Below are 49,333 nucleotides of genomic sequence, written 5' to 3'. Positions count from 1 at the left end.
ACCGGCCCGGACGGCCGCCGTTTCCCGCCACCGGGGCCCTCAGCGCGGCTCCTCGCGCCGCCCGGCGGGCTCCTGGCCGAGCAGGGCCGCGACGGTGTCGCGCGGGCTCCGGTTGCGGCCCGCCTTCGGCACCAGCCGGGCCGGGTCGGCCGAGTCGCGGACGAAGGCGTGCAGCCGTTCCCGGTGGGCGGCCAGCACGAGGTCGGTCCGCTCCCCGGCGATCTCCGCCGAACCGTCGGTCGTGTAGTGGACGGCGGTCAGCAGCGCGGAGCGCTCGGCCGCGGCGAGGACGGCGTCGGCGTCGAGCGCGGCGTCGGACGGCGCCCAGGGCCCCTGCGGCAGCCAATCGGCGACGATCCGCAGCGTCTCCTCCAGGGTGCGCAGCGACAGTTCGTGGACCCCGAGCGCGTCGATCCGCACCATCAGGCAGATCCGCTCCGGCTGGGGCAGGACGAGGACGCGCCACGGCTCGCCCGGCCGGGCGCCGGTGATCCGCGCGTCCAGCACCATCCGGGCCCGCCGCTGGAAGGTCACGGCGATGCCGAGGTCGCCGCGGACCTGGATCTGGTCCGCGCCGGAGCCGGGCACCAGGAGCTGCCGGGCGGCGAGCGAGCGGACCGCCTCGGCCAGCACCTCGTCCGCGGGGCGGGCCTCCAGGAAGTCCACCACCGCGTCCACCACGGTCAGTTCGGCGCTGGTGTAGGCGCCGAGCGGGACCGCTCCGGTGTGCACCAGGCCCACCACCGCCGTGACCAGTCCCTCCGGGACCGAGACGGATCCCGCCTGCGGCTCGTGGCCGTCGCTCTCGGTCACCGGTCCTCCCGGGTCGGGCGCGTCCCGGGCGGCGGCTGCTCGCCGGGGGTGAACAGGATCCGGGCGGCGGGCGGCAGCGGCGCCTCGCTGATCCACACCTGCGAGTTGCCGAACAGCCCGCGCCCGGCGCGGTCGGACAGGGTCTCGCCGAGCTCGTCCGAGGGGTCGGCCAGCTCCGGTGGCGGGAACCGGACGGCCAGGTCCGCGGAGGCCGAGGTGGTGTCGTCGTCGGCCTCGATCCGCCGCAGTGCGACGGCCAGCGCGCGGGAGACGGCCGGCGCCAGCTCGGTCGGGGCGGTGACGGCGGGGGAGAGGTACATCGGCCGCCGCTCGGTGACCCGGGACAGCCCCCAGGGGCCGACGTTGCTGCGGGTGACCCGGTAGACCACGTAGTCCATCAGGTGCCGGACGTCGTCCAGGGTCGGCAGCTTGCGCGCGCCGAACGCGGCCGGGGTCTTCTCCAACTGCAGCCAGGTGCCGGTCGCGGTGCGGCCGTGCAGCTTCTCGCGGACCACCAGGCCGCGCATGCCGATGTCGGGGTAGCGGGTCTTGTCGATGTCGCGGTGGTGGCTGGAGATCCGCCGGTGGCTCACCTCGGGGAACAGCCAGGTCTCGTACAGCCGCGGGTCGTCGACCAGGACGTGGCCGCCGCACAGCACGTCGTGCAGCTGCGGGACCTGCAGGCCGTTGCCCTCCAGGTCGGCCAGGATCGCGGCCTCCTGGGGGCTGAGGCCCGCGGCGGCGGCGAGCAGGCCCTTGCGGTAGGTGCCGTTCTGCGCGGTCAGCTGGATCAGGATGCGGACCCGGTCGCGGGTCTCCTGCGTCCGGCGCTCGCGCTCCGCCCGCTCGGCGCGGCGTCTGCGGCGGCGTCCCTGTCCACTGGCCATGGGATTCAGTACAGCACCGGCGGGGGGAGCCCGCGCCCGAGGCCGTGCGCACGGCTGGGCGCACGGCCGGGCGGTGGCGCCCGGTGTGCCCGGCGGGGGAGCCCGGGGCGCGGCGGGCACGGGCCGGGCCGCGCTGACCCGTTCGGGTGCCGTCCCCGCGGAACAGGTGGGCCGCGGGGCGTCCGTTCCCTTGGCAGCGCCGGGGCAGGCCCCTACACTCAGGCCGAACGCGAGCCAAGCTCATGTTCCTCGAGGAGGCGGAGATCAGCGGAGCCGAACCCCGGGCGGCGGCCCCGGCCGCACCCGCCGCCCAGCCCACCACCCCGCCCACCACCGCCGCGCTCGCCGAGCCCGTGACCCCGGTCCGGGCCGGCTGGACCGCCACCCTCAGCCTCGCCTCGCTCGCCGTCTTCCTGGGCTTCTTCACCCCCATCCAGATCCTCCTGCCGCTCCAGCTCGAACAGCTCGACCCGGGCCGCAAGGCCGAGCTGCTGGCCTGGGTCACCGGCACCGGCGCCCTGGTCGCGATGGTCGTCAACCCGCTGGCCGGCGCGCTCAGCGACCGCACCCACTCCCGGTACGGCCGCCGCCGCCCCTGGATCCTCGGCGGCGCCCTGCTCGGCGCCGCCGGACTGCTGGTCACCGCCGGCGGGCACGGCCTGCCCGGGATCACGGCCGGCTGGTGCCTCGCCCAGACCGGCCTCAACGCCATGCTGGCCGGGGTCACCGCCCCCGTCGCCGACCAGGTGCCGCTCTCCCAGCGCGCCCAGGTCTCCGGCTGGACCGGCATCAGCCAGTCGCTGGGGCTGGTGGTCGGCGCGCTGCTGGTCACCCTGGTGGGCGGCGGCGTGCCGGCCGGCTACGCCCTCACGGCGGCGCTCACCGTGGCACTCGCGCTGCCGTTCGTGCTCGGCCACCGCGAGCCGGTGCTGCCGCGCGGCGCCCGCGCGCCGTCCGGCCGCCGCGTGCTGCTCACCGGCTACTGGGTCAGCCCGCGCCGCCACCCGGACTTCGGCTGGTCGTGGCTGACCCGGTTCCTGATCAACCTGGGCAACGCGCTCGGCACCCTCTACCTGCTCTACTACCTCACCGACGCCGTCCACCTGGCCTCGCCCGACCAGGGCGTCCTGGTACTCACCGCCGTCTACACCGCGGCCGCGCTGCTCACCGCGATCCCCTCCGGCCTGATCTCCGACCGCACCGGCCGGAGGAAGCGGCCGGTGGTGGTCTCCTGCCTGACCATGGCGGCCGCCGCCGTGATCCTGGCGCTCTGGCACAGCTGGCCGGCCACCATGGCCGCGGCCGCCGTGCTCGGCGCGGGCTTCGGGATCTACCTGGCGGTCGACCAGGCGCTGGTCACCCAGGTGCTCCCGGCCGCGGCCGACCGCGCCAAGGACCTCGGCGTGATCAACATCGCCAACTCCGCGCCGCAGGTGCTCGCCCCGGCGCTGGCCGCACCCCTCGTCGCCCACCTCGGCGGCTACACCGGCCTCTACCTCGCCACGGCCGCCGTCACCCTGCTGGCCGGCGCCCTGGTGCACCGGATCCGCGGCGTCGCCTGACCGGGCCCGGCCGGGGCGCGGCCGTCACAGCCGGACCACCACCAGGGCGGTGTCGTCGTCGGCGCCGTCGTCCCCGCCCGGGAAGAGGTCGTCCAGCAGCGCGTCCGCGAGCAGGTCGGGGGTGGCTGCCCGGTGCCGTGCGGCGCTGTCGACGAGCCGCCGGATCCCGGTGTCGATGTCCTCGCCCCGCCGTTCGACCAGACCGTCGGTGTAGAGCACCAGCGTGGCACCGGGACCGAACCGGACCGTCGCCTCCGAGCGGTCCGCGGACGGCGGCCACGCCCCGAGCGGCGGGTCGGTCGCGGCGTCCAGCAGGTCGACCCCGCCGTCGGCGTGGACCAGCACCGGGGGCAGGTGCCCGGCACAGCTGTAGACGACCGTGCCCGCCGCACGGTCGATGACGGTCTGCACGGCCGTGGTGGCCAGCGCGCCCTCCAGCCCCGAGGAGAACCGGGTCAGCGTGCGAAGCGCCTCGGCGGGCCGCCCGGTGGCGCGGATCGCCGCGTTGAGCGCGCTGTGCAGCTGCCCCATCACCCCGGCGGCCTCCAGACCGTGGCCCACCACGTCGCCGACCGCCACCGCGATCCGGCGCTCGTCCAGGTCGAGCAGGTCGTACCAGTCGCCGCACACGTTCAGCGATCCGGTCGCCGGCCGGTAGCGGACCGCCGCGAACGACCGGTGCGCGGGCGCCAGCACGGGCAGCATCGCCCGCTGCAGGCTGACCGCGACCGCCCGCTCGCGGGCGTGCGCCAGCCGCAGCTCCGCGTTGAGCTCCTGGAGTTCCTGGGCGCGGGCGAACAGGTCCGCCGCCATCTGCTCCTCGTGGGTCAGCTCGCCGCCGGGCGCCTCGCCGGTGCGGTGCGCCTTGAGCTGCTTGACCAGCGCGGTGACCTCCTCCACCCGGTGGACCACCAGCGCCACCCGGCCGTCGGGGCCGAGGACCGGCGTGTTGACCGGGCTCCAGTACCGCTCCTCGAACTCGCCGGGGCGGTCGGGCAGCTCGACGTCGTACTTCTGCAGTGCCATGCTGTCGGGCGCGCCGGTGAGGACCACCCGCTCCAACGAGGCCCGCAGGGTCCGCACGCCGCTCGCCTCCGGGTCCGCCGGATTGTCCGGGAACACGTCGAAGACGTACCGGCCGGCCAGGTCCGCCAGGGTCCGCCCGGATGTCCGCAGGTACGCCTCGTTGGCGTCCACCATGACCAGGTCGGGGGTCAGGATCAGGGTCGGGCTGGGCAGGGCCCGGAACACCGCCCCGTAGTCCACGCCCGGCCCGGTCACCCGGTTCCTCGCTCACGTCGCATCGTGGCCGCCAATCTACGCCCGCCCCAGGCCGGTCGCAGGCGCCCGCGTCCGGGAGTGCTAACGCGTCAGCGACAGCTGGAGGCCGCCCTCCAGCGGGGAGCGCAGCGTGAGGGCGGCGGCCACCTCGGCGGGCAGCTCGTCGAGGCCGAGCAGGCCGGCGCTGAGCCGGGCGGCCGCCCGGTGCCAGTCGCCGGCCCGGCGCAGCAGCGCGTGGCCGCTGCCCTCGACCCGGTAACCGGCCACCTGGGCGCCCGCGGCGCGGGCCCGGCCGGCGAACAGCAGGGTGTCGGCGGGGGCGGTGACCCGGTCGCGGTCGCCGTGCAGCATCAGCAGCCGGCGCCCGGCCAGGTGCTCGCATGGCTCCTTCTCGGGGCACCACGGGGCGAGCGCGACCACGCCGGTCACGCACGGGTGCCCGGCGGCCCGCAGCGCCGCGCGTCCGCCCATCGAGTGGCCGATCAGCACGGTCGGGACCGGGCCGAGCTCCTCGGTGAGGTCGGACAGCGCCGCGAGGGTGTCCCTGGCCGGGTCGGCGCGCTCGCCGTTCCAGCCGCGGCAGCGGTAGCGGACCGTTCCGACGGCGACCCCGCCGCCGGCCGTGGCCCGCTCCACCGCGCAGCTGAAACCGCGCATCCGCAGGCCCGGCAGGTTGACCGGGCCGGGGGCGCGCAGACCGTCCACCTGGCCGCCGTGCAGCACCAGCACCGCGGCGCTCGGCGACTCGGGCCGTACCCGCCACACCAGGGCGCGGTGCGCACCGGCCCGCGGCGGTGCCGTCCGTCTGTCCACGCAGTCACTCCCGTCGCTCCGGGGTGTCACTCTACGCGCCGCCGTCCGCGAACCGTAAGCATCGTCCGGGGATCCCGGGCCGCGGTGGCTCCTAGGGTGGACGACGGGTCCGCCGGGCCCCGCGCCGTTCACCCGCACGTCAACCCGCAAGGAGACAAGAGCCCATGGCCGACTCGGTATCAGGTCCGCTGTCAGCAGGTCCCGCAGGTCCCGCAGGTCCCGCCCGGGCCGAACTCGGCGTGATCGGCGGCTCCGGCCTGTACGCGCTGCTGGAGGACGTCACCGAGGTCACCGTCGACACCCCGTACGGGCCGCCCAGCGACTCGGTCTTCCTCGGCGAGGTGGCCGGCCGTCCGGTCGCCTTCCTGCCGCGCCACGGCCGCGGCCACAGCCTGCCGCCGCACCGGATCAACTACCGCGCCAACCTGTGGGCGCTGCGCTCGCTCGGGGTGCGGCAGGTGCTCGGGCCGTGCGCGGTGGGCGGGCTGCGCCCGGAGTACGGACCGGGGACGCTGGTGGTGCCGGACCAGTTCGTGGACCGGACGGCCGGGCGGGTGCAGACCTTCTACGACGGGGTGCCGCTGCCGGACGGCTCGCTGCCGTCGGTGGTGCACGTCTCGGTGGCCGACCCGTACTGCCCCGACGGGCGGGCGGCGGTGCTGGCCGCCGCCCGCGGGCACGCCTGGGAGCCGGTGGACGGCGGCACCCTGGTGGTGGTGGAGGGCCCGCGGTTCTCCACCCGGGCGGAGTCACGCTGGTTCGCCGCGAACGGCTGGTCGGTGGTCGGGATGACCGGCCACCCCGAAGCCGTGCTCGCCCGCGAACTGGGGCTCTGCTACAGCTCGTTGGCGCTGGTCACCGACCTGGACGCGGGGGTGGAGAGCGGCGAGGGCGTCACCCACACCGAGGTGCTGGCGGTCTTCGCGCGCAACGTCGACCGGCTGCGGACCGTGCTGTTCTCGGCGCTGGCGGGCCTGCCCGCGCACCGGGACTGCGTCTGCTCGCACGCCCTGGACGGGCTGGAGACCGGCCTGCCAGCGCACTGACCGCCCGCCGGCCGGCCCGGACGGGCCCGCGCCCGGCCGGGTCGGGGCGGCGGCGGTCCGTCAGGGCCGCCCCGCGGGCCGCCCGGTGGGGATGACCGGCAGCACCACACCGCCGTTGACCAGGCCGCTGCGGGCCACACCCGCGCCCGAGGAGGCGATGCCGAGCAGGTCCGGCAGGTCGTACGGGTCGGCGGCGTCGAGGTCGACCTGGTAGCCGATGTCCTCCAGGCTCGCCACGGTGAGCCGGCTGAGCGGGTTGCCGGGGCCGGCGATGGACGGCGACATCAGCTCGTTGCTGAACACCGACTCCCGCCAGTGACTGTCCCGGGAGCCCGGGCCGCCGACGTTCGCCACCGGTACCGCGACCGCCTCGCCGCCCTTGCCGAGCAGCTTGCCGAACTCGGCCTCGGCGCTGCGCCCGGTGAAGGTCGGGTTGGTGGTCCCGGCCCCGGCCAGCAGGCCGAAGGCGTTCCACGTGGTGCCGATCCCCAGGACGTGTCCCATCTCGTGGGTGATGACGTCGACCAGGGTGCCGTCGGCCTCCATCTGCTCCAGGTCGGCCGAGTCGAAGCGCATCGTCCCCTTCGCCGGGAGGCCCGCGCCGGAGACGGCGGACGCGTCGCGGAAGTCGGTGGGGCCCGCCATGCCGAGGATGTTCCCGGTGCCGTCGATCTCGACGCCCTCGGCCTCCACCAGCAGGTCGTCGATGACGTCGGAGCCGACCACCGCGGTGTCCAGGTCGCCGACGATGACCTGGGCCCAGCGGTCGGCGGCCTTGGCGAAGGCCTTCTCCTGAGTCTCCGTCAGCCCGCCGAGGAACCTCACCTCGATCGTGAACGGCGAGGTCGTCGCGGCGATCTGCTGTGCTCGGGCGAGGTCGGCGACCGCTCGGTAGGTTCTGAACGTGCCTGTGCTGTACTTGCCCATGACCACTCCAGACAGGGTGTGGATCCGTGCCGAATCCCTCCCTCAATCCACCGTAGGCGCACCGCCGGTACAATGCGCGCCCGCTGCCGGACCCGCCGCCGGGCCCCGGGCCGGCCGGTCACGGAGCGCTCCGCGGATCCGCTACCGGCCGTGCCCGCAGGGCGGTTGACCGTCACCCGGGGTACCGGAAGGGCGCTCCGCCGCTACCCGCCGTACCCGACGGGCCGTCGGCCGCTACGCGCGGTGGCGGCCGTCACTTCGCCGGGGCGGCGGGCTTCGGCAGCAGCCGGGACGCGGTCACGTGGCAGACCACGACCGAGACGATCACCAGCGGCATCACGGTGACGCCGTCGGAACCCAGCAGCAGCGTGGCCAGCAGGGTCGAGGTCATCGGCAGCCGCAGCAGCGCCACCGACATCGCCCCCATCCCCATCGCCGCCGCGGACACGTACGGCAGCCCCGGCAGGTGCGACATCGCGAGCCCGCCCGCCGCGCCCAGGAACATCGCCGGGAAGATCGGACCGCCGCGGAACGCCGACAGCGACACGCAGTACGCGATGCTCTTGCAGGCCACCAGCAGCACCAGGGTCGCCGCCGTGTAGTCGCCCTGGTGCAGCAGCAGTTGGGGCAGCGCGTCCTGCCCGGAGAACAGCACGTCCGAGTCGGCCTTCCCGGTGCCCTCGGCGTACGCGATGGCGACCCCAGCCACGACCAGGCCCATCACCGGGGTCCACCACAGCCGCCGCCGGCCCACCCGCGGCTCGAACCACCGCGCCGTGCGCTGCACCCCGATGCCGAGGAACGCCGCCGCGACGCCGATCACCAGCGCCCAGCCGAACTGCGCGATGTCGGCGCGGCCGACCGGCGGCAGGCTCGGGATGACGAGGGTGACGTTGCCCAGTCCGGTCCACGAACCGAGCCCGGTGAAGATCAGCGAGCCGACACCGGAGGCCAGCAGCCCCGGGAGCAGCACCACCCCCATCGTGGGGCCGCCCAGCCCCGACGCCTCCATCAGCAGGAACGCGCCGAGCAGCGGCGAGCCCAGCAGGGCGCTGATCGCCGCGAAACTGCCGGAGGCCGCCACCACCGCCTGCGCCCGGCCGTCGGCGTCCGGCCGCAGCAGCCGGAAGGCGTACAGCGCGATCCCGCCGCCGAGCGCGATCAGCGGCGCCTCGGGGCCGACCACCGCACCGAGCCCCAGCGAGGCCAGCGCCGCGAAGAGCACCCCCGGCAGCTCGGCCGCCGACGGCGCGCCCTTGGTGTTGAGCCCCTCGGCCGGCTCGTGGCCGCCGTTGCCCGGCAGGTAGCGGATGGTCAGCGCGACCAGCACACCGGACACCGCCAGCAGCGGCAGCGGCCACCACGGCGGCGCCCCGTCGAAGCCGAGCGAGGTCGGCAGGTCGTCGAAGACGGCGTGCTGGATCTTCGCCACCAGTTGCAGGAAGCCCCACGCGCCCGCCGACAGCACCACACCCAGCACCGCCGCGACCACCAGCAGAGCGAGGTACCCCCGGCTGCGCAGCACCGCCGACGGGTCGGCGGCCAGTGCGCCCTCAGCGCCGCCCGGCGGCTGGTCCGATGCCATCCAGCAGGCCTCCTCGTCACCGTCCCGCGGGGCATGGCGCCCAGGGTCCGGGTCGATGATGCCAGCAGTACGGGCGGTTCATCCGCATTCGTCCCCGCGGCCCTGACGGCGGGTCGGCGCCCCGGCACCCGCGCGCTGCTCCGCACGGGTGATCCGGGCCGCCCGGCCGGGTGGCCCGACGGGCACCACGGCGCGGCGCGGCACACCGGGGTGCTTGGCTCCTGCCACGGGCCGCACCGGCCCGGCGGGCCGAGGGACGGGGAGCGACGGTGGCGACAGAGGCGGATCCGGGACCCGGACCCACCGTCCTCGTGGTGCTCGGCGTGGCCGGCTGCGGCAAGAGCACAGTCGGCGCGCTGCTCGCCGAGCGGCTCGGCTGGGCTTTCGAGGACGCCGACGACCTGCACGCCCCGCAGGCCCGCGCCAAGATGGCCGCCGGCCACCCGCTCACCGACGAGGACCGCAGGCCCTGGCTGCTCGCCGTCGCGCACTGGGCGGACGAGCGGATCGCGGCCGGCGAGTCGGCCGTGGTGGCCTGCTCCGCGCTCCGGCGCTCCTACCGCGACCTGCTGCGCGAGGGCCGCCCGCAGGTCCGCATGGTGTACCTGAAGGCCGACCGCGCGCTGGTCGCCGAGCGGCTGACCGAGCGCCACGGCCACTTCTTCCCGGCCCGGCTGATGGACAGCCAGTTCGCCGAACTCGAGGAGCCCGGCCCGGGGGAGGACGTCGTGGTGGTTCCGGTCGGCGCCGGCCCCGACGACAGCGCCGCACGGACGGCCGACACCGCGCTGGCGCTGCTGGCCGCCGAGCGCCCGGACACGCCGTGACGGGCCCCGCCCGGATCCTGCTCCCGTACCCGCTCGCCGACCTGGGCGCCCCCCTGCCCGGTCCGCCCGAGGCGCTGGTCTGGGACGGCGCCGCCGAGCCGCCCGACGCGGCCGCGCTGGCCGGCATCGAGTTCTTCGTCATCCCGTACACCCGCACCCACCGCGCGCTGCCGCTTCTCGGCCTGATGCCGCGGCTGCGGGTGGTGCAGAGCCTGAGCGCCGGAGTCGAGGAACTGCTCCCGCACGTCCCGCGCGGCGTCCTGCTGTGCAACGCGCGCGGGGTGCACGACGCCAGCACCGCCGAGCTGGCGCTCACCCTCACGCTGGCCGCGCTGCGCGGCGTTCCCGGCTTCGTCCGGGCCCAGCAGGAAGGCCGCTGGGAAGGCGGCTGCCACCCCGCGCTCGCCGACCGCACCGTGCTGCTGGTCGGGTACGGCGCCATCGGCCAGGCGGTGGAGGCCCGGCTCGCCCCGTTCGAGTGCACCGTGCTGCGGGTGGCCCGCACCGCCCGGCCGGGCGCCCGCGGCGAGGTGCACGGCCTGGCCGACCTCGACACCCTGCTGCCCCGGGCCGACGTGGTGATCCTCACCGTGCCGCTGACCGCCGCCACCCGGGGCCTGGCCGGCCGGGACTTCCTGGCCCGGCTGCGCGACGGCGCGCTGCTGGTGAACGTCGCCCGCGGCGCGGTGGTGGACACCTCCGCGCTGCTCGCCGAACTCGCCACCGGCCGGCTCACCGCGGCCCTGGACACCACCGACCCGGAGCCGCTGCCGCCCGGCCATCCGCTCTGGCACGCCCCCGGGGTGCTGATCAGCCCGCACGTCGGCGGCAACAGCACCGCGTTCCGCCCGCGGGCGCTGCGGCTGATCCGGACCCAGCTCCAGCGCCACCTGCGCGGCGAGCCGCCGCTGAACCGGGTCGGCCCGGCCGCCGAGGCCTGACCCCGTCGGGCCTGACGCCTTCGGGTCTGACGCCTTCAGGCCCGGTGCGAGCTCCGCTCACGGCTCTCGATCAGCCGCCAGATCCGGTGCTGGCCCTTCAGCGTGAGCACTCCGACCACGATCAGCACGACGATGTTGAGCAGCAGCTGCGCCAGCGCCCCGCGCGCCTCCGTGAAGCTGGAGAACGCGCAGGAGACCCCGACGTCGGCCGCCGCCGGGATGGTGGTGACGGAGATGAACACCCCGAGCAGTGCGCTGGTCCTGGCCTGGGTCAGCGAGACGATCCCGACCACACCGGCCAGCACCGCCACCACCACCGAGTAGAAGTTCGGCGTGTCGATCAGGTCGGACACCGGCCGGAGGCCGAGCGCGAACGCCGTCGGCTGCAGCCCCAGCCCCCGGACCAGCAGCGCGAACAGGAAGGTGGCCAGCACCGCCGAACCGAAGCCGATCAGCAGCGCCAGCAGGCCCTGCCGGACCCGGCGCCGGTTGCCGTGCTCCAGGCCGAGCGCCACGCTGGTGATCGCCCCGTACTCGGGTCCGACCACCATCGCCGCCACGATCAGGATCTGCGAGTTGGTGATGATCCCCACCGCGCCGATGATCCCCGCCACCGTCAGGTACAGGTAGAAGCTCGGCAGGTAGGTGCCCTCGGCGCGGATCCGGGCCTCCACCTCCTCCCACACCGGCGCGTGCGCCAGCGGGCCGAGCCGGCCCGACTCCGCCGCGGCCGCCGGGCCGGACAGCGCCATCTCCACCGGCTCCACCACGATCGACCCGCGCCGCTCCACCTCCAGCGCGCGCAGCCGCCGCAGCAGGCCGTTGGCCGCCCCGGCCAGCACGTCGCACTCGACTGCGTCGCCCGCGGGGTGCCGGGCCGCGGCCGGGAGCACCACCAGGTTGAACACGTAGCGGTCGTCGGCCAGCGTGCGGAGCGTCGCGGCGGCGAGGTCCGGCGGCACCACCAGCCGGACGTGGAGCATGTCCATCCGGCCATCCTGGGCCAGCCGCCCGGCCGGCCCGCCCCGAGCGCGGCGCCGCGCCACCAACGAGCGACGCCCGCTGGGCCGCCCGGGCGACCCGGATCCCCCTGTTCCGGCGGCGCGGTAGGCCGGTGGTGTGACGTACGCCCCCGGATCGGTGCGGCCCGCGTGCCGGTCGGACCCCGGGCACCCGCACGGTGGTTTGGTCCTCGGGAGGACCCGCGGTCCTCACCGGCCCGCGGGGCCGGCCCGACGGCAGGAGGAGAGACCCGGTGGCAGCAGGCGACGGTACGGGGCGCACGGCGGTCTCCGCGCAACTCCTGAAGGGCCAGAAGGCGCTGGTGACCGGCGCCAACTCGGGCATCGGCAAGGCGACCGCGATCGCGCTCGGCCGGGCCGGCGCCGACGTGGTGGTCAACTACGTGGCCGGCGCCGACGCCGCCGCCGAGGTGGTCGCCACCCTCCAGGGGTTCGGGGTGCGGGCCTACGCCCACGAGGCGGACGTCTCCGACGAGGACCAGGTGGTGGCGATGGTCGCCCGGATGGTCGAGGAGTTCTCCACCATCGACATCATGGTCGCCAACGCCGGACTGCAACGGGACGCGCCCTCCACCGAGATGACGCTCGCCCAGTGGCAGAAGGTCATCGACGTCAACCTGACCGGCCAGTTCCTGTGCGCCCGCGAGGCCGCCAAGGAGTTCGTCCGCCGGGGCGTGGTGCCGGAGGTCTCCCGGTCGGCCGGGAAGATCATCTGCATGAGTTCGGTGCACCAGATCATCCCGTGGGCCGGCCACGTCAACTACGCCTCCTCCAAGGGCGGCGTCGGCATGCTGATGCAGACCCTCGCCCAGGAGCTCGCCCCGCAGCGGATCCGGGTCAACGCGGTCGCCCCCGGCGCCATCCGCACCCCCATCAACACCGACGCCTGGTCCACCCCCGAGGCCGAGGCGGAACTGCTCAAGCTCATCCCGTACCGCCGGGTCGGCGACCCGGACGACATCGCCAACGCCGTCGTCGCCGTCGCCTCCGACCTGCTCGACTACGTGGTCGGCACCACGCTGTACGTCGACGGCGGGATGACCCTCTTCCCGGGCTTCGCCACCGGCGGCTGACCCGCCGCCACCCGACCCCGCCCCCGGTCCGGGCCCCGGCCGGCCCCCGGTACGAGACAGAGGCACCCATGCACGGCACCGCCGCCCTCCTCGCCGGCACCCCGCCCCAACTCCTGCCCGCACGCGAGCTGATGGCCTTCTCGCTGGCCACCCACATCCTGCTGGTCCCGTTCGGCGTCGCACTGCCGTTCATCACCCTGCTGATGCACCTGCGCGGGCTGCGCCGCCAGGACGCGACGGCGATGCTGCTGGCCCGGCGCTGGTCGGCGGTGATGGCCGTGCAGTTCGCCATCGGCGTGGTCACCGGCACCGTGCTGTCCCTCGAGTTCGGGCTGCTCTGGCCGGGCATGCTGGGCCGCTGGGGCGATGTGTTCGGCCTCGGGTTCGGCGTCGAGGCCTGGGCGTTCTTCCTGGAGGCCGTCCTGATCGCGATCTACCTGTACGGCTGGCGGCGGCTCAAGCCCTGGACGCACTTCTGGCTCGGCGTCCCGCTGCCGCTGACCGCGCTGATGGGCGCGTTCGGCATCGTCGCCGCCAACTCCTGGATGAACACCCCGCAGGGCTTCACCCTCGACGCCGAGGGCAACCCGGTCGGCGTCAGCGTCCGGCAGGCCGTGTTCACGCCCATGTTCGGCCCCGAGTACTGGCACTTCGCGGCCGCGATGTTCCTCACCGCCGCCTACGTGACCGCCGGCGTGTACGCGGTAGGCCTGCTGCGCGGCCGCCACGACCGCTACCACCTGCTCGGCTTCACCGTTCCGTTCACCGTCGCCGCGATCCTCACCCCGATCCAGTTCGTGCTCGGTGACTCCATCGCCCGTTCGGTCTTCCACAAGCAGCCGATCAAGTTCGCCGCCACCGAGCTGGTCTGGGACACCGACACCCACGTCCCCGAGTACATCTACGGCCGGCTGAACGAGGACGGCACCATCTCCGGCGGCCTGAAGATCCCCCAACTCGACTCCATCCTGGCCGGGTTCAAACCAAGCACCCAGGTCACCGGCCTCAGCTCGGTCGCCGCGGACGACCGTCCGACCGCCCTCCAGGCCACCATCGCGCACTGGGCCTTCGACACCATGGCCGTCATCGGCAGCCTGCTGATCCTGCTCGCCCTCTGGTACGGGTGGATCCGGCTGCGCCACCTCGACCTGCCCCGCTCACGATGGTTCCTGCGCTGCGCCGCCGTCGCCGGGGCCGCCTGCCTGCTCACCGTCGAGTGCGGCTGGATCACCACCGAGGTCGGCCGCCAGCCGTGGATCGTCTACAACAACATGCGGGTCGCCGACGCCGTCACCGGCACCCGGGCCGGCTCGCTGTGGGCGATGCTCGGCATCGTCATCGTGGTCTACGCGGCGGTGATCGCCGGATTCCTCACCGTGCTGCTCAAGATGCGCACCCGCTGGCGCGCCACCGACCTCGACACCGCGGGCCCGGCCGGCGCCGCACCCGAGGCCGACACCCCGTACGGGCCCCGCGGCGACCGGCTGCCCGCCACCGTCGACGGCGGCCGCGACCGCACCCCCGGAGGTGGGGCCCGATGGCCGAGGTGATCGCCTGGGTGCTGGTGCTCGCCGTCGCCGCGTACGCCTGCGCGGGCGGCACCGACTACGGCGCCGGGTTCTGGGACCTGCTGGCCGGCGGAGCGCGGCGCGGCGAGCGGCCGCGCTGGCTGATCGACCATGCGATGGCCCCCGTCTGGGAGGTCAACAACGTCTGGCTGGTCTTCGTGCTGGTCGTGATGTGGACCGGCTTCCCCACCATGTTCCAGGCGGTGTTCACCGCGATGTGGCTGCCGCTGGCGCTCGCCGCGGTCGGCCTGGTGCTGCGCGGCGCCGGCTTCGCGCTGCGCAAGCCCACCCGGCGTCTCGCCCGGCGGCGGATCTACGGCGCGACGTTCGCCGTCGCCTCCCTGGTCACCCCCTTCTTCCTGGGCGCCGTCCTCGGCGGCATCGCCTCCGGCCGGGTCGCCGTCGGCACCCCCGCCACCGCCGACGCCTGGGCCAACCCCACCTCCGTCCTGGCGGGGCTGCTGGCCATCGCGGCCACCGCCTTCCTCGGCGCGGTGTTCCTCTGCTCCGACGCCCGGCGCTTCGGCGCCGACGACCTGGTCGGCTACTTCCGGCTGCGCGCCCTGTGCGCGCTGGGCGCCGTCGTCGTGCTGGCCCTGATCGGCCTGCCGGTCACCCACGACGACGCCCGCTACGTCTGGGACGGCCTGACCGGCGGCGCCGGGCTGGCGCTGATCCTGCTGGCCGCGGCGGCCGGCGCGGCCACCGCCGTGCTGCTGCTGCGCCGGGCCCACCGCTGGAGCCGCTGGACAGCGTCCGCCGCCGTCGCCCTGACCGTCGTCGCCTGGGGCTTCGCCCAGCGCCCCTACCTGCTGCCCACCACCCTGACCGTCGCGGACGCCGCCGGCGACGGGGACACCCTGACCTGGCTGCTCATCGTCACGCTGGTCGCCGTGCTGCTGGTCGGGCCCGCGCTGGTCCTGCTCTTCTGGCTGGACACCCACGGCGAACTGGAACCGCTGACCGACGCCGACACCGGCACCACCGGCCACGCCAAGGGCGACGACCTGCCCTGACCCTCCGCCCCGCTGAACGGTGGCCGGGCCGTCAGCGGGCGAGCGAGCGCAGCAGGCGGACGTACGGGGACCAGCGGGACGGCCGGGACACCGTGCCGGTGCAGGCCTGTTCGGCGCGGTCCAAGGCGTCCTCCAGGCAGGCGTCGTGCATCCAGCGGAAGGCCAGCGGCCAGCTCAGCCGCGCGGGGCCGCCGGTCCGCATGGCGAGGGTGTGCCGCAGGACCGTGCGCCCCCCGTCCAGCGGCAGCGCCGTGAACTCGTGGAAGCCGTCGAAACCGCGCGGCCCGCTGAAGGCGAACCGCACCCAGGTGCCGGGCACGTACGCGGTGACCGTGTAGCGGACCGGTCCGTGGCCGCCCACCGCGCCCGCCGCCAGCGGGCGGTCGAACTCCATCGCGGGCCACTGGGCGTGCGGCCACAGCCGGTCCGGCCGGCCGGCCGTCCCGCCGGACAGGCCGTCGATGAGCGCGCCCACCTCGCCCGGGTCGGCGGCCAGCACGCGCTCGTGCACGTTGTAGACGGGCATGGGTCCCCCTCGGAAGCAAATTAGAGAAGTCTCTCTAGTTGTTCTGGAGGCTACTCTCTTATTCATGGCGCGACCACCCCGCTTCGACACCGGCCAACTCCTCGACGCCGCGGTCCTCCTCGCCGCCACCGGCGGCCCGGCCGACGTGACCATGACCGCCGTCGCCCAGGCGGTCGGCGCGCCGAGCGGCTCCGTGTACCACCGCTTCCCCGGCCGGACCGCCCTGCTCGCCGAGGTGTGGCTGCGCAGCGTCGAGCGCTTCCAGGACGGCTACTTCGCCGCGCTCGGCAGCGACCCCGACCCGCGGCTCGCCGCCCGCGCCGCAGCCCGGCACGTGGTCTCCTGGAGCCGCGCCCACCCGCAGGAGGCCGCGCTGCTCCTGTACGGACCCGGGGAGTTCGGCCGCGCCGACTGGTCCGAGGCCCACAAGGACCGTGCGGACCTGGGCAATCAGCGCGTGTTCGGCTCCCTCGCCACCCTCGCCGAAGCGCTCGGCGCGGCCGGCCCCCAGGACCGTGACCGGGTCGTCCTGGCCCTGATCGACCTGCCGCTGGCCGTGGTCCGCCGCCATCTGCGGGCGGGCGACCCGCTGCCGCCGTACGCCGAGGAGCTCGCCGAGGAATCCACGGCGACACTCCTCGCCCGCCCCTGCGCCGGGTAGCCGGCCGGGCCGGTCAGTTCAGGCGGGCCAGGAGGTGGTCGCCGACCCGCAGGGCGTTGGCGATGGCGGTCAGGGACGGGTTCACCGCGCCGATGCTCGGGAAGAAGCTGGTGTCGACCACGTACAGGTTGTCCAGGTCGTGGGCCCGGCAGTCGACGTCGAGTGCGGAGGAGGCGGGGTCGGTGCCGAAGCGCACGGTGCCGGCCTGGTGGGCGGTGGCGCCGATCGGCATGCCCTTGTGCAGGTAGATGCTGTGGTCGAAGAGCCGGCGGGGGTGCATGCCGAGGCTGTCGAGCATGCCGCGCAGCCGGTGCTGGAGGCGTTCCAGTCCGGCGGTGTTGTTGTGCTCGTCGATGGACAGGTGGATGCGGCCCTCGCCGTCCAGGGTGACCCGGCTGTCGGGCAGCGGCAGGTCCTCCCCGCACAGCCAGAAGTCGACGGCGTGGTGCGCCAGCACCTCGAACGGCATCCGCGGCGAGGCCTTGCCCGCCCAGCGCGGCGCTTCCCCGCGGATCTGTTCGGCGTCGGACTTGCCGAGCATCTGGATGCCGCCGAGCGGGTACTCGAAGTCGTCCGCGCCGAGGTACCAGTCGTTGAGGGCGAGGGTCTTCTGGAACACGGTGGGGTTGGGTTCCCGGGAGACGGCCATCAGGGCCAGGTTGTTGTGCCGCATGTAGTGCCGGCCGACCACGTCCGAGCTGTTGGCCAGCCCGCGCGGATGCCGGTCGTTGGCCGAACGCAGCAGCAGCGCGGCCGAGTTGACCGCACCGCAGGCGACCACCACCAGGTCGGCGGAGAACCGCTCGGTGCTCCCGTCGGCGAGTTCGGTGACCACCGCGGTGACGGTCCGCCCGTCCGGGCCGGTCTCCAGCCGGCGGACGTCGGCCCCGGTCAGCAGCGTGAGGCCCGGGTGCTGCAGGGCGGGGTCGACGCAGATCACCTGGCTGTCCGACTTGGCGTTGAGCAGGCACGGGAAGCCGTCCACCCGGCTGCAGCGGATGCAGGCGCTGGTGTGGGCCGCCCGGCCGTCCGCGTCCTGGGTGAGGTCTACCCCGATCGGCAGGTGGAACGGGTGCAGGCCCTGCTTCTCCAGGTCGTCGCTGAGCTGCTGGATCCGCGGCTCGTGGGCGACCGGCGGGTACGCGTAGTCAGCGCCGGCCGGGCCCTCGGTGGGGTCCTCGCCGTGCCGGCCGTGCACCAGGTAGAGGTGCTCGGCCTCGGTGTAGTACGGCTCCAGGTCCTCGTAGCGGATCGGCCAGGCCGGGGAGATGCCGTCGTGGTGGTGGAGTTCGCCGAAGTCCTCGGGGCGCAGCCGGAACAGTGCGGCGCCGTAGAACTTGGTGTTGCCGCCGACGTAGTAGTTGACCTCCGGGGTGAACTCCTTGCCGTGCCGGTCGTACCAGGTCTCCGGGGCGAGGTACCTGCCCTGGACGAAGACCGCGGTGGAGTCCCAGTTGTCCAGCTCGCGGGGTAGGTAGCCGCCGCGTTCCAGCAGCAGGATCCGCTTGCCGGAGGGGGCGAGGCGGTGGGCGAGCGTGCCGCCGCCCGCACCGGTGCCGATGATGATCACGTCGTAGTGCTGGTTCTCGGTCACGGTCCTGCCTTTCGTGCCGTGCTCACATGATCGCGATGGGGTTGACCGGCGAGCCGGTGGCGCCGGGCAGTCGCAGGGGGGCCACCACACACAGGAACGACCACCGGCCGGCGGCCGCGCAGGCCGCTGCCAGGTCCTCGAACTGCAGGTAGTCCAGGAGGTGCAGGCCCATCGCGTGGACGGCGAGCACGTGCACCGGGTACGCGACGCCCTCGGTGGTGCTGGGCGCCGCGTCGTTGTTGCCGTCGCCGCCGAGCGCGGTGACACCGCGCTCGGCGAGGAACTCCATGGCGCTCGGGTGCAGCCCGGCGCGGGTGACGGCGGCGTCCCACGGGCCGAGTTCGGTGCGCCGCCGCCGGTGCCCGACCCGGACCAGCAGAATGTCCCCGGCGCCCACCCGGACGCCCTGGGCCCGTTCGGCGGCGGCCAGTTCGGCGGCGCCGACGTGTTCGCCGGGCTCCAGCCACGGCACGCCGCGCAGCCGGGGGAGGTCGAGCAGCACCCCCCGGCCGACGATGCCGTCCCGGGCCGCCTCGACGCTCAGCGCCCGCGCACCGTCCGGGGCGAGGGTGTCGGCGGGGACGCCGTCGTGCAGCGTGCCGTGGTAGACGACGTGGCAGAGCGCGTCGAGGTGGCTGTCGGCGTCGCCGTGCACGTTCATGGCGAACCGGTCCCGGGCGAAGTCCAGGCCGTGCGGGTCGACCGCGCCGCGGACGGCGCCGGTCATCTCGTGCCGGGCGGGCTCCGGGTCGTCCGGGCCGGCCCGGGTCTCCACCGGCGCGGCCAGGCCCACCGTCCGCCCGGAGCGGACCTCGGCCGCGGCGGCCACCACCTGCTCGGGGGTGGCCGCGGCCGGGCCGCCCGGTCGCCGGACCCGTGCGTAGAGCGCGGCGAACTCCCGGGCGTCGAGCGCCCCGGGGGCCGGCGGCGGGCCGGTGCTCAGCGCCCCTCCAGCTCGTCGAGCGCCTCGTCCAGTGTGGTGGCCGCCATGATCAGCGACAGGTGGGTGAACGCCTGGGGGAAGTTGCCCAGTTGCTCGCCGCTCGGGCCGACCTCCTCGGCGAACAGGCCGACGTGGTTGGCGTAGGTCAGCATCTTCTCGAAGGTGTACCGGGCCAGCGGCACCCGCCCGGCGCGGGCCAGCGCGTCCACGTACAGGAAGGTGCAGAGGCTGAAGGTGCCCTCCGAGCCGCGCAGGCCGTCGGGGGAGGCGGCCGGGTCGTAGCGGTAGACCAGGCTGTCGGAGACCAGCTTGCGGTCCATCGCGTCCAGGGTGGACAGCCAGACCGGGTCGCGCGGGGCGATGAACTTGACCCGCGGCATCAGCAGCAGCGAGGCGTCCAGCACGTCCGCGCCGTACTGCTGGACGAAGGCCTGTTCGGTCTCGCTCCAGCCGCGTTCCATGATCTGCTCGAGTACGGCGTCCCGGGCCGCGGCCCATTTGGCGGTGTGGGCGGGCCGCCGGAACGCGTCGGCGAGCTGCAGGCCGTGGTCGAGCGCGACCCAGCACATCAGCCGGCTGTAGGTGAAGTCCTTACGTCCGCCGCGGGTCTCCCAGATGCCCTCATCGGGCCGGTCCCAGGACTCGGCCAGCCAGTCCAGCGTCGAGGACAGCGCCTGCCAGCCCGTGTAGGTGGCCTGCTGCACGATGGCCTTGCTCTGTGAGAGCGCGTACATCGCCTCGCCGTAGATGTCGAGCTGAAGTTGGTCGGCGGCGCCGTTGCCGGCCCGGACCGGGAAGGAGCCCCGGTAGCCCTCGAAGTGGTCCAGGTTGATCTCCGGCAGGTCCGGGTCGCCGTCCACCCGGTACATGGTCTTCAGCCGCTCGCCCTCGGTGCCCGAACGCTCGTGCAGCCGGGCGACCAGCCAGTGCACGAAGGCCGTGGCCTCGTCGACGAAGCCCAGGTCGAGCAGCGCCCGGACGGACAGCGAGCCGTCGCGCACCCAGGTGTAGCGGTAGTCCCAGTTGCGCTCCCCGCCGACCTGCTCGGGCAGGCCCATGGTCGCGGCGGCGATCAGCGCGCCGGTGGGGTGGTAGGTGAGCAGCTTGAGGGTGATCGCGGAGCGGTGCACCAGCTCGGGCCAGCGGCCGCGGTACCGGGAGGTGTGCAGCCAGCGCTGCCAGAACTGGGCCACCCCCCAGGTCTGTTCCTCGACCTGCTTGCGGTCCAGCGGCGCGGGCGGCTCGCCGTCCGGGTCGCAGACGGTCAGCACGGCGCCGCCGACCTCGCCGGCGGACAGGGTGAGGGTGCCGCGGATGTCCCGGCCGTCGCGCTCCAGCGGGAAGGTGCTCTGCAGGTGCGCGGCGATCCCGGGGGCGCGGAACACCGCTCCGGCCTCGCCGAGCGAGCTCTCGTGCTCGGCGCGGCCGTAGTCGAACCGGGGCCGGCACTCCAGTTTGAACGTCACCGTGCCGCGCACCGTGCGCACCAGCCGGACCAGGGTGTGCCGGTCGCTCGCGGGGCCGGTCAGCGGCGGCATGTAGTCGACCACCTCGCCCACGCCGTCCGGTGACATGAAGCGGGTCACCAGTACGGCGGTGTCCGGGTAGTAGAGCTGTTTGCAGATGGCGTCCGGCTGGTCGGGGGCGAGCAGGAAGTAACCGCCGCGGTCGTGGTCGAGCAGCGCGGCGAAGATGCTCGGCGAGTCGAACCGCGGGGCGGCGAACCAGTCGATCACGCCCTGGGAGGAGACCAGGGCGGTGGTCTGCAGGTCGCCGACCAGGCCGTGTTCGGCGATGGGAGGGTAGCGGTCCATGGCTGGCTCCGACTTCTCTCCGGCGGTCCTCGGCACAGCCCCGCCCCGGGGCCGGGCCCGCAGGCCCGGCCGACGCTCCTTCAGGACCGCCGCGGAGGGGGCCGGGGACCGCCTCAGGAGTTGAGCAGGCGGCCCTTCTGGGCCTCGAACTCCGCCTCGGTCAGAACCCCTTGGGACTTGAGCTCGGCGAGTTCCTTGAGCTGGGAGATCTTGTCGCCCATGCTGTCGGCGGGCGCGGCCGGCGGCGGCGCGGCGGGTGCGGGGGCGGGGGCGGGGGCCGGTGCGGGGGCCTGCTGCTGTTCCTGCTGGGCCCAGCGGCCGGCCTGGCGCCGGGACACCCGGTTGGAGACGGCCGTCGCCGTACCGGCGACCACCGCGGTGCGGGCGACGCCGCGAAGTAGACCAGGCATGTTCGTGCTCCTTGGGGGGACGTCAAAGGTGGCGACGCCGGGTGCGGCGCCGCCGCGCGGCGGCTCACATGCCGGCGCCGGTCTCGGCGGCCTCCAGCGCCTCCAGGGTCTCGACCAGCTGCTGGACCGGGATCCGGCCGCTGTCGACCACCTGGGCACCGCCGCGGCGCAGGGCGGCGGCGAGCGGGGCGGCCCAGAGGTTCTCGTAGATGACGATGCCGGCCGAGTTCCCCGGCTCGACGGCGTGCGCCGCCTCCTCGATGTCGTCCTCGTCGAGGACCCCGGAGGACGCCCCCTCGAAGATCGCGAGGTCGAGGTCGCCGTCGCCGTCCAGGTCGGTCAGTTCCATGACGGTCACCGAGCCGTCGGTGTCCTTGCGGACGAAGACCAGGTCGATGAGGCGGATGATGCCCCGGTCCACCAGGTCGACCAGGAGCGGGAACCCCTCCCCGGTCATGTGATTCCCGGGGAATTCGACGATCAGATAGTCGACCGGACCCATTTCGGCAATTTCGTCGCTCACGTCGGCTCCCTCGGATGGTTCGGTTCGGGGCGATTCGACGAGGTGGGGGAGAATGCCCACACGTGTGCGCGTCCGTCACGACACCCCCGTTCATAGAACCACCGTCCCCGGTCGGGTGCACCCCGGGAAAGCTTCCGCCCGGGGCCTGCGGACGGGCCGATCCCCGCCCCGGAAGGCGCCGGGAATGGCCCCGCCGGGCGAAATCCGGCGGGGCATTCGACGGCTCGCCGGGCGGCCCCTTGACTCGGCGGCGGGCGGCCCGCACGCTCCCGGAGTACGATCCGCCGCCCGGCCCGCCGGACCCCGGCCGCCCGGCGCGCCGCAGACCACAGGAGGCCCCCGCGTGCCCGAGACCCCGACCGGAGCCCAGCTGCGCCTGCGGCACGGCGAGCTGAGCGCCGTCGTGGTCGAACTCGGCGCCGCGCTGCGGTCGCTGGAACTGGCCGGCACCCCGGTCCTGGACGGGTTCGGCGCCGACGACCTGATCACCGGCGGCCGCGGCCAGCTGCTGGTGCCCTGGCCCAACCGGGTCGGCGACGGCCGCTACCGGTGGCAGCACCGCGAACTCCAGCTCCCGCTCTCCGAGGCACCGGCCGGCAACGCCATCCACGGGCTGCTGCGCTGGACCGCCTGGCACACCGTCGGGTCCGACCCCGCCCGGGCCGTCCTGGAGACCACCCTGTGGCCGCAGCCCGGCTACCCCTTCCACCTGCGGGTCCGCGCCGCGTACACGCTCGGCCCGGCCGGGCTGGAGACCGCCGTCACCGCCCGCAACCTGGGCGGGGACCCGGCCCCGTACGGCGTCGGCCAGCACCCGTACCTGACGGCCGGCACCGCGCCGGTCGACCTGAGCGTGCTGACCCTGCCCGCCCGGACCCGGATCACCACCGACGGGCGCGGCCTGCCCACCGGACAGGAGCCGGTGGCCGGCACCCCGTACGACTTCCGCACCGCGCGCGCCATCGGCGACCTGCCGCTGGACACCGCCTTCGGCGACCTCGACCGGGGCGCGGACGGGCGCGCCGTCGTCCGGCTCGCCCACCCGGACGGCAGCCGCGGCGTGGACCTGTGGCTCGGCGAGGGCGTCGACTGGGTCCAGCTCTACACCGGCGACACCCTCCCGCCGGGCGAGCGCCGCCGGGCGGTCGCCGTCGAGCCGATGACCTGCCCGCCGGACGCCTTCCGCAGCGGCACCGGACTGGTCACCCTCGGCCCGGGTGAGCAGCACACCGTGCGCTGGGGGATCACCCCTTGGCGGCACGGAGCGTGACGACCGATCAGATCCTCACCGGGGTCGGTCTGACCGTGGTCCTGGCCGTCGGCTCGCAGATCCTGGCGGGACGGCTGCGGATCCCCGCGCTGATCGTCCTGCTGCCGGTCGGCTTCACCGCCGGGGCCTTCGTCGACGACCTCGACCCGCAGCAACTGCTAGGAGCGGCCTTCTCCCCGCTGGTGTCGCTGGCGGTCGCGGTCATCCTCTACGACGCCGGACTCGGCCTGGAACTGTCCAAACTCACCGGCCACGTCCGGCGGGTGGTGGTCCGGCTGATCTGGATCGGCGTGCTGGTCACCGCGCTGTCCGCCGCGGCCCTCGCCATCCCGCTGCTCGGCCTGGCCAAGGGGGCAGGCCTGATGCTCGGCACCATCCTGGTGGTCTCGGGCCCCACCGTGGTCGGCCCGCTGCTCGCGTTCGTGCGGCCCAACGACCGGCTGCAGCACATCCTGGTCTGGGAGGGCTCGCTGATCGACCCGGTCGGCGGCATCCTCGGCGCGCTCGTCTTCCACCTGGTGGTCTCGGGGCACAGCCGCCACCTCGGCGCCGGGGTCTTCGCGTTCTTCGGCAGCGTCGGCGTCGGCGTGGCGGGCGGGCTGCTGGGCGCGGCCGTCCTGTGGGTGCTGTTCCGTCGGCTGCGCCTCGGCGAGGTGCTCGGCACCGCGGCGCAGCTGGCCGCGGTGATCGGGACCGCCGCCCTGTGCGACGTGCTGCGCGACGACACCGGGCTGATCTCCGCGGTGGTGATGGGCCTGGCGGTGGCCAACCTGCGGGGCTTCGACGTGCCGGCCCGGCGGCCGTTCTTCGAGACCCTGGTGACCCTGATCATCGGCGTGCTGTTCGTGTCGATCTCGGCGACGGTCACCCCCGCCTCGCTGAACCACGTGCTGCTCCCCGCACTGGCGCTGGCCGGGGTGCTGGTGTTCGCGGTACGGCCGCTGGTGTCGGTGCTGTCCTGCCGCGGCACCGACCTGTCCCGGGGCGAGCGGGCCTTCGTCGGCTGGATGGCGCCGCGCGGCATCGTCGCGGCGGCCACCGCGTCGACCTTCTCGGCGGGCCTGGTGAAGCAGGGCATCGGCGGCGCGGCCAAGATCCTCCCGGCCACCTTCGTGGTGATCGTCGCCACCGTGACGCTCTACGGCCTGACCGCGCTGCCGGTCGCCCGGCGCCTGCGGGTGATCCGGCCGGCCCGTTCGCGTCCGCTGCTGGTCGGCGGCGAGCCGTGGGTGATCGGGCTGGGCACGGCCCTGAAGGCGGCCGGTCTCGACGTGCTGATGTGGGCCGGCCAGGAACGCCAGCGGGAACACATCGGGCGGGCAGGGATCGAACTGGCCCCCGGCGAGCTGCTGGCCGCCGCGACCGGCGAGGGCGCGCAGCTGGAGGGCATCACGGCGGTCTACTTCCTCACCGAGGAGGACGACTTCAACGCGCTCGCCGCCACCGTGCTGCGCGGCACCGTGGAGGGCACGGTGCACCGGCTGGCCGCGCCGCGCGACAGCCTCGGGGTGGTGGCGCCGTTTCTCGGCGGCGAGGTGCTCTTCGGCCCGGAGCTGACCGGGCCCGAGCTGGCCGGCCGGTACGCGGACGGCGCGGGCATCGTCGCCCGGAGCGCGGACGCGGCGCTCCCGCCCGGGGGAGACCTGCTGTTCCTGGTGCGCGGCGACGGGCGGCTGGACCCGGTGACCGACGCCAGTCGGCCGCTGCCCGGGCCGGGTGACTCGGTGGTGGTGCTGGTACCGGCCCGCTCGACCTGACCGGCCGTCAGCCGGCCTGCGGTGTCCGGCATACGGACAGGTCGGGAGCCGGTCTCGGTCTCCGGTGGGCGGACGCCGGGCACCGGCCGGCGGGACCCGGTCCGGGTGGGCCGCCGCGACCGTCGGGGGGTGTCGTGCAGCAGCGGGGCAGGTCGTACGCACCGGATCGACTGGCTGTTTTCCGGTGGCGACGGGATCCGTCGTGTCCGATCGGACCGGGATGAGCGGCGGCTGTCCCGACACAATTAACCGATTATCAACCTGGTTGCCTTGACAGCGATTTGGCCAGTGGAAATACTCCTGGCCATTCCCGGTCGGTGTCCCCGCCGGGAGCAGTGAGGCCCGCAGGCGGCAGAGTCGCCGGCCGACGGCGGGCGGGACTGCGTTGCTCCCCCCGCTTCCCCGCTTCCCCTCCCGGGCCGCCGCAGCCGTCCCACCGCGGTACAGACCACTCCCGCAGCACCGCGGACCGCCCCGCGCCCCATCGGCGGCGGACCCGCGTACGCCCGGCGACCCGGGCGACCGACACCCCCCCTTCGCGGGCGCGCCGAGGCCGGCGTGCCCTGCGGCATGGCAGGAAAGGCGCCACCGATGAGCTCTGGGCACACCTCCCAAGGAAGGTCAGGCCTGCGGTCGAACGTCCTCGGGACCTTCGACACGATCGTGATGGCGGTGGCCGGAAGCGCTCCGGCCTACTCGCTCGCCGCCACCACCGCCACCCTCGCCGGGGCCGCCGGGCTGTACTCGCCCGCCGCCCTGCTGTGGTGCGCGATACCGATGCTGGGCATCGCCTGGGCGTTCAACTACCTCGGCCGGATCGACGTCAACGCCGGCGCCAGCTACTCCTGGGTCGGCCGGGCGCTGCACCCGTCGCTGGGCTTCATGAGCGGCTGGGCGCTGGTGGTCTCCGCCACGCTGTTCATGGTGGCGGGCTCGCTGCCGGCCGGCTCGTACACGCTGTCGCTGTTCTCGCCCGACCTGGCCGAGAACACCGCGCTGGCCACCACCGTCGGCGCCGGCTGGTTCCTGGTGATGGCGGCGCTGGTGCTGATGGGCGCCCGGATCACCGCCCACGCCCAGTGGATCATGACCGGGATCGAGGTGCTGATCCTGATCGTCTTCGGTGTCGCGGCGCTGATCCACGGCGGCACGGCGGCGGTCTTCGACTGGTCCTGGATCTGGGGCTTCGGCAACTTCGGCGGGGTGAGCGGTTTCGCCGCCTCCGCACTGATCGCCGCGTTCTACTTCTGGGGCTGGGACGTCACCGCCAACCTCAGCGAGGAGACCACCAACAGCCGCCGCAACGCCGGTCTCGGCGGCCTGCTCGGCGTGGTCACCGCGTTCGCGATCTTCGAGATCATCACCATCTCGGTCAACCTGATCATCACCCAGGACGACATCCAGGCCAACAGCGGCACCCTGCTCTCCGACCTCGGCGAGGCGGTCTGGCCCGGCTGGGGCGGCAAGGTGCTGGTGGTGGCCGTGGTGCTGTCCACCATCGCCACCCTGGAGACCACCCTGATCCAGGTCTCCCGCTCGCTGTTCGCGATGGGCCGTGACCGCACCGTGCCCGCCGTGTTCGGCAAGTCCCACCTGCGCTGGCAGACCCCGTGGGTGGCGCTGGCCGCCGTCTCGGTGGTGTCGCTGCTGCTGTTCGTCGGCTCCAACGCGCTCGGCTCGGTGAACACCATCCTCACCGCCGCGGTCAACGCGATCGGCCTGCAGATCGCGTTCTACTACGCGCTGGCCGGCCTCGCGGTGGTCGTCGCCTACCGCCGGCTGCTGCTCAAGTCGCTCTCCAACGCGGTGTTCATCGGCCTGTGGCCGCTGGCCGGCGCGCTGTTCATGGCCTTCGTCTTCGTGCAGGCGCTGTTCGACTTCACCGCGCTGCAGCTGGGCCTCGGCCTCGGCACCCTGGCGCTCGGGCTGATCCCGATGGCCTGGTACTGGATGAAGGGCAGTTCCTACTACCGCCCGGCCCGGCTCGACGCCGCCGACGCCGACGACATCGAGGCCCGGTACGGGGACAGCGAACTGGCCCTGTCCGGCGCAGGACAGGACGGCCTGGCCACCGATCTGTGACCCACCCGGTGGGCCGGCCCAGGCGGCCGGCCCACCTCGCGTTTTCCGGCTCCCCTGCCCCCGCCCCGGCCCCGTGCCGCCGACTCCACCCGCCCCCTACCCGACACCCGAGGAGCACCCACCCATGGCCCGATCGCGCAGCCGCCCGCAGGGATCCGCCTTCGACCCGACCCTCGGCGACCGGCCGCTCGCCGAGGCCCGCCAGGACATCCTGGTGGGCCGCTGGCAGGGCGCCCGCGACCTGCTCCGGGCCACCGGCCGTGACTGGGACCGGCGGACCCACCGGATGCGCCTGCTCGCCGACGCCGCCGCCGGCAACCGCACCGTCGAGACGTGGCAGGCCGCCGAACCGGCCAACCCCGACGCGATGGTGCTGCGCGCCGAGACCGACGTGATGCGGCTGTTCAACGCCGTCGCCGGCGGCCCCGCCCCCACTCCCGGCCAGGACGCGCTGGGCCGCGACCGCCTCGACCGGGTGGTGCGGATCTGCCTCCAGGCCGCCCACGGCTACCCCGACGACCCGGTGCCCTGGGTGTCACTGATGACCGTCGCCCGGCTGTACGCCGGCGGCCATCCGCAGTTCGGCCAGTGGTGGCGCGAACTCCAGGCCCGCGACCGGGACACCCGCGAGGGCCACCACCAGGTGCTGCGCCACCTGTCGGCGCGCTGGCACGGCTCGCACTCCAAGATGTACGACTTCGCCTGGGAGACGGCCTCGTTCGCGCCGTCCGGCTCGCCGCTGCTGGCGCTCACCCAGGCCGCCCGGGCCGAGCACTACCGCCACCTGGTCACCACCGGGGGCGCCACCGACCTCGCGCTGTCGCACCACTGGAAGAGCGACGCGGCGCTGCGCGACCTCGGCCAGACCTGCGAGCACTGGCTCGGGCACCGCACCTTCGAACTGGCCCAGGACGTCGCCGACCTCAACTTCCTCGCGCACGGGCTGGTGATGGCGGGGGTCACCGACCGGGCCCGCGAGGTGTTCGCACTGCTGGGCAACCGCCCGACCCGGATCCCGTGGTCGTACTCGGACGACCCGGAGGAGCTGTTCCGCCGCTGGTACGAGCGGCTGTCCCGGTGAGGCGAGGTCGGTGCGGCGGGTCGGGCCGGTGAGGCGGGGCCGTCGGGCGCCAGCGCTCGGAGCCGCTACGGGGTCAGCACGACCTTGCCGCTGACGGTGCCCGACTCGGCCAGCCGGACGGCCTCCGCCACCCGGTGGAGCGGGAGTTCGGCCGCGATCCGGGCGGTCAGCTCGCCGCGCTGCAGGGCCGCGAACACCGCGGAGAGGTCGGCCCGCAGCCTGGCCCGGAACCGCGCGCGGCCCAGTGCCCGGCCGGCCCACACGTTGTAGAAGTACGCCCGGCGGCCGTTGGGCAGCGCGTTCCACACCCACACCCGGCCGAGGATCCGCAGCACCGGCCACTGCTTGGAGCCCGAGTCGTCCCGGGTGGCCGCGCTGCCGTACGCGACCAGCGTGCCGCCGGGTGCGAGCAGGTGCCAGGAGTCGGTCACGCTGCGGCCGCCGACGTGGTCGAAGACGGCGTCCACCCCGCCGGGGGCCAGCTCCCGGACCCGGGCCGGGACGTTCCCGGCGCGGTAGTCGACCGGCTCCACACCGAGCCCGCGCAGGGCGTCATGGTGGCGCGCGGACGCCGTCCCGATGACCCGGGCGCCGGCGGCGAGGGCCAGCTGGACCAGGACCGAGCCGACCCCGCCGTTGGCGCCGTGGACGAGCACGGTGTGCCCGGCCCGCACCCGTGCCTTGCGGTGCAGCATCTGCCAGGCCGTGATCCCGTTGACGACGGCCGTCTCGGCCTCGGCCGCGCCGACGCCGTCCGGCACCTGCACCAGGTCGGCCGCGTCCAGCAGGACGTGGCTGGCCCAGCCGCCGACCTTGGTCAGCGCGGCCACCCGGCGGCCGACCAGGCCGGGCGGGACGTCTGCGGCGGCCGCCCGGACCGTGCCCACCAGGTCGTAGCCGGGCACGAACGGGAACGGCGGCTGGTCGTAGTACCGCCCGCGGCGCATCTGCTGCTCGGCGAACGAGACCCCGGTGGCCTCCATCGCGACCAGCACCTGGCCCGGCCCCGGCCGCGGGACGGCCCTGCGGCGCAGCTCCAGGCCCTCCGGCTCCACCGTGCCCGGCAGGACCACCTCGACGAGTTCCTCGGTGACCGGCATCTCGCTCCACCTCACTGCTGATGACTGACTCTTGCGTTCGTTAGAAGTTATAACTCCATCGATCCGGGCCCGTCAAGTGGGTGTGCCGATAGTGATAGGGTCTAACTAGATGGCGGCGTGCCGCCCGACCCGAAGGAGCGGACACCATGGCCCAGGCCGCACGTACCCCGCGCGAGCGCTACCGTGACCAGATCCGGACCGAGGTCAAGGCACTGGCCAGGGAGCAGATCGCCACCGCGGGCGCCTCCGCGCTCTCGCTCAACGCCATCGCCAAGCAGATGGGCATGAGCGGCCCCGCGCTGTACCGGTACTTCGCCGGCCGCGACGAACTGATCACCGAACTGATCTCGGACGCCTACCGCAGCCTCGCCGACGCCTTCGGCGCCGCCGAGGCGGACGGCGCCGACCTGTCACGGCTGGCGCGCACCCTGCGGCGCTGGGCCCTGGACGACCCCCAGCGCTACTTCCTGATCTACGGCACCCCCGTGCCCGGCTACCAGGCCCCGCCGGACACCACGGCCATCGCGGCGGAGATCATGGCGGCGCTGCTCGACACCTGCGCCCGGCAGCCCGACCGGCCCGGCCCCGGCGCCGGGTCCCCGCTCGACCCGCACCTCGCCCGGCACCGGGACTGGGCCGGCGACCACCCGGCCGAACCGGCGGTGCTGCGGCTGGCCCTGCTCGCCTGGACCCGGCTGCACGGGGTGCTGTCGCTCGAACTCGCCGGCCAGTTCAATGGGATGGGGTTCGACCCGGAGGTGCTGTTCGAGGCGGAGCTGGCCGCACTGACCGTCCCGCCGGACTGTTGAGGCCGCCGGGCCTTGGCGGACCACCGCGGCCCGGCGCACCACCGCGCCGGCCGTCCGTACGGAGGCCGCCGCGGCCCGCACGGCGGCGTCCTGGCGCGGGCGGGGCGGGCACGGCGGGCAGCGGCCGGAGGACCGGCGGTCACCTGACGGACCGGCAACTCGCGGTACGCGCTGGGTCGATGGCCGGTGCGGCGGGCCGGAACGGGGTCAGCGGACCACGTCGAGGACCTGCTTCTGGAGGCCGTTGGAGTAGACCTCGTGCTCGACCAGCGACAGCTTCTGGGTGTCCTTGTCGGTGGTGCTGAACAGGCGCTTGCCCGCGCCGAGCAGCAGCGGGAAGACCAGCAGGTGATAGCGGTCGATCAGGCCCGCGTCCGAGAGGCCGTGGTTCAGCGTGGCGCTGCCGTGGACGATGATCGGGCCGCCCTCGGTCCGCTTGAGCTCGGCGACCTCGTCGAGCGAGCGCAGGATCGTGGTCTCGCCCCAGTTCCCGGCCAGCCGGTCGTCGGTGAGGGTGGTGGAGACGACGTACTTCGGCAGCGTCCGGTAGCGGGCGAACTCCGGCATGTCCGGCCACACGGGGCTGAACGCCTCGTAGCTGGTCCGGCCGAGCAGGAGGGCGGCGGACTCCTCCTGCTCGCGCCCCTTGATCTCGAAGGCCTCGGGGACGAACTCGACCTCCTTGAAGGTCCAGCCGGCGTTGCGGTAGCCGGGCTCGCCGCCCGGCGCCTCCATGACGCCGTCGAGGGAGATGAAGGCGGTGCTGATGAGGGTGCGCATGGGTGGTTCCTCGGTGTCTCGTGGGGTGCGGCCGGACTGCGGGGTGCGGCCGGACGGCCAGGGGTGGGCCGGGGGGCGGGTCAGGTGAGTCAGGTGAGCAGGGCGGCCAGCCACCGCTGCCAGGCGCCCTCGGCGCCGTCGGTCCCGGGCCCGAACAGGTGGTGGAACATCAGTGCGATGCCCGGTCCCTGGTGGAAGGTGTAGATCCCGTCGGCGGTGCGGACCTCGAAGCGCTCGTCGTCCGCCCGGGTCACCTCGCCGTCCAGCGGCGGCAGGCCGGCCGGACCGGCCTGGGCCCGCGCCCCGACGGCCACGGGGGCGGGGATCGACAGCCCGCGGGCCAGTGCCGCCCGGATCTCCTGCGGTGCCAGCGCGGTCGGCGCGGCGGCGAAGACCGGGACGGCGGTGCGTCCGGGGAAGTACGTCAGGTACTCGTGCAGGGTGCCCAGGTGGAACGGCCAGCCGCGGCGCAGTGCGTCGTACTCGTCCTGCCAGTCGTCGCCGAGCATGCCGCTGTGGACGACGCGCAGGACGGTACTGCCGCCCTCGCGCCCCTCGATGAGGTACTCGAAGGCCATGAACCGGCCGTCCTCGGAGGTGGGTGTGCGGGTGGCGAAGCGCTTGGCCGGTTCGTAGGCGGTGATCAGCGCCTCCGCCCGGCGGCCGCCGGTCTCCATGGCGGCGGTCCCGCCCTCGTGCGGCTCCACCTGGTTGCGGCCCATGAACCAGGAGTCGATCCCCGGTCCGGTGGCGATGGCCTCCCAGACCTGCTCGGGGCCGGCGGGCAGGCTCGTCTCCAGTCCGATCTCGAACGGGTGGGTCATCGTCGGTTCTCCTCTCCCGGTCCGTGCTGGGTCGTGTCGGTATCGGTGTCGGTGCGGGTGGGTGGCGGGGGCCGGTCGTCCCGGGCCCGGTCGGCCCGGCTCTCCCCGGCGTCCGCTGCCGCGGCGGGGACGGCGGCGGTGGGGGTGTCGGTGGTGGGGATCTGGTGCAGCCCGACCACCACCCGGTGGCGGCGGCCCCCGGGGGCGGACTCGTCGTGGTAGCGGCCGACCAGGCCCGCCACCGCCTGGGCCAGCTCCTCGGAGAACGCCGCCCGGTCGGCCGCGGAGGCGAACCGCACCTGGGCGTCGATCCCGAACGAGGCGACCCGCCGGCCGGCCCGGGCGCCGCCGGTCAGCAGACCCCCGACCTCCTGGACCAGCCGGGCGCCCAGGGCCAGCAGCCAGCGGGCCGACAGCTGATCGGGGGAGCGGGCCGGGTCCGGGCTGACCGCGCCCAGTGCGGCCGGGGAGATCACGTAGGAGGCTGCGGTGGCGCGGTACACCCGCTCGGTGACGTTGCCCCGGCGCCGCTCCTCGGCGAGCTCGACCAGCCCGTGCCGCTCCAGCTCCTTCAGGTGGTAGTTGACCTTCTGCCGGGGCAGTCCCAGGCGGCCGGCCAGCATGGCGGCCGAGCCGGGCTCGGCCAGGGCGGCGAGGATCCGGGACCGTATCGGGTCCAGGGAGGCCTCGGCCGCGGCGGGTTCCTCGATCACGGCGACATCAAGCACCTCTCCAGGGTGCGACCGACAAGAAAAATTGTCAAGACAGGGAAGATCGTCGGAAGGTGGGTGCCGGCTGAACCGAAGCGGCCGCCCGATGCGTCTCTTGTCCTGAGGACGCCCGGCCGCAGGCGCTCGCCGTGCGAACGGCGGCCCGCCGGGTGAGCACCGATCGGAGAGGCAGCTGATGTCCGTACAGTCGATCACCCGACGGCCGTCGATGGAGGCGGCCGCCTGCCGCCACGTGGACCCGGAGATCTTCTTCGGGGTCCGCGCCGAGAACGCCGAGTCCCGCACCCGCGCCGCCAAACTGGTCTGCAGCGGCTGCCTGGTCCGGGAGCCCTGCCTGCGCCGGGCGATGGAGCACGAGGAGAGCGACGGGGTCTGGGGCGGCCTGACCCCCGCCGAGCGCCGCAGGTTCGGCGGACAGATCCACGACCTGATGGCCCTGGGGGAGGGGCTGGCCCGCCGGGGCGATCTCGACCTGATGGAGCTCGGCCGGACCGACCGCCGGGCCCGCCCCGGAGTGGTGCTGCTGCTCGCCGACCGGGGCTGGACCGACGTGCAGATGGGCTCGGCGATGCGGATCGAGCCGACGGCCGTCCGGGCCGCCCTGGCCACGGCCGAGCGGGTGGTCGCGCACTGCCGGTCGGCCGGACTCGACGCGCCGACCTGGGCCCGGTTCATCCTGCCGTCCCGGACCTGCTGACCGTCGACCTGCTGACCGCTGGCCGCCGACCTGCTGACCACGGACCTCGGCCCGGCGGGTGGGCCGGCCGTGCCCGGTCCGGCGATCTACGGCACCGGGAGGTCCATGCCCAGGGCCAGCCGGAAGCGCTCGGGCCGGTCCACCGCCGTACGGTCGGCGGGCGCCACCTTGTCCCGGCGTTCCAGCCAGCCGCTCCAGGGCGCTGCGGTCGCGGTCGCCGGAGTCCGCGGCGGCGGTCTGCGCGGCCTCGCGCAGCAGGATCCGGGCCGGCCGCTCGTCGCCGTCCCCCGGCAGCACGTCGAGGACGACGAACCGGCTCCCCGGCGCGAACACCACCTGGGCGGGTTCCCCGTCCGCGCCGAACGCGGCCGTCCGCCGCCCGGTGGACGACCACACCGCCAAGTGCCCGCCCGGGCCGGTGCAGCCCGGGCCCGGCGGACGGCGGCGCCGCCACGGGCACGGCTGGTGCGGTGGTCCGGGCCGCGGTCGGCGACTGCGCGGGGGAGGACGGCGCGGTGGCCTCCGACGGCGAGGCGGCGGTGGCAGCGGACGGTTCGGCGGAGGGGGCGTCGGGGGACCCGGACGCCGGGGCCGAGGCAGCGGCGGACGCCGCCGGGTACCGCCGCTCTCGACCGCGCTGCCCGCTGCCGCCGGGTCGGTCGCCGGCCCCGCGTCGGGCCACCGGTCCGGCACCACCGCGACCTCGACCCGGGCAACCCCCTGGTCAAGTACCTCCCCGCGCTGGCCCCGTCGACGGCAGCGCCTCGCACCAGGGCCTCGACCCCACCTTCACCGCCGACTGGGCCCGGGCGGCCGACGACCCGGCGTTCCGCCGGGCCCAGGACGACGAGCGCGACCGGGTCTACTTCGACCCCGCCGTCCGCCAGGCGCAGGCGGACGGGCTGCGCGCGCTCGGCCGGTTCATCTACTACGACGCCATCGTCATGCACGGCCCGGGCGACGGCCCGGTCAGCTTCGGCGGGATCCGCGCGACCGCGATGAGGAAGGCCAGGACACCCGCCCGGGGCGGCGACGAGACCGCCTACCTGAACGCGTTCCCGGACGCCCGCCGGGCCGCCATGCTGACCGAACGCGCCCACCGCGACACCGGCAGGGTCGACACCGAGCAGCGCTGGTTCCTCCAGGCCGGCAACCTCGACCTGGCCGCCCCGCTGCGCTGGCGGGTGCACGGCGACGCCTACGTGATCAACGGCTGACGGACCGTCGGACGACGCCGGGACCGGCGGTCACGGGGGTGGCCGTGCGCCGGTTGCGCCCCCCGTGCGGGTCGTGCACGATAGGTGGCTGACGAATCGTGAACCGCTTTTCCCGGCTGCCTCGTTGACCAGGACGGCAGTGTGCGAGGTCGACGGAGAGCGAAGGCAGCGAGATGAGTGGTGGGACCGAACGGGCCCGGGGCCGGACCGGACTGAGACGGGCGGCCACCGCGCTCGCCGTGACGGGTGTGCTGGCCGGCGGCCTCGCGCTGCAGCACGGCCTGGACCGGGCCGCCGAGGCGCCGGCCGGCCTCACCGTCCGCGGCCCGGTCGGCGCGGACGCCGTCGGGCTGCCGCCCGGCCGGACCGTCACCGACCTCGAACACGCCGTGGACCCGGGCCGCGAGCCCGGCGGGCCGCCGCACGCGGCGCTGGCCGCGGTGGTCTCCGACGGCGGCTGCGGCCCCAGTTGGGCGGACGGCACCGACCGGGCGGAGCAGGCCGACGCGGTCCGGGCCCGCGGCGGCGACGTCCTGGTCTCCTTCGGCGGCGACGGCCCCGCCACCCTGGAACGCTCCTGCGCCACCGGCGCCGGACTCGCCGACGCCTACCTGGCGACCGTCGACCGCTACCGGCTCCGGGCGGTCGACGTCCACCTGCCCGCCGACAGCCTCGCCGACCCCGACCTGCGGGCCAGGGTGGTCGACGCGCTCCGGCGGCTGCTCGCGGCCCGCCCCGGCACCGAGGTCTACCTCACCCTCGGCGCCGACCGCGGTGTGCTGCCCGCCGCCGGCGCCGACCTGGCCGCCGAGGCGGCCGCCGCCCGGCTCGGCGTCAACGCGTGGTCCGTGGCCGGGGCGACCGACCCTCGCGCCGCCGTCGACGGCCTCGCGGCCGTGCTCGAGGACGCCTACGGCTACGACGCCGCCGCGGCCCTGCGCCACAGCGGCGCGGTCCTGGCCGAACCGCCCGGCCCCGCGGCGTCCGGCCCGGCCGCCGAGCTGCGGACGCTGCGGGACCAGGGCCGGCTCGGCCGGGTCTCCTTCACCCTGGCGCCCTGACCCGCCCGTACGGCGCGCCGCCGACGGCCCGCCACCGGTCGCGTCGCCGACGCGGTGAACCGGGGCCGGGCCGCCGGCCGTACCTGCTGTCAGGACCCGCCGCCACCCGTGGCGGCCCGACAGCTCGCGGGAGTGACCACCAGATGCCGACCTACCGAGGCCCCCACCGGATCACCGTGACCGGCGTGGAGGCCGAGTGGCCGCAGCGGGCCGTGGTGACCGTCCGCGGCGGCCGGACCATCGTGGTGCCGGGGGAGCCGGGCGCCGGCGAGCTGATCGACGCCGAGGACTGGGACCTCGCCGTCGAGCACTGCCACCGAGGCGTCTGGGAGCCCAACATCCGCGCCGTGGTCGGCCGTTGGGAGGAGAGCGGCGGCGTGCGCCGACAGCTGGTCCGCAGCACCGACCGGGAGCGGCCGGGCAACCCGGGCGGCCGCAACCTGGTCCTGCGGATCGAGCGGGAGGACCCGCGTCCGGCGGCGGCCCCGGCGCCCGCCGCCCTCCGCCGGACCACCACGGAGTCCGCCGCACCCAACGCCGCCACCTGGGACGGCCGCCCAGGCCCGGCGGCCCGCACCATGAGCACCAGCACCAGCACCAGCACCAGCACCAGCACCGGTATCGATGCACCCCCGGTCCGTACCACCACCACGTCCGGCGGCTGGACCGCCTCCGCCTGAGCGACCGGCCCCCGGGGGCCGGTCGATTGCGCCGTCCCCGCAGGTAATCCGCTTGACCGGGCCGCCCGGTGACGCTGCACTGTGGCGGGGCGCCACGCGTCGTGCTGCGCCCGCAACCAGGGGAGGCAGCGGCACCGATGGACATTCGTCCCACCACCGACCAGGACCTCGACGTCTTCGTCGACACCGTTCACACCGCGTTCGGGCTCTTCCCGCAGACCCCGGCCGAGGACGGCGGCGGGGTCCTCTGGGCCGCGTACGAGATGGACCGCAGCCTGCTTGCCGTGGCGGCGGACGGGCGGCCGGTCGGCACCGCCGGGGCGTACTCCTTCGAACTCACCCTGCCCGGTGAGGTGCTGGTCCCGGCCGCCGGGGTCACCGCCGTCGGCGTCCTGCCCACCCACCGGCGCCAGGGCGTGCTGACCGCGATGATGCGGCACCAGCTCACCGAGGTGCGGGACCGCGGGGAGTGCCTCGCCGTCCTGCTGGCGTCCGAGGCCGTGATCTACCGCAGGTTCGGCTACGGGCCGGCGACGTACACGGCGCGGCTGACGGTACCGCGCCACCGGGCGGCCTCCGCCCTTCCGCGGGCGCGCCGGGCGGCCGACGGCGCCACCTCGGCCGGCTCGGCGGCCGGCCCGGCCGCCGGCACGGTCGAGGTGCTGCGGCGGGCCGACTGCGGCGGGATCCTGGAAGAGGTCTACGACCGGTACCGCCGCGCCCAGCCCGGCGCGCTGTCCCGGCCGCACCGCTGGTGGGCCCTGGGCGCGGGGCAGCCGCCGGTCTCCCGGGCGCCGCGCTACGTCGCCGTCCACCGGGACGCCGACGGTGTCCCGGACGGGTACGCCAGTTACTCGCTCGAGGCCGGGAGCCTGACCGCCGACGAGATCATCGCGGCCGACGACGCCGTGCACACGGCCCTCGCCCGGTTCCTGCTCGGCCACGACCTGGCCACCACGGTCGTGTTCAAGCACGTCCCGACCGAGCACCCGCTGCGCTGGCAGCTCGAGGACTTCCGCGGCGGCGAGGTGACCGGCGACACCGACTGGCTCTGGGTGCGGCTGCTGGACGTACCGCGGGCGCTGACCGCGCGCGGCTGGTTCGCGGACGGCGAGCTCGTCCTCGACGTCGACGACCCGTTCCTCGGCGAGCACGGCCGCTACCTGCTGACCGTCCGGGACGGCAAGGCCGACTGCGTGCCGACCCACCGCGAGCCCGACCTGTCCCTGGACATCAGCGACCTGGGCTCGGTCTACCTCGGCGGCACCGCCCCGAGCACGCTGGTGCGGGCCGGCCACATCCGGGCCCACCGCCCGGGTGCGGCCGTCCTCGCCGACGCCCTCTTCCGCGGCGAGCGCGCCCCGCACTGCCTGCACTGGTTCTGACCCCACGCCGGCTGCGCACCGCCGACCGCCGGGGATCCGGCGTGCCGGGGTGCGCAGCCCGGGCCGGGCTACTCGCCGACCGTCAGCACCGTGCCCGCCGCGACGGTCCGGCCGCCCTCGCGGACGGCGAAGCCGAGTCCCGGCTCCAGCGGGACGGGACGGCCCAGCGTGACCGTCGCGTCGACGGTCTCGCCCGGCCGGGCGGGCCCGCCGTCCGGCAGCTCCAGGTCGCCGACCACGTCGCCGGTGCGCAGGTAGAACTGCGGGCGGTAGCCGCTGGTGACGGGCGTCCGCCGGCCGCCCTGGGCCGCCGGCAGCAGGTGCACCCGGGCGGTGAAGCGGGTGTGCACCGATCCGGTGCCGAGCGCGGTGACGACCTGCCCCCGGCGGATCTGCCCGCGCTGGACGCCGCGCAGCAGCAGTGCCACGTTGTCGCCGGCCTCCGCCGACTCCATCGTGCGGCCGAAGGTCTCGACCCCGGTGACCACGGACACCAGGTCGGCGTCGTACCCGAGCACCTCCACCCGGTCGCCCAGCCGGACCCGGCCGCGCTCGACCGCGCCCGTCACGACCGTGCCGCGGCCGGTGATGGTGAGCACGTTCTCGACCGGCAGCAGGAACGGCACGTCGGTGTAGCGCACCGGCGTGGGGACGTACGCGTCCACCGCGTCCAGCAGTTCCAGCAGCGCCGCCGACCACCGCGGGTCGCCCTCCAGCGCCCGCAGCCCGGACACCCGGACGACCGGCAGCCCGGCGCCGTCGTAGCCCTGCGCGGTGAGCAGTTCGCGGACCTCCAGCTCGACCAGTTCGAGCAGCTCCGGGTCGCCGCCGTCGGCCTTGTTGAGCGCGACGACGATGTGCTCGACGCCGACCTGACGGGCCAGCAGGACGTGCTCGGCGGTCTGCGGCATCACGCCGTCCTGCGCGGAGACCACCAGGATCGCGCCGTCGAGCTGGGCGGCACCGGTGATCATGTTCTTCACGAAGTCGGCGTGGCCGGGCATGTCGACGTGCGCGTAGTGGCGGGTCGCGGTCTCGTACTCGACGTGCGAGATGTTGATGGTGATGCCGCGGGCGGCCTCCTCCGGGGCGCGGTCGATCCGGTCGAACGGGACGAACGTGCCGCCGCCGCGCTCGGCGAGGACCTTGGTGATGGCGGCGGTGAGGGTGGTCTTGCCGTGGTCGACGTGACCCATGGTGCCGATGTTGAGGTGCGGCTTGGTGCGTACGAAGGCCTGCTTGGCCATGACGGATCTTCTTCTTCCTGGAATCGTCAGCACGGTGACGGGACCTCAGTGACGGGCCGACCTTCCCCGTCCGAGGTCCCGGGACTTCCCGGGGAAGGTCAGCGTCGTGCGCCGTCGAATGCGGCTGCGAGTGCCAGGGCAGCAGCCATCGCGCCCGCGGCTGCGGGGAACTCGGCGATGGCGTACGGGTACATGCGGGCCATCGTGCCCGCGCGGCGCGCGCCCGCGCCACTGCTTTTCCAGGTGCGAGGGGCCTGCGGTCAGCGGCCCGGTGGCGGGGCGCCGTAGGTGACGGGGACGCCGGCCTGCCGGGCGCGGGCGGTGACGGCCGGGGCGGAGCGTTCGGCGAGGGCGGCGATGGTGAGCGAGGGGTTGACGGTCAGCGCGGCGGGCACCGCGGCGCCGTCGGTGACGAACAGCCCGGGGTGGCCGCGCAGTTCGTGGGTGTCGGTGAGCGCGCTGGTGGCCGGGTCGTCGCCGAGGCGGGCCGAGCCGATCGGGTGGGCGGTGACCGTCGCTGCCACGTCCTCGGACCACGGGCGGACCTGGGCCAGGCCGTCCTTCTCCAGGATCTCGCGCAGCGCCCCGTCGGCCCGCTGCCAGGCGGTGCGGGTCCGGGCGGTGGGGTGGTAGCTCATGGTGCCGAGGCCCAGCCCGGGCGCGAGCCGGGTGGCGCTCCCGGTGAGCGGGGGCGGCCCGAAGGTCCCTTCGTTGTCGTCCTCGGTCATGGCCAGCAGGGTGAGCCAGGAGCGCCACCGGGCCCGCAGCTCCCGTTTGGCGGTGCCGAACCAGGGCGGCGGGCCGGCGGCCTGGGCGAGCAGGTTGGTCAGCGGCGGGAAGTAGATCTGCTGGAGGGTGAACCGGCTGTACTCGGGGGCGGTGGGGTCCAGGTGGTCGAAGCTGGCCGCGGTGATCGGGCGTCCGATCGGCAGGCCCTGGTAGGCGGTGCCGTCCGGCCGGGACAGGCCCAGCAGGGACCGGGCCTTCCCCTCGTCCACGTCGGCGACGCTGACCCGGTCCCCGTTGCCGGAGAAGTACCGGCCGACCGCGGACGGGATGCCGCCCAGCGCCAGCGCGGAACGCTGGAGGATGACCGGGGTGCCGACGGTCCCGGCGGCCAGCACCACGACCTTCGCGTGGATCACCCCGCCCTGCGCGGTGCAGCCGTAGTCCCCGGGGTCGAGGACGGTGTAGGCGGCGGCGTACCGGTACCCGGTGACCGTCGACGGGGTGAGCAGCTGGACCTCGTGCAGCGGTCGGACGGTGGCGCCGTGGGCCTCCGCGCCGGGCAGGTAGTTCAGCAGCAGGGAGCGCTTGGCGTCGAAGCGGCAGCCGGACAGCATCCAGTTGCAGTTGGTGCACCGGCCGGTGTCGACGGCCAGCGGCACCGGGTTGCAGGTGCGTCCGGCCCGGCGGCAGGCGGCGGCCAGCACCCCGCCGGCGTACGAGACGTCCGGCCAGTCGGTGCGGGTGACGGGCAGTGACTCCTCGACCCGGTCGTACCAGGGGTCCAGGTTCGCCCGGGTGAGTGCGGCGGGCCAGATCCGCCGGCCGAGGCCGCCCCGGCGTTCGAAGGCGAAGGCCGGGGCGCGCAGCGACGCGGCGAAGTAGACCACGCTGCCGCCGCCCACGCAGTTCGCGGCGACCACGCTGACGCCGTCGCCCTGGATGACGTCGACGATCCGGTTGTACGTGCCGAGGCGCAGCGAGTGGGTGAAGTCGGCGGCCGCCAGCCGTGGTCCGCGTTCCAGGACGGTGACCCGGGCGCCGCCCGCGGCGAGGTGGTAGGCGGGGATGGCGCCGCCGAACCCGCTGCCGATGACCAGGACGTCGGTGGTCTCGGGGGCGGTCATGCCGGGCTCCCCGAGGCGGTGGTGGCGGGGTGCAGGTCGGCGAGGGCGCGGCCGTAGGAGTACTGCGGGAAGCGCCACAGCCCGTCGGCGTCCGGGGCGGGGAAGCCCAGCCAGGCCAGGCCGGGGTGGTGGCCGGCCAGGGCCTGCCGGGTGTCGAGGTGGGCGGCGGTGTCGAAGGCCAGGCCGACCATCAGGCTGAGCACCTGCCAGATCTGCCGGTCCAGGTCGCCGGGGTCGAAGAGGCCGCCGACCAGGGCCGTCCGGTGTTTGAACGGCAGGCCGACGAAGGCGGGGGAGGTCGGCGGCAGCAGTAGGAGGTGGGTCAGCGCGTAGGCGGCGGCCCGGGTGTCGAGCAGGGCGCCGATGGCGGGCAGCAGTGGGGCCAGGGGCAGTTCGGGGGAGGTGAGGACGTCGACGGCGCCGGCCTGGACCGCCCCGGGGCCGGTGACCGCTCCGGCGATCGGGAGGTCCCCGGGGTGGCGGCGCTCGCCCGGGATCAGGGTGTCGGCGAAGGCTTCGAGGGTCTGGACGGTCCAGCTCGCCGAGGCGGCGGCGGTGTCGGCGGTGTGCTCGGCCGCGGCCGCGGGCGTGAAGCGGCCGGCGGCGAGGATCGTGAGGGTGGCGGTCAGGGCCTTGAGCACGGCCCGCCGGTCGAACTCCGGTGGCGTCACGGTTCACCCGGCCAGTGCGCAGCGCAGGTCGAACGGGAGCGGGACGCTCGCCCCGCTCTCGCCGGGGCTCCGGCCGTAGTCGTCGAGCAGGTCGGCGAGGTCGGCGAAGCCGCCGGCCCGCAGGGCGGCGACCGCGTCGCCGATGCCCACGGTCCGGCCGTCGACCCGGAAGCCGGTCAGCCGGGCGCCGGCCCGCCGGGCGCTGCGGTCCCACCAGTACTGGCCGTCCCAGGCCACGTAGGGGGTGGCCCCGGTGGTGGACTGCACACTCCAGTGGTCGCGCTGGTAGTAGCGGCAGGTGCTCAGGGCGACCGCGAACCGGGCCGGCTCGGCGAGCAGGAAGCGCAGGGCGCCGCCGTTGTCGAAGGTGATGTCGCGTTTGCTGTACTCCACGCAGAGCGGGTTCACGAACAGCAGCCACAGCGGCGGCTGTTCGCCCTCGCCGAAGCGGTGCCAGGTGCAGGCGGCCGCGAACGGGGGCTCGGTGAACGGGGCCGCCGAGGTCCCGGTGGCGGCCGCGCCGGTGGACGGGGCGGGGTGGGGCGGGGCCGCCGCGGCGGCGGGGGGCCGGGCGGGGCCCCCCCCCCCCCGCCCGCGTTCCGCCTACTGCCGCACCCTTGCTCAGCGGCCCGGTGCCACGCCCTTGTTAGCGGCCCGGTGCCACGACCACCCGGAAGCGTTCCAGCACCACCTCGGTGGAGTCGTCCACCGTGAACTCCGGTTCCTCCAGGACCTCCAGCAGCTCCGGACTGCGCCAGAACCCCTCGTGGGTCGCCCGCCACTCGGCCACCGTCCGGTACCCCTCGCCCTCGTCCAGCGCGTGCTGCAGGCCGACCTCGCCGAGCGGGACCACCCGTACCCCGGTCACCTCGATCACGGCCACCGGCCGGTCGTCCGAGTCGACCACCGCCTGCCGGTCGCCAGGGGCGGGCAACTCCTCGCCGAGCTTGCGGTACTCGGCCAGCAGGCCGGTGGTGCTGGTCTTGGCGCCGCTCAGCACAGCGGCCACCAGGGCGTCCCGGAGCGGCCCCGGGAAGGCGAACTCGGACTTGGGCAGGCCGGCGTACGGATCATCAGTCATGGCCCGACGGTAGGATGTTCACCGCCGTGGCGCTGCGAATAATCCACGCCGGCGGGGCGGCCATGAGCGCGAGGGGGCGGCTGTGCGGTGGGGGAGAGCGGCCGGTGCGGCGGGTGCCGCCGTACTGGCGGTGGCGGCCGTCGCGGGCTGCGGTACCGGCCATGACGGCCCGGCGCCGTCCCGGCCCTCGCCGAGTACGGACCGGTGGCGGGCCTCCGAGGTCGAGACCGACACCGGGCCACTGGCCGAGGCCCTCCCGAGGCTCGGCGAGATCGTCGCGCTGCACTGGCAGGAGGAGTCACCGGGTGGCAGCTCCCGGCTCCCCGGGCCGACCGATTACTTCCTGCGCGGGTTCGTCCAGCTGCGCCCCGGCGCGGTGGCCGCGCTGACCGCCACCGCCACCGAAGCCGGGACGCTCAGGCCCGTGGAGCTGCGGGCCGGGGAGCACCTCGGAGCCGCCGTCCCGGCCGCCCTCGCGCCGTACGCGCCCGCCGGGGGCGGCTGGGTGCACAGTGCGGCGCTCGACGAACAGCTGGTGCGCGCCGACCACGCCGAGCTCTACTTCCACCCGGCCTCGGACACCGTCTACCTCTTCGGCGTCAACCTGGGCCGGGCCGACGCCGTCACGGTCGGTACCGACGGCGCCGCGGCCACCCCTGCTGCCACGCACTGAACTCCTGCCGGGCACGGCGCCGGGCTAACCGCTCTCGCCGGTGCGCCCGGAGAGCCGTTCGTGGCGCTGCCGGGCGGCCTGCGGGGTGCCGAGGCCGAGCCCGAACGCGACCTCCTGCCAGGTGAAGCCGCGGCCGCGGGCCATCGTGATCAGCCCCTCCTCCAGCTCCTCCAGCTCGGCACGGGCCTGCGGCAGCAGGGTCAGCGCGGCGACGATGTCGGCCCGGTCCACCTCCGGCTCATCGGGGTCGGGCAGCGCGGTGCCGCTGAGCAGCAGTGACACCAGCCTGGCGGCCTCGTGCGGGGAGGGCAGGTGGGCGTTGGCCTGACGGCGGCGCTGCTCCTCGGTGGCGGCATGCCGCTCGGCGATCCGGAACAGGGCGGCGGCGGTGCGCTCGGCCCGGGCCTGATGGGCGTCGGGCAGTGCGAAGGGGTCGTCGGAGGTCATGGATCGACCCTCCTCCGGGCCCGGCCTGTTGTCAACGGATTATGTTGAACACTTCGTTCAAGCAGGTGCGGGTCGGCCTGCTCGGGCCACCCGCTCAGGCCGAACCGCGCCGTACCAGCCGGGTCGGGGTGATCACCGAGGTGGGGGCCGCACCCCGGCCGACCGCCGGTCCGCCCTCGCCGGACAGGTGCCGCAGCAGCAGCCGCGCCATCAGCCGCCCCATCTCCTCGATGTCCTGCCGGACGGTGGTCAGCGGCGGCTCCGTCCACGCGGCGATCGACTCCACGTCGTCGAAGCCGACCACCGCGACGTCCTGCGGCACCCGGCGGCCGGCCTCGCGGAGCACCCGCATTGCGCCCGAGGCCATCGAGTCCGAGGCGGCGAACACCGCGTCCAGGTCGGGCCGCCGGGCCAGCAGCTCGGCCATCGCCCGGCCGCCGCCGTCCGGCGTGAAGTCCCCCTCGGCGATCAGTCCGGGGTCGCCGTCGGGCAGCAGATCGCGGTAGCCGTCCAGGCGGTCCACCGACGAGGTCTGGTCGAGCGGGCCGGTGATGGTCGCGATCCGGCTGCGGCCGAGCTCGCGCAGGTGCTGGACGGCGAGCCTGGCCCCGCCCCGGTTGTCGCTGTCCACGTACACCAGCTCCCGGTCCGACTCGGCGCCCGGCCAGCCGGGCCGGCCGCCGACCACGAACGGAAGGCCGACCCGCCGGGCGATCTGCGGCAGCGGATCGGAGTGGTGCAGCGAGAACAGCAGCACCCCGTCGACGTGCCCGCCGGCCAGGTAGCGGCCGACCCGGTCGTAGTCGCGCTGCTCTTCGATCATCAGCAGCACCATCTGGTTGTCGGCCGCCGACAGCTCGCGGCCGATGCCGCGCAGGTGCTGGGCGAAGAACGGATCGGAGAAGATCCGGCTCTCCGGCTCGGCGACGACCACCGCGATGGCCTGGTTGCGGCGGGTCACGAGGGTGCGGGCGGCCAGATTGGGCACGTACCCGAGCTCATCGACGGCCTGCCGGACCTTCTCCCGCAGCTCCTCGCGCACCCCGGCCCCGCCGTTGACCACCCTCGAAGCGGTCGCCCGGGAGACTCCGGCCCGCTCGGCCACCGACTCCAGGGTCGGCCGCGCGAGGCCGGCGGTGACCCTGCCCGGCGGCTGCTGCTCCGGTAGTTCGGCCACGGTGTGCTCCTCTCGCGGACTGTTCCCCGCTGAGCCTATCGGGTCGGTCCAGCGGCTGAGAGCGCTCCCAGGGTGGGGGTCGACCCGGGCCCGACCGCCGTGTCCGAAACCCGCCGGTCGAGGCTCCGCGGATGCCGCAGACTGGAGAGCGTGATCGACGACGAGACCAGGTACCGGGCGGTGGACAGCCGCGACGCCCGCTTCGACGGGGTGTTCTTCACGGCCGTCCGGACCACCGGCATCTACTGCCGGCCGAGCTGCCCGGCGGTCACCCCGAAGCGGGTGAACTGCTCCTTCTACCCCACCGCCGCAGCCGCCCAGGGCGCGGGCTACCGGGCCTGCCGCCGCTGCCGCCCGGACTCCGTCCCGGGCTCGCCCGAGTGGAACCACCGGGCGGACCTGGTCGGCCGCGCGATGCGCCTGATCGGCGACGGCGTCGTCGACCGCGAAGGCGTGGCCGGCCTGGCCGGCCGGCTCGGCTACAGCGCCCGCCAACTCCAGCGCCAGCTCACCGCCGAACTCGGCGCCGGGCCGCTGGCCCTCGCCCGCGCCCAGCGTGCCCAGACCGCCCGGCTGCTCCTGCAGACCACCGAACTCCCGGTCACCGAAGTCGCGTTCGCCGCCGGCTTCGCCTCCGTCCGGCAGTTCAACGACACCGTCCGCGAGGTGTACGACCGCACCCCGAGCGGCCTGCGCACCGAGGTCGCGGCCGGCCGCCGCGGCGGCGGCACACCCGGCACCATCAGCCTGCGGCTCGCCTACCGCGGCGCGCTCGACAGCGCGCACCTGATCGACTTCCTGGCGCTGCGCGCCGTCCCCGGGGTGGAGGAGGTCGTCCCCGCGGCCGTGCCCGGGGCGCGCACCTACCGCCGCACCCTGGCCCTCCCCTACGGCCACGGCATCGCCGAGGTCGACGGGCTCCGCCCGGACGACCCGCCGACCCGCGGGTGGCTGGACTGCCGGCTGGTCCTGGCCGACCTGCGCGACCTCACCACGGCCGTGCACCGGCTCCGGGCCCTGTTCGACCTCGACGCCGACCCCGACACCGTCGACGGCCAGCTCGGCGCCGACCCGGCCTTCGGGGCCTCGGTCCGGGCCCGCCCCGGCATCCGCTCACCCGGCCACGTCGACCCGCACGAACTCGCCGTCCGGGCCGTGCTCGGCCAGCAGATCACCGTCGCCGCCGCCCGTACGCTCGCCGGACGGCTGACCGAGCAGTACGGGGAGGCGCTGCCGCAGCCGAGCGGCGGACTGCGGCTGCTCTTCCCGACCGCCGCGGCGCTCGCCGAGGCGGCCCCCGAACACCTCGCGATGCCGGAATCCCGGCGCCGGGCCCTGCGCGGCCTGTGCGCGGCCCTCGCCGGGGGCGCGGTCCGGCTCGACGGCGGGGTGGACCGCGAGCAGGCCGCCGCCGAACTGCTCGCGCTGCCGGGCATCGGCCCCTGGACGGTCGGCTACCTGCGGATGCGGGCGCTGGCCGACCCCGACGTCTTCCTGCCGACGGACGCGGGCGTACGCCACGGCCTGCTCCGCCTCGGCCTGCCGGGCGACCCGAAGGCGGCCCAGGCGGCCGCACCGGCCTGGGCGCCCTGGCGCTCGTACGCCGTGCACCGGCTCTGGGTGGTGGCCGGCGGGCCGGCCGACGGGCAGGTCACCGTACCGGCGGCCGGGCAGGTCACCGGGCAGGTTACCGGGCCGGGGGCCGTGCCGGGTGGCCTGACCAGGGTGGCAGCACGACTCGTGGACAGCACAACTCTCGTGGACAGCACAACTGAGGAGAAGGCATGACAACGGCGTTCACGACCATGGACAGCCCGCTCGGGCAACTTCTGCTGAGCGGCGTGTACCAGGACGATGGCCCGCTGGCGCTCACCGCGGTCACCGCCCCCGGTCAGAAGGGCGCGCAGACCGAACCGGCCGACGGCTGGGTGCCGGACGCGGACGCCTTGGCCCCCGCCGTGGAACAGCTCACCGCGTACTTCGCGGGCGAGCTGACCACCTTCGACCTCCCGCTCGCCCCGGTCGGCACCGAGTTCCGGCAGCGGATCTGGACCGCGCTCGACGACATCCCGTACGGCACCACCGTCACCTACGGCTGGCTGGCCGACGCGGCCGGGCAGTCGCCGCGCGCGGTGCGGGCGGTCGGTGGCGCGGTCGGTGCCAACCCGCTGCTGGTGATCCGCCCGTGCCACCGGGTGCTCGGCGCGAACGGCGCACTGACCGGCTTCGCCGCCGGGACGGACAACAAGCGGCTGCTGCTGGAACTCGAGCGCGGCGCGGCCCTGTTCTGATCCGGTCTGATCCGGCTTCGGGTCCCGCCTGCGGGGCCGGGACCGTTACCGGTGCCGTCAGCCGGTGCCGGTGATGCTGCCGGACCCGGTCACCGTGGCGCTGCTGCCGCCGGTGCTGCTTCCGCCGCCGCTGGTGAGGGAACGGGCGAGCTGCTCCAGCCCGGGCAGGGCCAGCATGACGGCGTCCCGGTTCTCGGGGGAGAGGCTCTCCAGTGCGTCGGCGAGGCGGCGCTCGTGGGCCTGCCGCCAGTCGTGCAACTGCCGGTGGCCGGCCTCGGTCAGCGCGATCCGGGCGGTCCGGCGGTCACCCGGATCGGCCTGGCGGTCCACGAAACCGGCGTCCAGCAGCTTCCCGATCAGCCCGCTGACGGTGTTCGGCGCCAGCCGCTGCCGCTCCGCCAGCTCACCCACCCGCAGCGGCGCGGCGGCGAGCGTCTGCAACAGCTCCACCTGCGCCATCGGGAGCGACTCCCACGGGTAGTCCGTCCGGATACTGCTGCGCAGCGCGCGGCGGAGCCGGGTGATCACATCGGTCAGCCGCTGCGCGCGGGCCAGCCGGGCCGACTCCTCCAGGGCGGAGGACCCCGGTACCGAGGGTTCGGACGGCGGCGGAACTGGCGTAGGCTGCGGCGGCATGGCGGACAGCGTATCCGGTCGCCGCCGTCCGGTCGGCCGCTGACCAGCTCCGGAGCCGATCCGCTTGGTGCCCGATCCGTTCGACACTCGATCCGTTCGACGCCTGATCTGCTCGGCATGAGGTCTACTCGGTGACGGATCTACTCGACATCAGATCTGATCGTTGCCGGAACGTCTCTGCTCAAGATTATCTCTGCGGGCGATATATTGGCCGGGTGTCCACCCCTGCTCTCGCCCGCCGCCTGCTCGCCAGTCCGCTGCTCGCCGAGCGGCCCCGCCCCCGGGCGGTTGCCGCCTGGCCGCACGCGCACTGGCTCGCCGTCGGTACGGTCTGCGTCGGCGCGTTCCTCGGGCAGCTCACCGCAAGCATCACCGCCCTGGTGTTCCCGGCGCTGCAGGCGAGCTTCCACGCCGGCCTGGCCGAGGTCGAGTGGGCGGCGCTCGCGTACCTGCTGGTCCTGGTCGCCCTGCTCGCTCCGGTCGGCAGGCTCTCCGACGTGGTCGGCCGGAAGACCGTCTACCTCGGCGGGTTCGCGGTCTTCGCGCTCGCCTCTCTGGCCGCGGGCCTGTGCGGCGGCCTCGGTCTGCTGGTGCTCTGCCGCGCGGTCCAGGCGGTCGGCGGCGCGATGATGCAGGCCAACAGTGTCGCGCTGGTCGCCCGAGGGGTGCCGGCGCACGCGATGCGGGCCGCGCTCGGCATCCAGGCTGCCGCGCAGGCGCTCGGCCTGGCGCTCGGCCCGACGCTGGGCGGCCTGCTGGTGACCCATGCCTCCTGGCGGTGGGCCTTCTGGATCAACGTGCCGATCGGTCTGTTCGGCATCCTGGCCGGCTGGTTCCTGCTGCCGCGCACCCGCCCGACGGCGTCCGCCGCCACTCCCGTACGGGCGCCCGCGCCGGTGCCCGGACCGGCGCCCGTACCCGTACCTGTGCCCGTACCGCCGTGCGCCGCGGAGCCGCATGCGGCGGTGGCGGTGGCGGTGGCGGTGGAGGAGGGGCGGTTCGACCTGGCGGGGCTGCTGCTGCTCGCCGGTGCGTCCGCCACCCTGCTGCTCGCGCTGTCGACCGCTTCCGGGCTTCCGTTGCCCGGCTGGGCGGTGCTGGTGCTGCTGGCCGCCTCGGCGGTGCTCTCGGTGGCCCTGGTGCGCCAGGAGCAGCGAGCCGACCGTCCGATCATCGCCCCGGGGCTGGTCAACACTCCCGGCATCAGGGCCGGTCTGGTGCTCGCCCTGGTGGGGTACCTGCTGCTGTTCTGTCCGCTGGTGCTCGGCCCGGTGATGCTGGCCGGCGCCGGTGCGCCGGCGACCACGGCGGGCCTGGTGATCACCGCGCTGCCGGGTGCATTCGCGGTCGCCGCCACTTTCGGCGGCCTGCTGCTGCCGCGCGGGTGCACGGACGCCACTCGGTGCCGGGTGGGAGCGCTCGGTGCGGCCGCGGGCCTGGGTGCGATGGCGCTGCTCCCGATCGGGGCGGGCACCGCCGTACCGGCCCTGCTGGTGATGGGGTTCGGGCTCGGGTTGCTGCTGCCCGCCAACAACGCGCTGGTGATGCGGGCGATCCCGGCGGAGAGTTCGGCGGTCGGCGGCGGCATGGTGAACACGGTGCGCAGCCTCGGTACGGCGCTGGGGACCGCGCTGCCGGTGCTGGGCGTCCACCTGGCGGGCCATCGGTCCGGTGGCCGGGCCGTCCTGCTGCTGCTCGCGGTGATCGCGCTGGCGGCCGCCGGCTCCGCGGGCGCCTCCGACCGGGCCGCCGCCCGGCGCTGACGCGGCGCCGGACGCCTTGTCGCGCTGTGCACGTCGGACGTCCGAACGTCCCGGGCACGCGACCGAGTTGGGCCGGACACGCGACCGGGGCGGCCGGATGCGCGACCGGGGTGGGCCGGACCGCCGTGAGCGAACTCGCCCGCGGCGTCGTACGTCCCGCAGGTCAGCAGCACCGCGTTGATCCGCTT

At 75.0% G+C, this 49,333-nt stretch carries 46 protein-coding genes and 1 pseudogene; 22 read left to right on the top strand and 25 right to left on the bottom strand.

What is annotated here, in order from left to right; genetic code table 11:
- Positions 1-39 precede the first annotated feature (39 nt).
- Both AB0D08_RS23010 and AB0D08_RS23005 read right to left on the bottom strand, forming a co-directional pair.
- Positions 40-813 (bottom strand): hypothetical protein, encoded by a 774-nt coding sequence (locus tag AB0D08_RS23010; protein WP_033821141.1) that lies wholly within the window; start codon positions 811-813, stop codon positions 40-42.
- Positions 810-1,700 (bottom strand): hypothetical protein, encoded by an 891-nt coding sequence (locus tag AB0D08_RS23005; protein WP_033821142.1) that lies wholly within the window; start codon positions 1,698-1,700, stop codon positions 810-812. Before AB0D08_RS23005 ends, AB0D08_RS23010 begins: the two co-directional genes overlap by 4 nt.
- Positions 1,701-1,942: 242 nt before the next feature.
- On the opposite strand from AB0D08_RS23005, the gene AB0D08_RS23000 reads away from it, so the two are divergent.
- Positions 1,943-3,262: an MFS transporter gene (locus tag AB0D08_RS23000; protein WP_149038224.1), complete on the top strand. Its 1,320-nt coding sequence runs from the start codon at positions 1,943-1,945 to the stop codon at positions 3,260-3,262.
- A 24-nt stretch (positions 3,263-3,286) separates the two neighbouring features.
- On the opposite strand, the gene AB0D08_RS22995 is transcribed toward AB0D08_RS23000, so the two are convergent.
- Positions 3,287-4,543 (bottom strand): SpoIIE family protein phosphatase, encoded by a 1,257-nt coding sequence (locus tag AB0D08_RS22995; protein WP_359891190.1) that lies wholly within the window; start codon positions 4,541-4,543, stop codon positions 3,287-3,289.
- Positions 4,544-4,624: 81 nt separating this feature from the next.
- Positions 4,625-5,356 (bottom strand): alpha/beta fold hydrolase, encoded by a 732-nt coding sequence (locus tag AB0D08_RS22990; protein WP_233289073.1) that lies wholly within the window; start codon positions 5,354-5,356, stop codon positions 4,625-4,627.
- Positions 5,357-5,520: 164 nt separating this feature from the next.
- Between AB0D08_RS22990 and AB0D08_RS22985 the strand changes: the two genes are divergently transcribed.
- A complete protein-coding gene (locus AB0D08_RS22985) occupies positions 5,521-6,402 on the top strand; it encodes an S-methyl-5'-thioadenosine phosphorylase (RefSeq protein WP_033821144.1) in 882 nt (293 codons plus the stop codon).
- A 60-nt stretch (positions 6,403-6,462) separates the two neighbouring features.
- Here AB0D08_RS22985 and AB0D08_RS22980 read toward each other — a convergent pair whose 3' ends face one another.
- The gene (locus tag AB0D08_RS22980; RefSeq protein ID WP_033821145.1) at positions 6,463-7,329 is read right to left on the bottom strand and encodes a leishmanolysin-related zinc metalloendopeptidase; all 867 of its coding nucleotides are present in this window, start codon (positions 7,327-7,329) and stop codon (positions 6,463-6,465) included.
- 253 nt (positions 7,330-7,582) lie between these two features.
- The gene (locus AB0D08_RS22975) at positions 7,583-8,914 is read right to left on the bottom strand and encodes a chloride channel protein (protein ID WP_033821146.1); all 1,332 of its coding nucleotides are present in this window, start codon (positions 8,912-8,914) and stop codon (positions 7,583-7,585) included.
- Positions 8,915-9,183: 269 nt separating this feature from the next.
- On the opposite strand from AB0D08_RS22975, the gene AB0D08_RS22970 reads away from it, so the two are divergent.
- Together AB0D08_RS22970 and AB0D08_RS22965 are read left to right on the top strand one after the other, a co-directional pair.
- Positions 9,184-9,741, top strand: coding sequence for a gluconokinase (locus AB0D08_RS22970; RefSeq protein WP_033821147.1), 558 nt, complete (start codon positions 9,184-9,186; stop codon positions 9,739-9,741).
- Positions 9,742-9,926: 185 nt separating this feature from the next.
- The gene (locus AB0D08_RS22965) at positions 9,927-10,682 is read left to right on the top strand and encodes a 2-hydroxyacid dehydrogenase (protein ID WP_149038225.1); all 756 of its coding nucleotides are present in this window, start codon (positions 9,927-9,929) and stop codon (positions 10,680-10,682) included.
- Between the two features lie 35 nt (positions 10,683-10,717).
- Here the strand turns inward: AB0D08_RS22965 and AB0D08_RS22960 are convergent, their stop codons facing one another.
- Positions 10,718-11,671, bottom strand: a complete 954-nt coding sequence (locus tag AB0D08_RS22960; RefSeq protein WP_359891185.1) for a DUF389 domain-containing protein — start codon at positions 11,669-11,671, stop codon at positions 10,718-10,720.
- Positions 11,672-11,937: 266 nt separating this feature from the next.
- Here AB0D08_RS22960 and AB0D08_RS22955 point away from each other — a divergent pair, with 266 nt between their 5' ends.
- The 3 genes from AB0D08_RS22955 (at position 11,938) to AB0D08_RS22945 (ending at position 15,361) form a co-directional block, all read left to right on the top strand.
- Positions 11,938-12,777, top strand: coding sequence for an SDR family oxidoreductase (locus AB0D08_RS22955; protein WP_359891182.1), 840 nt, complete (start codon positions 11,938-11,940; stop codon positions 12,775-12,777).
- A 68-nt stretch (positions 12,778-12,845) separates the two neighbouring features.
- Complete coding sequence (locus AB0D08_RS22950) at positions 12,846-14,327, top strand: cytochrome ubiquinol oxidase subunit I (protein ID WP_033821151.1); 1,482 nt, start codon at positions 12,846-12,848, stop codon at positions 14,325-14,327.
- Positions 14,315-15,361: a cytochrome d ubiquinol oxidase subunit II gene (locus AB0D08_RS22945; protein ID WP_033821152.1), complete on the top strand. Its 1,047-nt coding sequence runs from the start codon at positions 14,315-14,317 to the stop codon at positions 15,359-15,361. Before AB0D08_RS22950 ends, AB0D08_RS22945 begins: the two co-directional genes overlap by 13 nt.
- A 31-nt stretch (positions 15,362-15,392) precedes the next feature.
- Here AB0D08_RS22945 and AB0D08_RS22940 read toward each other — a convergent pair whose 3' ends face one another.
- Positions 15,393-15,887, bottom strand: a complete 495-nt coding sequence (locus AB0D08_RS22940) for a hypothetical protein (protein WP_033821153.1) — start codon at positions 15,885-15,887, stop codon at positions 15,393-15,395.
- A 64-nt stretch (positions 15,888-15,951) separates the two neighbouring features.
- Here AB0D08_RS22940 and AB0D08_RS22935 point away from each other — a divergent pair, with 64 nt between their 5' ends.
- Complete coding sequence (locus AB0D08_RS22935; RefSeq protein ID WP_033821154.1) at positions 15,952-16,548, top strand: TetR/AcrR family transcriptional regulator; 597 nt, start codon at positions 15,952-15,954, stop codon at positions 16,546-16,548.
- A gap of 13 nt (positions 16,549-16,561) precedes the next feature.
- Here AB0D08_RS22935 and AB0D08_RS22930 read toward each other — a convergent pair whose 3' ends face one another.
- The 5 genes from AB0D08_RS22930 to AB0D08_RS22910 form a co-directional block, all read right to left on the bottom strand.
- A complete protein-coding gene (locus AB0D08_RS22930; RefSeq protein WP_033821155.1) occupies positions 16,562-18,142 on the bottom strand; it encodes a GMC family oxidoreductase in 1,581 nt (526 codons plus the stop codon).
- A gap of 22 nt (positions 18,143-18,164) precedes the next feature.
- Positions 18,165-19,085, bottom strand: coding sequence for a cyclase family protein (locus AB0D08_RS22925; RefSeq protein ID WP_033821175.1), 921 nt, complete (start codon positions 19,083-19,085; stop codon positions 18,165-18,167).
- Positions 19,082-20,899 (bottom strand): glycoside hydrolase family 15 protein, encoded by a 1,818-nt coding sequence (locus AB0D08_RS22920; protein ID WP_033821156.1) that lies wholly within the window; start codon positions 20,897-20,899, stop codon positions 19,082-19,084. The genes AB0D08_RS22925 and AB0D08_RS22920 overlap by 4 nt, the downstream gene beginning before the upstream one ends.
- A gap of 113 nt (positions 20,900-21,012) precedes the next feature.
- The gene (locus AB0D08_RS22915) at positions 21,013-21,309 is read right to left on the bottom strand and encodes an SHOCT domain-containing protein (RefSeq protein ID WP_359891176.1); all 297 of its coding nucleotides are present in this window, start codon (positions 21,307-21,309) and stop codon (positions 21,013-21,015) included.
- A gap of 64 nt (positions 21,310-21,373) precedes the next feature.
- The gene (locus tag AB0D08_RS22910; protein WP_233289074.1) at positions 21,374-21,832 is read right to left on the bottom strand and encodes a DUF6325 family protein; all 459 of its coding nucleotides are present in this window, start codon (positions 21,830-21,832) and stop codon (positions 21,374-21,376) included.
- Positions 21,833-22,175: 343 nt separating this feature from the next.
- Here AB0D08_RS22910 and AB0D08_RS22905 point away from each other — a divergent pair, with 343 nt between their 5' ends.
- The 4 genes from AB0D08_RS22905 to AB0D08_RS22890 all read left to right on the top strand — a co-directional run bounded on the left by AB0D08_RS22905 (position 22,176) and on the right by AB0D08_RS22890 (position 28,022).
- Positions 22,176-23,102, top strand: a complete 927-nt coding sequence (locus AB0D08_RS22905) for an aldose 1-epimerase family protein (RefSeq protein ID WP_359891173.1) — start codon at positions 22,176-22,178, stop codon at positions 23,100-23,102.
- Positions 23,099-24,859 (top strand): cation:proton antiporter, encoded by a 1,761-nt coding sequence (locus AB0D08_RS22900; RefSeq protein ID WP_033821160.1) that lies wholly within the window; start codon positions 23,099-23,101, stop codon positions 24,857-24,859. The genes AB0D08_RS22905 and AB0D08_RS22900 overlap by 4 nt, the downstream gene beginning before the upstream one ends.
- A gap of 591 nt (positions 24,860-25,450) precedes the next feature.
- Positions 25,451-26,941 carry an APC family permease gene (locus tag AB0D08_RS22895; protein WP_359891170.1) on the top strand — a complete coding sequence of 497 codons (1,491 nt, stop codon included), beginning with the start codon at positions 25,451-25,453 and terminating at the stop codon, positions 26,939-26,941.
- A 124-nt stretch (positions 26,942-27,065) separates the two neighbouring features.
- Entirely contained in the window at positions 27,066-28,022 is a 957-nt protein-coding gene (locus AB0D08_RS22890; protein ID WP_359891167.1) for a hypothetical protein, read from the top strand.
- A gap of 65 nt (positions 28,023-28,087) precedes the next feature.
- Here the strand turns inward: AB0D08_RS22890 and AB0D08_RS22885 are convergent, their stop codons facing one another.
- The gene (locus AB0D08_RS22885) at positions 28,088-29,122 is read right to left on the bottom strand and encodes a medium chain dehydrogenase/reductase family protein (protein ID WP_033821043.1); all 1,035 of its coding nucleotides are present in this window, start codon (positions 29,120-29,122) and stop codon (positions 28,088-28,090) included.
- A 146-nt stretch (positions 29,123-29,268) separates the two neighbouring features.
- Here AB0D08_RS22885 and AB0D08_RS22880 point away from each other — a divergent pair, with 146 nt between their 5' ends.
- Positions 29,269-29,931 (top strand): TetR/AcrR family transcriptional regulator, encoded by a 663-nt coding sequence (locus AB0D08_RS22880; RefSeq protein ID WP_359891164.1) that lies wholly within the window; start codon positions 29,269-29,271, stop codon positions 29,929-29,931.
- A 207-nt stretch (positions 29,932-30,138) separates the two neighbouring features.
- Here the strand turns inward: AB0D08_RS22880 and AB0D08_RS22875 are convergent, their stop codons facing one another.
- The 3 genes from AB0D08_RS22875 to AB0D08_RS22865 all read right to left on the bottom strand — a co-directional run bounded on the left by AB0D08_RS22875 (position 30,139) and on the right by AB0D08_RS22865 (position 32,263).
- Positions 30,139-30,711: a dihydrofolate reductase family protein gene (locus AB0D08_RS22875; RefSeq protein ID WP_359891162.1), complete on the bottom strand. Its 573-nt coding sequence runs from the start codon at positions 30,709-30,711 to the stop codon at positions 30,139-30,141.
- Positions 30,712-30,800: 89 nt separating this feature from the next.
- Positions 30,801-31,535 carry an SRPBCC domain-containing protein gene (locus AB0D08_RS22870; RefSeq protein WP_359891159.1) on the bottom strand — a complete coding sequence of 245 codons (735 nt, stop codon included), beginning with the start codon at positions 31,533-31,535 and terminating at the stop codon, positions 30,801-30,803.
- Positions 31,532-32,263 (bottom strand): helix-turn-helix domain-containing protein, encoded by a 732-nt coding sequence (locus AB0D08_RS22865; RefSeq protein ID WP_359891156.1) that lies wholly within the window; start codon positions 32,261-32,263, stop codon positions 31,532-31,534. The genes AB0D08_RS22870 and AB0D08_RS22865 overlap by 4 nt, the downstream gene beginning before the upstream one ends.
- Before the next feature lie 178 nt (positions 32,264-32,441).
- On the opposite strand from AB0D08_RS22865, the gene AB0D08_RS22860 reads away from it, so the two are divergent.
- From AB0D08_RS22860 to AB0D08_RS22840, 5 genes and pseudogenes are all read left to right on the top strand, one after another.
- The gene (locus AB0D08_RS22860; protein ID WP_359891153.1) at positions 32,442-32,963 is read left to right on the top strand and encodes a WhiB family transcriptional regulator; all 522 of its coding nucleotides are present in this window, start codon (positions 32,442-32,444) and stop codon (positions 32,961-32,963) included.
- Positions 32,964-33,668: 705 nt separating this feature from the next.
- Positions 33,669-34,180 (top strand): annotated as a pseudogene (locus AB0D08_RS22855) (chitosanase); the annotation flags it as partial.
- A gap of 173 nt (positions 34,181-34,353) precedes the next feature.
- On the top strand, positions 34,354-35,241 hold the full coding sequence (locus AB0D08_RS22850) for a hypothetical protein (protein WP_359891150.1): 888 nt from the start codon (positions 34,354-34,356) through the stop codon (positions 35,239-35,241).
- 143 nt (positions 35,242-35,384) lie between these two features.
- Positions 35,385-35,921 carry a hypothetical protein gene (locus AB0D08_RS22845; RefSeq protein ID WP_359891148.1) on the top strand — a complete coding sequence of 179 codons (537 nt, stop codon included), beginning with the start codon at positions 35,385-35,387 and terminating at the stop codon, positions 35,919-35,921.
- A 137-nt stretch (positions 35,922-36,058) separates the two neighbouring features.
- Complete coding sequence (locus tag AB0D08_RS22840) at positions 36,059-37,306, top strand: GNAT family N-acetyltransferase (protein WP_359891146.1); 1,248 nt, start codon at positions 36,059-36,061, stop codon at positions 37,304-37,306.
- Between the two features lie 68 nt (positions 37,307-37,374).
- On the opposite strand, the gene tuf is transcribed toward AB0D08_RS22840, so the two are convergent.
- The 5 genes from tuf to AB0D08_RS22815 all read right to left on the bottom strand — a co-directional run bounded on the left by tuf (position 37,375) and on the right by AB0D08_RS22815 (position 42,158).
- The gene (gene tuf / locus AB0D08_RS22835) at positions 37,375-38,553 is read right to left on the bottom strand and encodes an elongation factor Tu (protein WP_033824050.1); all 1,179 of its coding nucleotides are present in this window, start codon (positions 38,551-38,553) and stop codon (positions 37,375-37,377) included.
- Positions 38,554-38,813: 260 nt separating this feature from the next.
- Positions 38,814-40,406, bottom strand: a complete 1,593-nt coding sequence (locus AB0D08_RS22830; protein WP_033824049.1) for a GMC family oxidoreductase — start codon at positions 40,404-40,406, stop codon at positions 38,814-38,816.
- Complete coding sequence (locus tag AB0D08_RS22825; protein WP_359891142.1) at positions 40,403-41,077, bottom strand: DUF5987 family protein; 675 nt, start codon at positions 41,075-41,077, stop codon at positions 40,403-40,405. Before AB0D08_RS22825 ends, AB0D08_RS22830 begins: the two co-directional genes overlap by 4 nt.
- 3 nt (positions 41,078-41,080) lie before the next feature.
- On the bottom strand, positions 41,081-41,470 hold the full coding sequence (locus AB0D08_RS22820) for a hypothetical protein (protein ID WP_359891140.1): 390 nt from the start codon (positions 41,468-41,470) through the stop codon (positions 41,081-41,083).
- A gap of 253 nt (positions 41,471-41,723) precedes the next feature.
- Positions 41,724-42,158, bottom strand: coding sequence for an ASCH domain-containing protein (locus AB0D08_RS22815; protein ID WP_051812518.1), 435 nt, complete (start codon positions 42,156-42,158; stop codon positions 41,724-41,726).
- Positions 42,159-42,240: 82 nt separating this feature from the next.
- Here AB0D08_RS22815 and AB0D08_RS22810 point away from each other — a divergent pair, with 82 nt between their 5' ends.
- Positions 42,241-42,831: a hypothetical protein gene (locus tag AB0D08_RS22810; RefSeq protein ID WP_149038166.1), complete on the top strand. Its 591-nt coding sequence runs from the start codon at positions 42,241-42,243 to the stop codon at positions 42,829-42,831.
- A gap of 24 nt (positions 42,832-42,855) precedes the next feature.
- Here the strand turns inward: AB0D08_RS22810 and AB0D08_RS22805 are convergent, their stop codons facing one another.
- On the bottom strand, positions 42,856-43,278 hold the full coding sequence (locus AB0D08_RS22805; RefSeq protein ID WP_033820684.1) for a hypothetical protein: 423 nt from the start codon (positions 43,276-43,278) through the stop codon (positions 42,856-42,858).
- Positions 43,279-43,372: 94 nt separating this feature from the next.
- Positions 43,373-44,455 carry a LacI family DNA-binding transcriptional regulator gene (locus tag AB0D08_RS22800; RefSeq protein ID WP_359891136.1) on the bottom strand — a complete coding sequence of 361 codons (1,083 nt, stop codon included), beginning with the start codon at positions 44,453-44,455 and terminating at the stop codon, positions 43,373-43,375.
- Between the two features lie 150 nt (positions 44,456-44,605).
- Between AB0D08_RS22800 and AB0D08_RS22795 the strand changes: the two genes are divergently transcribed.
- Both AB0D08_RS22795 and AB0D08_RS22790 read left to right on the top strand, forming a co-directional pair.
- Positions 44,606-46,243 carry an AlkA N-terminal domain-containing protein gene (locus AB0D08_RS22795; RefSeq protein ID WP_082526556.1) on the top strand — a complete coding sequence of 546 codons (1,638 nt, stop codon included), beginning with the start codon at positions 44,606-44,608 and terminating at the stop codon, positions 46,241-46,243.
- Positions 46,240-46,746: a methylated-DNA--[protein]-cysteine S-methyltransferase gene (locus AB0D08_RS22790; RefSeq protein ID WP_359891133.1), complete on the top strand. Its 507-nt coding sequence runs from the start codon at positions 46,240-46,242 to the stop codon at positions 46,744-46,746. The genes AB0D08_RS22795 and AB0D08_RS22790 overlap by 4 nt, the downstream gene beginning before the upstream one ends.
- Positions 46,747-46,803: 57 nt before the next feature.
- Here AB0D08_RS22790 and AB0D08_RS22785 read toward each other — a convergent pair whose 3' ends face one another.
- Complete coding sequence (locus tag AB0D08_RS22785) at positions 46,804-47,382, bottom strand: MarR family transcriptional regulator (protein ID WP_082526555.1); 579 nt, start codon at positions 47,380-47,382, stop codon at positions 46,804-46,806.
- 215 nt (positions 47,383-47,597) lie between these two features.
- Here AB0D08_RS22785 and AB0D08_RS22780 point away from each other — a divergent pair, with 215 nt between their 5' ends.
- Positions 47,598-49,145, top strand: a complete 1,548-nt coding sequence (locus AB0D08_RS22780) for an MFS transporter (RefSeq protein ID WP_359891130.1) — start codon at positions 47,598-47,600, stop codon at positions 49,143-49,145.
- The last annotated feature ends 188 nt before the right edge of the window (positions 49,146-49,333 follow it).

Source organism: Kitasatospora sp. NPDC048540 (assembly GCF_040651175.1).
Taxonomy (GTDB): domain Bacteria; phylum Actinomycetota; class Actinomycetes; order Streptomycetales; family Streptomycetaceae; genus Kitasatospora.
Note: the sequence above shows the minus strand (reverse complement) of the source record. Positions and strands in the feature narration are given on the sequence as shown.

Excerpts from the sequence above, each read along its gene's own strand:
- AB0D08_RS23005 (WP_033821142.1), bottom strand. The coding sequence starts at position 1,700 with ATGGCCAGTGGACAGGGACGCCGCCGCAGACGCCGCGCCGAGCGGGCG.
- AB0D08_RS23000 (WP_149038224.1), top strand. The coding sequence starts at position 1,943 with ATGTTCCTCGAGGAGGCGGAGATCAGCGGAGCCGAACCCCGGGCGGCG.
- AB0D08_RS22985 (WP_033821144.1), top strand. The coding sequence starts at position 5,521 with ATGGCCGACTCGGTATCAGGTCCGCTGTCAGCAGGTCCCGCAGGTCCC.
- AB0D08_RS22980 (WP_033821145.1), bottom strand. The coding sequence starts at position 7,329 with ATGGGCAAGTACAGCACAGGCACGTTCAGAACCTACCGAGCGGTCGCC.
- AB0D08_RS22975 (WP_033821146.1), bottom strand. The coding sequence starts at position 8,914 with ATGGCATCGGACCAGCCGCCGGGCGGCGCTGAGGGCGCACTGGCCGCC.
- AB0D08_RS22965 (WP_149038225.1), top strand. The coding sequence starts at position 9,927 with ATGCCGCGGCTGCGGGTGGTGCAGAGCCTGAGCGCCGGAGTCGAGGAA.
- AB0D08_RS22960 (WP_359891185.1), bottom strand. The coding sequence starts at position 11,671 with ATGGACATGCTCCACGTCCGGCTGGTGGTGCCGCCGGACCTCGCCGCC.
- AB0D08_RS22950 (WP_033821151.1), top strand. The coding sequence starts at position 12,846 with ATGCACGGCACCGCCGCCCTCCTCGCCGGCACCCCGCCCCAACTCCTG.
- AB0D08_RS22945 (WP_033821152.1), top strand. The coding sequence starts at position 14,315 with ATGGCCGAGGTGATCGCCTGGGTGCTGGTGCTCGCCGTCGCCGCGTAC.
- AB0D08_RS22940 (WP_033821153.1), bottom strand. The coding sequence starts at position 15,887 with ATGCCCGTCTACAACGTGCACGAGCGCGTGCTGGCCGCCGACCCGGGC.
- AB0D08_RS22935 (WP_033821154.1), top strand. The coding sequence starts at position 15,952 with ATGGCGCGACCACCCCGCTTCGACACCGGCCAACTCCTCGACGCCGCG.
- AB0D08_RS22920 (WP_033821156.1), bottom strand. The coding sequence starts at position 20,899 with ATGGACCGCTACCCTCCCATCGCCGAACACGGCCTGGTCGGCGACCTG.
- AB0D08_RS22915 (WP_359891176.1), bottom strand. The coding sequence starts at position 21,309 with ATGCCTGGTCTACTTCGCGGCGTCGCCCGCACCGCGGTGGTCGCCGGT.
- AB0D08_RS22895 (WP_359891170.1), top strand. The coding sequence starts at position 25,451 with ATGAGCTCTGGGCACACCTCCCAAGGAAGGTCAGGCCTGCGGTCGAAC.
- AB0D08_RS22890 (WP_359891167.1), top strand. The coding sequence starts at position 27,066 with ATGGCCCGATCGCGCAGCCGCCCGCAGGGATCCGCCTTCGACCCGACC.
- AB0D08_RS22885 (WP_033821043.1), bottom strand. The coding sequence starts at position 29,122 with ATGCCGGTCACCGAGGAACTCGTCGAGGTGGTCCTGCCGGGCACGGTG.
- AB0D08_RS22880 (WP_359891164.1), top strand. The coding sequence starts at position 29,269 with ATGGCCCAGGCCGCACGTACCCCGCGCGAGCGCTACCGTGACCAGATC.
- AB0D08_RS22875 (WP_359891162.1), bottom strand. The coding sequence starts at position 30,711 with ATGCGCACCCTCATCAGCACCGCCTTCATCTCCCTCGACGGCGTCATG.
- AB0D08_RS22870 (WP_359891159.1), bottom strand. The coding sequence starts at position 31,535 with ATGACCCACCCGTTCGAGATCGGACTGGAGACGAGCCTGCCCGCCGGC.
- AB0D08_RS22860 (WP_359891153.1), top strand. The coding sequence starts at position 32,442 with ATGTCCGTACAGTCGATCACCCGACGGCCGTCGATGGAGGCGGCCGCC.
- AB0D08_RS22850 (WP_359891150.1), top strand. The coding sequence starts at position 34,354 with ATGAGTGGTGGGACCGAACGGGCCCGGGGCCGGACCGGACTGAGACGG.
- AB0D08_RS22845 (WP_359891148.1), top strand. The coding sequence starts at position 35,385 with ATGCCGACCTACCGAGGCCCCCACCGGATCACCGTGACCGGCGTGGAG.
- AB0D08_RS22840 (WP_359891146.1), top strand. The coding sequence starts at position 36,059 with ATGGACATTCGTCCCACCACCGACCAGGACCTCGACGTCTTCGTCGAC.
- tuf (WP_033824050.1), bottom strand. The coding sequence starts at position 38,553 with ATGGCCAAGCAGGCCTTCGTACGCACCAAGCCGCACCTCAACATCGGC.
- AB0D08_RS22830 (WP_033824049.1), bottom strand. The coding sequence starts at position 40,406 with ATGACCGCCCCCGAGACCACCGACGTCCTGGTCATCGGCAGCGGGTTC.
- AB0D08_RS22815 (WP_051812518.1), bottom strand. The coding sequence starts at position 42,158 with ATGACTGATGATCCGTACGCCGGCCTGCCCAAGTCCGAGTTCGCCTTC.
- AB0D08_RS22805 (WP_033820684.1), bottom strand. The coding sequence starts at position 43,278 with ATGACCTCCGACGACCCCTTCGCACTGCCCGACGCCCATCAGGCCCGG.
- AB0D08_RS22790 (WP_359891133.1), top strand. The coding sequence starts at position 46,240 with ATGACAACGGCGTTCACGACCATGGACAGCCCGCTCGGGCAACTTCTG.
- AB0D08_RS22785 (WP_082526555.1), bottom strand. The coding sequence starts at position 47,382 with ATGCCGCCGCAGCCTACGCCAGTTCCGCCGCCGTCCGAACCCTCGGTA.